The sequence below is a fragment of the Chryseobacterium sp. NRRL B-14798 genome, assembly GCF_050470705.1.
GTDB classification, from domain to species: Bacteria; Bacteroidota; Bacteroidia; order Flavobacteriales; family Weeksellaceae; genus Chryseobacterium; species Chryseobacterium cupriresistens.
In genome coordinates, this window is record NZ_JBFLUL010000005.1 from 3031299 (window position 1) to 3088969 (window position 57671).

At 39.4% G+C, this 57671-nt stretch carries 54 protein-coding genes and 1 riboswitch (2 of these 55 cut by a window edge); of the genes, 26 read left to right on the forward strand and 28 right to left on the reverse strand.

Annotated features, from left to right (window positions below; all coding sequences use genetic code 11):
* Both AB1278_RS14115 and AB1278_RS14120 read left to right on the forward strand, forming a co-directional pair.
* Positions 1-1357, forward strand: the 3' portion of a protein-coding gene (locus AB1278_RS14115) for an aldehyde dehydrogenase family protein (protein WP_429815116.1). The gene continues 59 nt to the left of window position 1, outside the view; only the last 1357 of its 1416 coding nucleotides appear in the window; its start codon lies off the left edge, out of view; its stop codon occupies positions 1355-1357.
* A gap of 115 nt (positions 1358-1472) precedes the next feature.
* A complete protein-coding gene (locus tag AB1278_RS14120) occupies positions 1473-2270 on the forward strand; it encodes a helix-turn-helix domain-containing protein (protein WP_429815119.1) in 798 nt (265 codons plus the stop codon).
* 146 nt (positions 2271-2416) lie between these two features.
* Here the strand turns inward: AB1278_RS14120 and metE are convergent, their stop codons facing one another.
* Positions 2417-4720, reverse strand: coding sequence for a 5-methyltetrahydropteroyltriglutamate--homocysteine S-methyltransferase (gene metE, locus AB1278_RS14125; RefSeq protein ID WP_429815121.1), 2304 nt, complete (start codon positions 4718-4720; stop codon positions 2417-2419).
* A 171-nt stretch (positions 4721-4891) separates the two neighbouring features.
* Positions 4892-5077, reverse strand: a riboswitch (cobalamin riboswitch).
* 195 nt (positions 5078-5272) lie between these two features.
* Here metE and AB1278_RS14130 point away from each other — a divergent pair.
* The gene (locus AB1278_RS14130; RefSeq protein WP_047422640.1) at positions 5273-5734 is read left to right on the forward strand and encodes an Lrp/AsnC family transcriptional regulator; all 462 of its coding nucleotides are present in this window, start codon (positions 5273-5275) and stop codon (positions 5732-5734) included.
* A gap of 83 nt (positions 5735-5817) precedes the next feature.
* Here the strand turns inward: AB1278_RS14130 and AB1278_RS14135 are convergent, their stop codons facing one another.
* The 3 genes from AB1278_RS14135 to AB1278_RS14145 all read right to left on the reverse strand — a co-directional run bounded on the left by AB1278_RS14135 (position 5818) and on the right by AB1278_RS14145 (position 7742).
* Positions 5818-6360, reverse strand: a complete 543-nt coding sequence (locus AB1278_RS14135) for a hypothetical protein (protein ID WP_429815124.1) — start codon at positions 6358-6360, stop codon at positions 5818-5820.
* A 100-nt stretch (positions 6361-6460) separates the two neighbouring features.
* Entirely contained in the window at positions 6461-6829 is a 369-nt protein-coding gene (locus AB1278_RS14140; RefSeq protein WP_429815127.1) for a VOC family protein, read from the reverse strand.
* 52 nt (positions 6830-6881) lie between these two features.
* Complete coding sequence (locus tag AB1278_RS14145; RefSeq protein WP_202842804.1) at positions 6882-7742, reverse strand: alpha/beta fold hydrolase; 861 nt, start codon at positions 7740-7742, stop codon at positions 6882-6884.
* 270 nt (positions 7743-8012) lie between these two features.
* Between AB1278_RS14145 and AB1278_RS14150 the strand changes: the two genes are divergently transcribed.
* The 7 genes from AB1278_RS14150 to AB1278_RS14180 all read left to right on the forward strand — a co-directional run bounded on the left by AB1278_RS14150 (position 8013) and on the right by AB1278_RS14180 (position 14205).
* Complete coding sequence (locus AB1278_RS14150) at positions 8013-8156, forward strand: bacteriocin-like protein (protein ID WP_171006235.1); 144 nt, start codon at positions 8013-8015, stop codon at positions 8154-8156.
* Positions 8157-8182: 26 nt separating this feature from the next.
* On the forward strand, positions 8183-8329 hold the full coding sequence (locus AB1278_RS14155; RefSeq protein ID WP_171006234.1) for a bacteriocin-like protein: 147 nt from the start codon (positions 8183-8185) through the stop codon (positions 8327-8329).
* A gap of 367 nt (positions 8330-8696) precedes the next feature.
* A complete protein-coding gene (locus AB1278_RS14160; RefSeq protein ID WP_429815132.1) occupies positions 8697-9704 on the forward strand; it encodes a LacI family DNA-binding transcriptional regulator in 1008 nt (335 codons plus the stop codon).
* A gap of 54 nt (positions 9705-9758) precedes the next feature.
* On the forward strand, positions 9759-10673 hold the full coding sequence (locus AB1278_RS14165) for a carbohydrate kinase family protein (RefSeq protein WP_429815135.1): 915 nt from the start codon (positions 9759-9761) through the stop codon (positions 10671-10673).
* Positions 10674-10684: 11 nt separating this feature from the next.
* Complete coding sequence (locus AB1278_RS14170) at positions 10685-11929, forward strand: sugar MFS transporter (RefSeq protein WP_429815138.1); 1245 nt, start codon at positions 10685-10687, stop codon at positions 11927-11929.
* A 5-nt stretch (positions 11930-11934) separates the two neighbouring features.
* Entirely contained in the window at positions 11935-13344 is a 1410-nt protein-coding gene (locus AB1278_RS14175) for a carbohydrate porin (protein WP_429815141.1), read from the forward strand.
* Between the two features lie 18 nt (positions 13345-13362).
* Positions 13363-14205 (forward strand): sugar phosphate isomerase/epimerase family protein, encoded by an 843-nt coding sequence (locus tag AB1278_RS14180; protein ID WP_395973286.1) that lies wholly within the window; start codon positions 13363-13365, stop codon positions 14203-14205.
* A gap of 18 nt (positions 14206-14223) precedes the next feature.
* Here AB1278_RS14180 and AB1278_RS14185 read toward each other — a convergent pair whose 3' ends face one another.
* Entirely contained in the window at positions 14224-14868 is a 645-nt protein-coding gene (locus AB1278_RS14185) for a Crp/Fnr family transcriptional regulator (protein WP_395973284.1), read from the reverse strand.
* Between the two features lie 259 nt (positions 14869-15127).
* Between AB1278_RS14185 and AB1278_RS14190 the strand changes: the two genes are divergently transcribed.
* The 13 genes from AB1278_RS14190 (at position 15128) to AB1278_RS14250 (ending at position 26983) form a co-directional block, all read left to right on the forward strand.
* Positions 15128-15601: a Dps family protein gene (locus AB1278_RS14190; protein WP_395973282.1), complete on the forward strand. Its 474-nt coding sequence runs from the start codon at positions 15128-15130 to the stop codon at positions 15599-15601.
* Positions 15602-15655: 54 nt separating this feature from the next.
* Entirely contained in the window at positions 15656-16351 is a 696-nt protein-coding gene (locus AB1278_RS14195) for a LytR/AlgR family response regulator transcription factor (RefSeq protein WP_002978774.1), read from the forward strand.
* Between the two features lie 110 nt (positions 16352-16461).
* A complete protein-coding gene (locus tag AB1278_RS14200; protein ID WP_429815147.1) occupies positions 16462-18669 on the forward strand; it encodes an ATP-binding protein in 2208 nt (735 codons plus the stop codon).
* A 12-nt stretch (positions 18670-18681) separates the two neighbouring features.
* A complete protein-coding gene (locus tag AB1278_RS14205) occupies positions 18682-19740 on the forward strand; it encodes an NADH:flavin oxidoreductase/NADH oxidase (protein WP_429815150.1) in 1059 nt (352 codons plus the stop codon).
* Between the two features lie 22 nt (positions 19741-19762).
* Positions 19763-20314 (forward strand): antibiotic biosynthesis monooxygenase, encoded by a 552-nt coding sequence (locus AB1278_RS14210; protein WP_429815153.1) that lies wholly within the window; start codon positions 19763-19765, stop codon positions 20312-20314.
* A 201-nt stretch (positions 20315-20515) separates the two neighbouring features.
* Positions 20516-21073, forward strand: a complete 558-nt coding sequence (locus AB1278_RS14215) for a hypothetical protein (protein WP_429815156.1) — start codon at positions 20516-20518, stop codon at positions 21071-21073.
* 132 nt (positions 21074-21205) lie between these two features.
* Entirely contained in the window at positions 21206-22252 is a 1047-nt protein-coding gene (locus tag AB1278_RS14220; RefSeq protein WP_202842826.1) for a cupin domain-containing protein, read from the forward strand.
* A 5-nt stretch (positions 22253-22257) separates the two neighbouring features.
* Positions 22258-22950: a YoaK family protein gene (locus AB1278_RS14225; RefSeq protein WP_202842828.1), complete on the forward strand. Its 693-nt coding sequence runs from the start codon at positions 22258-22260 to the stop codon at positions 22948-22950.
* A 4-nt stretch (positions 22951-22954) separates the two neighbouring features.
* A complete protein-coding gene (locus tag AB1278_RS14230; RefSeq protein ID WP_202842830.1) occupies positions 22955-23416 on the forward strand; it encodes a redoxin domain-containing protein in 462 nt (153 codons plus the stop codon).
* Between the two features lie 2 nt (positions 23417-23418).
* Positions 23419-23937: a DsbA family protein gene (locus tag AB1278_RS14235; RefSeq protein ID WP_429815160.1), complete on the forward strand. Its 519-nt coding sequence runs from the start codon at positions 23419-23421 to the stop codon at positions 23935-23937.
* Positions 23938-23985: 48 nt separating this feature from the next.
* Positions 23986-24807 carry an alpha/beta fold hydrolase gene (locus AB1278_RS14240; protein ID WP_429815163.1) on the forward strand — a complete coding sequence of 274 codons (822 nt, stop codon included), beginning with the start codon at positions 23986-23988 and terminating at the stop codon, positions 24805-24807.
* Positions 24808-24941: 134 nt separating this feature from the next.
* On the forward strand, positions 24942-26495 hold the full coding sequence (locus tag AB1278_RS14245) for a sigma-54 interaction domain-containing protein (protein WP_429815166.1): 1554 nt from the start codon (positions 24942-24944) through the stop codon (positions 26493-26495).
* A gap of 5 nt (positions 26496-26500) precedes the next feature.
* On the forward strand, positions 26501-26983 hold the full coding sequence (locus AB1278_RS14250) for a hypothetical protein (protein WP_429815169.1): 483 nt from the start codon (positions 26501-26503) through the stop codon (positions 26981-26983).
* A gap of 21 nt (positions 26984-27004) precedes the next feature.
* Here the strand turns inward: AB1278_RS14250 and AB1278_RS14255 are convergent, their stop codons facing one another.
* The 17 genes from AB1278_RS14255 to AB1278_RS14335 all read right to left on the reverse strand — a co-directional run bounded on the left by AB1278_RS14255 (position 27005) and on the right by AB1278_RS14335 (position 43573).
* Entirely contained in the window at positions 27005-27628 is a 624-nt protein-coding gene (locus tag AB1278_RS14255; protein WP_395973268.1) for a TMEM175 family protein, read from the reverse strand.
* Positions 27629-27750: 122 nt separating this feature from the next.
* On the reverse strand, positions 27751-29103 hold the full coding sequence (locus tag AB1278_RS14260) for a sigma-54-dependent transcriptional regulator (protein WP_429815172.1): 1353 nt from the start codon (positions 29101-29103) through the stop codon (positions 27751-27753).
* 12 nt (positions 29104-29115) lie between these two features.
* A complete protein-coding gene (locus AB1278_RS14265) occupies positions 29116-31383 on the reverse strand; it encodes a tetratricopeptide repeat-containing sensor histidine kinase (RefSeq protein WP_343643283.1) in 2268 nt (755 codons plus the stop codon).
* Positions 31384-31428: 45 nt separating this feature from the next.
* Positions 31429-32094 (reverse strand): YoaK family protein, encoded by a 666-nt coding sequence (locus AB1278_RS14270; protein ID WP_202842845.1) that lies wholly within the window; start codon positions 32092-32094, stop codon positions 31429-31431.
* Between the two features lie 4 nt (positions 32095-32098).
* Positions 32099-32572, reverse strand: a complete 474-nt coding sequence (locus AB1278_RS14275; RefSeq protein WP_202842847.1) for a Dps family protein — start codon at positions 32570-32572, stop codon at positions 32099-32101.
* A 1-nt stretch (position 32573) separates the two neighbouring features.
* Entirely contained in the window at positions 32574-32999 is a 426-nt protein-coding gene (locus AB1278_RS14280; protein ID WP_429815177.1) for a DoxX family protein, read from the reverse strand.
* Between the two features lie 12 nt (positions 33000-33011).
* The gene (locus tag AB1278_RS14285; RefSeq protein ID WP_429815181.1) at positions 33012-34901 is read right to left on the reverse strand and encodes an amidohydrolase; all 1890 of its coding nucleotides are present in this window, start codon (positions 34899-34901) and stop codon (positions 33012-33014) included.
* A gap of 6 nt (positions 34902-34907) precedes the next feature.
* Complete coding sequence (locus AB1278_RS14290; RefSeq protein WP_343643285.1) at positions 34908-35651, reverse strand: M17 family peptidase N-terminal domain-containing protein; 744 nt, start codon at positions 35649-35651, stop codon at positions 34908-34910.
* A 20-nt stretch (positions 35652-35671) separates the two neighbouring features.
* Positions 35672-37060, reverse strand: coding sequence for an alginate export family protein (locus AB1278_RS14295; RefSeq protein ID WP_429815184.1), 1389 nt, complete (start codon positions 37058-37060; stop codon positions 35672-35674).
* A gap of 19 nt (positions 37061-37079) precedes the next feature.
* A complete protein-coding gene (locus AB1278_RS14300) occupies positions 37080-37712 on the reverse strand; it encodes a hydrolase (RefSeq protein ID WP_002978754.1) in 633 nt (210 codons plus the stop codon).
* A 32-nt stretch (positions 37713-37744) separates the two neighbouring features.
* A complete protein-coding gene (locus AB1278_RS14305; RefSeq protein WP_202842857.1) occupies positions 37745-38056 on the reverse strand; it encodes a phosphoribosylpyrophosphate synthetase in 312 nt (103 codons plus the stop codon).
* A gap of 16 nt (positions 38057-38072) precedes the next feature.
* Entirely contained in the window at positions 38073-38894 is an 822-nt protein-coding gene (locus tag AB1278_RS14310) for an alpha/beta fold hydrolase (RefSeq protein WP_429815188.1), read from the reverse strand.
* Between the two features lie 307 nt (positions 38895-39201).
* Positions 39202-39408 carry an ArsR family transcriptional regulator gene (locus tag AB1278_RS14315; protein WP_227941494.1) on the reverse strand — a complete coding sequence of 69 codons (207 nt, stop codon included), beginning with the start codon at positions 39406-39408 and terminating at the stop codon, positions 39202-39204.
* A gap of 32 nt (positions 39409-39440) precedes the next feature.
* A complete protein-coding gene (locus tag AB1278_RS14320) occupies positions 39441-40241 on the reverse strand; it encodes a Cof-type HAD-IIB family hydrolase (protein ID WP_395973251.1) in 801 nt (266 codons plus the stop codon).
* A gap of 77 nt (positions 40242-40318) precedes the next feature.
* Complete coding sequence (locus AB1278_RS14325; protein WP_395973249.1) at positions 40319-41368, reverse strand: UDP-glucose--hexose-1-phosphate uridylyltransferase; 1050 nt, start codon at positions 41366-41368, stop codon at positions 40319-40321.
* Positions 41352-42536 carry a galactokinase gene (gene galK / locus AB1278_RS14330; protein ID WP_395973248.1) on the reverse strand — a complete coding sequence of 395 codons (1185 nt, stop codon included), beginning with the start codon at positions 42534-42536 and terminating at the stop codon, positions 41352-41354. Before galK ends, AB1278_RS14325 begins: the two co-directional genes overlap by 17 nt.
* Before the next feature lie 164 nt (positions 42537-42700).
* A complete protein-coding gene (locus AB1278_RS14335) occupies positions 42701-43573 on the reverse strand; it encodes an AraC family transcriptional regulator (RefSeq protein ID WP_110009798.1) in 873 nt (290 codons plus the stop codon).
* A 156-nt stretch (positions 43574-43729) separates the two neighbouring features.
* On the opposite strand from AB1278_RS14335, the gene AB1278_RS14340 reads away from it, so the two are divergent.
* Positions 43730-44326: a hypothetical protein gene (locus AB1278_RS14340; protein WP_002978746.1), complete on the forward strand. Its 597-nt coding sequence runs from the start codon at positions 43730-43732 to the stop codon at positions 44324-44326.
* A 124-nt stretch (positions 44327-44450) separates the two neighbouring features.
* Here AB1278_RS14340 and AB1278_RS14345 read toward each other — a convergent pair whose 3' ends face one another.
* Genes AB1278_RS14345 through AB1278_RS14370 form a run of 6 tightly spaced genes read right to left on the reverse strand, consistent with a single transcriptional unit; the run spans position 44451 to position 54413 of the window.
* Positions 44451-46484 carry an alpha-glucuronidase gene (locus AB1278_RS14345; protein ID WP_202842868.1) on the reverse strand — a complete coding sequence of 678 codons (2034 nt, stop codon included), beginning with the start codon at positions 46482-46484 and terminating at the stop codon, positions 44451-44453.
* Between the two features lie 27 nt (positions 46485-46511).
* Positions 46512-47486, reverse strand: coding sequence for a glycoside hydrolase family 43 protein (locus AB1278_RS14350; protein ID WP_202842870.1), 975 nt, complete (start codon positions 47484-47486; stop codon positions 46512-46514).
* 21 nt (positions 47487-47507) lie between these two features.
* Positions 47508-48617 carry an endo-1,4-beta-xylanase gene (locus AB1278_RS14355; protein ID WP_411413879.1) on the reverse strand — a complete coding sequence of 370 codons (1110 nt, stop codon included), beginning with the start codon at positions 48615-48617 and terminating at the stop codon, positions 47508-47510.
* A gap of 10 nt (positions 48618-48627) precedes the next feature.
* Complete coding sequence (locus AB1278_RS14360) at positions 48628-50073, reverse strand: MFS transporter (RefSeq protein WP_202842874.1); 1446 nt, start codon at positions 50071-50073, stop codon at positions 48628-48630.
* Between the two features lie 27 nt (positions 50074-50100).
* Positions 50101-52005 carry a sialate O-acetylesterase gene (locus AB1278_RS14365; protein WP_429815197.1) on the reverse strand — a complete coding sequence of 635 codons (1905 nt, stop codon included), beginning with the start codon at positions 52003-52005 and terminating at the stop codon, positions 50101-50103.
* A gap of 32 nt (positions 52006-52037) precedes the next feature.
* The gene (locus tag AB1278_RS14370) at positions 52038-54413 is read right to left on the reverse strand and encodes a beta-L-arabinofuranosidase domain-containing protein (RefSeq protein ID WP_429815201.1); all 2376 of its coding nucleotides are present in this window, start codon (positions 54411-54413) and stop codon (positions 52038-52040) included.
* Positions 54414-54927: 514 nt separating this feature from the next.
* Between AB1278_RS14370 and AB1278_RS14375 the strand changes: the two genes are divergently transcribed.
* Both AB1278_RS14375 and AB1278_RS14380 read left to right on the forward strand, forming a co-directional pair.
* Complete coding sequence (locus AB1278_RS14375) at positions 54928-55614, forward strand: NUDIX hydrolase (RefSeq protein WP_047422617.1); 687 nt, start codon at positions 54928-54930, stop codon at positions 55612-55614.
* Between the two features lie 648 nt (positions 55615-56262).
* On the forward strand, positions 56263-57671 hold the 5' portion of the coding sequence (locus AB1278_RS14380; protein WP_411413875.1) for an RICIN domain-containing protein. Its footprint extends 313 nt past the window's final position; the window shows 1409 of its 1722 coding nt (coding positions 1-1409); the start codon lies at positions 56263-56265; the stop codon falls past the right edge of the window.

The following is a 57671-nucleotide window of genomic DNA, read 5'->3' on the forward strand; positions in this document are numbered from 1 at the left end:
AACTTTTGATCTTATCAATCCCGTTACCAACCAAAAAACCGGAGAAGTGGTTCTGGGAAATGAAGAAGATACCAGAATGGCCATTGCAGCAGCAAAGAAAGCTTTTACAACTTTTTCAAAAACTACAAAAGAAGAAAGAATCCATTTTCTCAGAAAACTGCACGATGCTGTAAGCAAAAGAGAAGATGAGTTGGTTGCTGTTATGGTGAATGAATATGGAGGAACTTTACAGTTCAGCAGAATGAGTGTCCAAAATGCAATCTCTGCATTTACAGCCACCATCAATACTTTGGAATCTTATGATTTCGAAAGAACGGTGGGACATTCCAAAGTACGTTTTGAATCTTTAGGTGTAGTTGGAATTATTACCCCATGGAATGCCAGCAACAGCTTTATCTGTAATAAACTTGCTACAGCCATTGCTGCCGGATGTACAGCCGTCATCAAACCCAGTGAAATGAGTGCAGTACAAACCCAACTGCTTACTGAATGTTTCCACGAAGCCGGCCTTCCGGAAGGAATTTTCAATATTGTTAACGGATTAGGAAATATAGTTGGAAATGAAATTACACATCATCCAGATATCGCAAAAATCTCTTTCACCGGATCTACACTTACAGGAAAAGCGATTGCCAAAGGAGCTGTAGACACCATGAAAAGGGTAACCCTGGAACTTGGAGGAAAGTCTCCTAATATTATTCTTGAAGATGCTGATTTTGAAAAAGCAATCCCAATGGCCGTTTTCGGGGCTTATATGAATAATGGTCAGGCCTGCATCGCCCCTACCCGATTATTGGTTCCGCAAAACAGACTGGAGGAGGTAAATGAACTGGCTAAAAAAGCAGCCGGACAGGTAAAAGTAGGAAATCCTGCTGAAGAAGATACTCTTGTAGGACCTATGGTGAGTGTAAAACAATTTGAAAGAGTACAAAGTTATATCCGTCTGGGACAGGAAGAAGGAGCCGTTCTGCTTGCAGGTGGTGAAGGAAAACCGGAAGGTCTTGAAAGCGGTAATTTTGTAAAAGCAACCATCTTTACCAATGTCCGTAATGATATGCGTATCGCGCAGGAAGAGATTTTCGGGCCTGTACTGTCTATTATTCCTTATGCTGATGAGGAAGAAGCAATTGCCATTGCCAATGACACTACTTATGGTCTTGCTGCTTATATCAGTTCTGATAATCATGAACATGCGGAACGTGTAGCTGCACAGATTGATGCCGGAAGAATCTGTATTAACGGGTTTGCCCACGATCCATACGCTCCTTTCGGTGGTTTCAAGCAAAGCGGTATTGGGCGTGAGTTTGGTGTATTCGGACTGGAAGCTTACCTGGAACCCAAAACGATTCTGGCCTAGTAGGATCTTCTTCACAGCAAAATATTCTCAGGATTACTTTGCTGTGGAGATTCTATGATCCTGAAAAGTTTTGTAAGTTTGAATAAGAATTGATCAAGAAACAACTTTCTGAGCTATGAGCGAAAATAATATTCCTTTTCCCATCAATTATTCCTGTCATTTTTCAGAATTCAGGGAAGGAGAACAATTTGCACGAATTCACAGCCTCGGCCTGGTGCTTTCCGGGGAAATGGAACTTAATGATGGCATCACAAAAACGATATTTAAAGAAGGAGAACTCTATTCTGCCAGAAAAAACCATTTATTAAAATTTGCAAAATATCCACCCAAAAATGGGGAAATCAAAACCATATCCATCTATTTTGACGATGCCATGCTTCATGATTTCAGCCGAGAATATGGATATCAGGCAGAAAAAAAGGACAATGTCCAGGCCTATATAAAACCTGAGCAAAAGGCATTACATTCTTTTATGTACTCATTATTAGCGTATGAAGATCTTCCTGCTTCTGAAGAAATACTGAGACTTAAACAAAAAGAAGCTCTCCTCTTACTGTTGAATTACGATCCCGGTCTTAAGGATATTTTGTTTGATTTTTCCGAGCCCTATAAAATAGATATTGAAGCTTTTATGAATAAAAACTTTCACTTCAATGTCAATGTAGAACGTTTTGCTTATTTAACGGGGAGAAGTCTGTCTGCATTTAAAAGGGATTTTCAAAAGATATTCGGAATTCCGCCAAGACAATGGCTTCAGCTTCGAAGATTAAAGGAAGCCCATTTTCTGCTAAGCCAAAAAGGAAAGTCCGTTTCTGATATTTATTTAGATCTTGGATTTGAAAATTTATCCCATTTCTCATTTGCCTTTAAAAAACAATTCGGCTATCCGCCAAGTGCTTTACAGGCAAAATAACTTAGATTTTGAACCATTAAGATCCTATCAGAACGATTTTCAACTACTTTATTCTTCAAAAATTTTAATAGTTTAAAAATAACAGATCGTGCCATGAAAATCATAACACGATCTGAATTATTGAATCTAATTATTGTAAAAGTTTTCTAAAGTGCATATTCTACTGAAGCTTCTTTGGCAGCAGCCACCATTGCAATTAAAGCTTTTTCGGTTTCTTCCCAGTGTCTTGTCTTCAGTCCGCAATCAGGATTTACCCAAAGCTGATTGGCAGGAATGACATTCTGAGCCTTTCTCAACAATTCAATCATTTCTTCTTTTGACGGAACTCTTGGTGAGTGAATATCGTATACTCCAGGACCAATTTCATTCGGATATTTGAAATCGGCGAAAGCATTCAGCAGCTCCATCTGAGAACGTGAACATTCTATGGTAATGACATCTGCATCCATATCGGCAATGTTTTCAATAATATCATTGAACTCAGAATAACACATGTGAGTGTGAATTTGGGTAGCATCTTCCACTCCGCTTGCTGAAATTCTGAAAGCTTCCACTGCCCATTTCAGATAATTCTGCCAGTCTGTTTTTCTTAATGGTAGTCCTTCTCTGATCGCAGGTTCATCAATCTGAATAATTCTGATTCCTGCTTTTTCCAGGTCCACTACCTCATCACGGATTGCCAAAGCAATCTGCTTACACGTTTCTGAACGAGGCTGATCATCACGTACAAAAGACCACTGTAAAATCGTAACCGGACCTGTCAACATTCCTTTTACCCATTTTTCAGTCTGAGATTGGGCATATTGAGACCAGTACACCGTCATCGGAGTCGGGCGGGAAACATCACCGAAGATCACAGGGGGTTTTACACAACGGCTTCCGTAGCTTTGTACCCAACCGTTTTTAGTGAATACAAATCCTTCCAGCTGTTCCCCGAAATATTCCACCATGTCGTTTCGCTCAAATTCTCCATGAACCAATACATCAATTCCGATGTCTTCCTGCCAGCGGATTGTTCTCTGCGTTTCCTCTTTCAGTAAGGTATCATATTGTTCTGCTGTCAGTTCTCCTTTTTTAAATTTTGCTCTCCAGCTTCTTACTTCTGTGGTTTGCGGGAATGATCCGATCGTAGTAGTGGGGAACAAAGGAAGCTGCAATATTTCCTGTTGCTCTTTTTTACGGATTTTGAAGGTGTTTATTCTCTGAGCATCTTTTTCAGTAACAGCATTGGCTCTTTGCTTCACTTCATTATTATGGATAAGAGAAGAAGTTCTTCTACTCTCAATTGCTTTTTTATTTTCTTCAAATGCTTCAAAAATCTGTTCATTTTCCGTTCCGGAAGCCAGTTCTTTAAGAGTTACTACTTCTTTTACTTTTTGTTTAGCAAAAGCCAGCCAGTTCTTAATTTCCGGGTTAAGATTGGTTTCAAAATCCAGGTCACAGGGTGAATGAAGCAATGAACATGATGGTGCAATGAAAATTCTTTCAGATCCTAGTTTTTCAACCGCTTTACTGATAAAAGACAGCGACTTTTCGTAATCATTTTTCCAGATATTTCTACCGTCAACAACTCCTAATGAAAGGCTTACACTTTCAGGAATGCTATTCAGAATATTATCCAGCTGCTCAGGATTTCTAACCAGATCAACATGCAATGTATTGACGGGAAGTGAAACGGCAAGTGAAGTATTGTCTTTTAACCCGTCAAAATAGGAAGCCACAATAAATTTCAGTTTCGGGAAACGTTTTCTGATTTCGGCATACACATAACGGTAAGTTTCTTTGGCTTTCTCTGTTAAATCCAATGCCAGGAAAGGTTCATCAAACTGGATCCATTCTGCACCCTGTTCCTGAAGTTTGGTTAAAATCTCTGTATAAACAGGAAGAAGACTTCCGGCCAGATCCAGTTTATCAAATCCTTCTTCTTTTTCTTTTCCTAATAACAGATAAGAAACCAGCCCGATAATAACCGGTTTCGCATTGATTCCAGCTTGTTTTGCTCCTGCAAATTCATTGAAAATTTTATCTGAGCTCAGCTTAAACTGTTGATTTTTATAAAATTCCGGAACGATGTAATGATAGTTGGTATCGAACCATTTGGTCATTTCCATGGCGGTGATATCCAATCCATCTTTCTGATAGCCTCTTGCCATGGCAAAATAAAGATCCAGCTCAGTATTGTTTTTTTTAAGCACCACTTCATGGTACCGTGTTGGAATGGCACCTACGACAAGGCTCATATCCAATACCTGATCATAGTATGAAAAATCATTACACGGGATAAGATCTATCCCTGCTTCTTTCTGGATATTCCAGTTTTGACTGCAGAGAGTTCTTCCGGTGTTCAGAAGTTCTTCCAAAAGGATTTTACCTGACCAGTACTGCTCGCAGGCTTTTTTGAGTTCTCTTTTGCTACCAATACGCGGATAGCCAAGAATGTGAGTTTGCATTTTTTTAAACTTTTTAATTAAACTTATTGGGAAGTCCTTTACAATGCTTCGTTATGTTGCGGAAAAAGTTTCAGGAAAATAGTGACATAGCAGACAATGTATTTCCCTTCAGAAGAAAATACAAAATTTGATATACCATCTGTATGACCCAAAGCTTCAGCCCGCGAAAGCATTGTCAATTCAGTAAAGGCAGGTCTCCTGACTTGTAACAGTTTCCGTCATCCTTCCCGCTTTTGGCAGTGGATCTGCAAGGACAGAAACTTTTGGTGGGTTACTTACAGTTGCGCGACAGCTCGTGATTTGCACACGATTCCCTATTAATCTACCTTAAGTAAAACCTTTCCTGTTTGATGAAGTATCTGTAAAGAACTGTACTTTTACCTTTAACAAAGGTTATCAGTAAAAGTTTTTAATTTTGTGTAAAATTAGTAATACAGAATAAAACCACAACTGGAAACAAATAATTAAGCAAATTAAACTTCAGGAATTAAAAATAAAAGCATATAATTCTTTATATTTGACTGTTTTAATCATTTAAAAGAATAATATTCTGTGGAACAACTCGATGATAAGGATGTACAGCTGCTCAGGCTCCTCCAGAAAAACGCCAAACTTACCGTTAAAGAGCTCGCTAAAGAAGTGAACCTTTCTACTTCACCGGTTTTCGAAAGGGTAAAAAGGCTTGAACAGGAAGGTTTTGTTAAAAGATATGCGGCAGTTCTTGATGCTGAAAAACTGAACCGTGGATTTACGGTGTTTTGCCAGATCAAACTTAAAATTCACGACCGGTCTGTGGGGTATGATTTTGTAAAAGAAATTTTAGAAATTGAAGAAGTTGCGGAATGTTACAATATTTCCGGAGATTTTGATTTCCTTCTGAAAGTGCAGGTGCGGGATATGAAGCATTATCAGGATTTTGTATTTAACAAGCTGGGATCCGTAGATTCTATCGGCAGCACGCACAGTACTTTTGTGATGGCTGAGGTAAAAAACAACCATGGACTGACGATATAGATTTCTTTTAAAGTTAACACCGTCTGAGGATAAAAAAATCCGTCAATAATGACGGATACTATAATTATTTTGTTTTTTAGTACTTAATTGGCAGCCGGATCCGTAAGTTCTGTTGTTAAACCTATTGATTTTAACAGGTTCTTACTGTCGAAAAGCAATGTTGTATAATGTTTCCCTTTTTTAAAAACCAGTTTTGACCCTCCCGGAAATTCACTGTCTGCTCCCGATTTTTGTATTTTGGCATTGTACTTACCGAACTTCGTTTTACTGTCCTGTAATGTACTTTTATTCAGAACAAGACCAAAAGGAAGTCCTTCCACAATGACAGATTTATTGTCTGAAGTCACAAAAAACATCTCATTGATACTATTGTCTTTTCCCAGGCTGCAATAAAGCTCCAGTCCTGTTTTCATAGGCCATTTTGCATATTTTTCTTCGTTGGCATCTTCATAAAAAACAGTTTTTACGTTCAACGCTTTTGAAATTTTATCCGGAGTCTGTGGGAATATGAATTCTGAGTTTTTGTCCAGTAAAGAACCCAACACGGCTGTTTTCTGTGAAAATGCAGTTGCACTTAATACCAGAAAAAAGATGGTGACAATGAAATGGAATGGTCTCGTCTGCATAAAAATATTTTAAATTGTAATGATTTGATGGCTAAAGATATTAAAATTTTGGGCAAAGCTCTATTTTAAGCAATTTTTTACATCGCACTTCTGTTTTTGGCTATTTTCTTTCCTGTAAATTGAACACGGTACCGGCAGGATCGGTAATCCAGTGCATATTTTCAGGAAGCTCTTCTATTTCGTCACAGGTTTCCACACCGTTTGACAGCAGATATAGTGTAGCAGCTTCTACATCGGGAACGGTAAGCTGGAGCCATGTTTCAGAATGGGTATAGTTATCAACACAATCCAGCCATATGATATTATTCCCGAATTTCACCTCGTGGGTTCTGGAAACAGTGGGATTTTTTATCGGCTTTTCCTCAACTTTCAATTTTAAAATATCCCTGTAAAAAGCAACCGTTTTTTCGTATGTATTTTTGGGAATTTTGATAGCAATATTAATTCCTGCCTCAAATTTTGTATTCATAGTATAGATTTTGAACTTTATAAACAGATTTCAATTCTTTGATGGCATTCTATTATTTCAAAAAAACATTCAGATAATTCACAATCATTGCCGTCTGCATCATCAGGCTTACATGGGTTTGTCCGGGAGCGATAGCCAGCTGGGACTTTGGTAATTCGCCCATATCTGCAAAAACATCACCTCCCAATAATTTATAGGTTTTTGAAAGTTCTGTTTTATCCAATCCGTCATTATCACCAGCTATGATTAAGACAGGCACCGGAATTTTAGAGATATTATCATCACCCAGGTCGAAAGGCTGTCCGGCAGAAGCCATCATCTGCTCCAAAAATGGTTTCCATTTTGTTTTATCAGGTGCTACAGCATTATAGGCAGTATGCATAGGGCTGTTTGTGAAGAGTTCAGGTTTCATTCCTTCAAGAGCTTTATTTACTTCGGGCAGCCATCCGTTAGTTTTATAGGTTGATGAAATGATAACCAGTTTGTTCAGTCTTTCCGGACTTTGAATAGCCAGTTTATAGGCCACTTCACCTCCAAAGCTGTACCCTGCCACATCTGCCTTGTCTATTTTCAGATAGTCCATTACCTTTGTAACATCACTGGCTAAAGTAGCATGTGATAATTTCCTTTCTGAAAAAGGCGTGTGACCATGTCCCTGTAATTCAAGAGCTATTACTTTTCTGTTTTTGGACAATTCCGGGATCAATTCACCCCAGTTCAAATCAATCGTCATGAAAGCGCCATGTAACAGTACAAGAGGCTTTCCTTTGCCATAGACTTCATAATAAACTTTGATGCCATTAACAGGTGCATAACCACTTTCAGAAGGTTTTATTTTTTGTCCATATACCGGAGAGGAGGCAAGGATAATAATAAAGAACAATACTGCAGAGAATTTGAATAGACTTTTCATAATATTATCAGATTTGGTGGATTAATTTTAAGTCAAAGTTACCAACCCGATCGGAAAACGGACTTGTCACAGGGCAAGATTTTATAGAAATGAGAGGAATAGTTTAAGGATTGGTTTAAACTTATTCCCAAAAAACATTTTACTTCATTACATAAAATAAACTTTAATCATTCTACAATTAAGCAACTAAAAAATAAAAATTTTACAATAATTCTATCATGGTTGATAAAATTTTATTAATTTCGAATTGAACTAAACGTACAATTTATTATGAAAAATTTAAAGAAAATCGAAAGAAAAGAATTGAAAACAATTAAGGGAGGAATTGACTGCAGAGGTGGTCAACTTTGTTTAATCGGTGGTAAGTGGCAATGTATGCCTTACGACGGATGCGGTGGCGGAAACCAGCCTTAATTTCAGTGTAATTCAATTACTTGACTATGAAAAATGTAAAAAAAATTTCAAGAGACCAGTTGAGGAATATTAATGGCGGAGCGACAAGCTGCTCTGAAGCCTGCTGCCCACCTCCGGGAATCAAAAGATGTCCATGGGTGATCTGTGTAGCGCCATGTGATATTTTAAGTTAAAAGACTGTATTCTCAAAATAAGCCCTGCAATTCATATGAGTTGCAGGGTTTTATTTTATAGTATAAAGTAAAAACTCTCATTATTATGTTTCTTTATTATTAAATATAAAACTTAGTTTCCAGCTGTTTAAATTTAAAAATTAAATTTATTGGATAAACGTTTAACCTAAATTTAATCTCTACATTCAATAAGTTAACAATTTATTCATATTGAAAAAAGACAACAATAAAGTAAAACGCTGATAATGAAGATGTTGGTTATTTTTAAAAAAAGTGCGAAATTACATATTTTTCGGAAACCACCAAAAAAAACAGCTATTGTTTTTTTACTATTTTCTGAAATATTTTTGTGCATTAAAAAAATAAAATGAAAAGGTCTTCCATAAAAGATATTGCTAAACTGGCAGGAGTTTCCGTAGCCACTGTATCTTATGTTATTAACAGAAAGGAAGGACAGCGTATTAGTGAGGAGACCCGGAAAAAAATTTTTGAAATTGCTGAAACGATTAACTACACTCCGAATAAGATTGCAAAAAGTTTGAAAACCAATAAAACAAAGCTTCTTGGATTAATCGTGGCGGATATCTCCAATGACTTCTATTCCCATATGGCAAGAAATCTTGAAGATAAAGCTTTAAAGCTGGGTTATACCCTGATCATCGGCAGTTCTGATGAAAATGCAGAAAAATTTAAAAAACTTACCGAACTCTTTTCACAGCAGCAGGTAGACGGAATGATCGTTGCCCCCGTAGCAGGGTCAGAAAAGACACTAGAAAACCTTATTCATATTAAATATCCTGTTGTAACGATCGACAGATATCTTAAAGGTGTTTCTGTTCCCGGAATTACCATTGATAATCAGGAGATCGCAGAAAGTACAGCCAGCCTTCTTCTTAATAAGAACTTTGACAAAATGATCTACGTTGGCTATGAAACTGATCTTCCACACCTTCTGGACCGCCAGCATGGCTTTGAGAAAGCGGTAAGCTCTTCCAGCAAAACAGTTGAAATTCAATATCTTATGGTAGGATTGGAAAATATAGTGCAGGAAGTACATTCTAAGCTTGAAAATACGTTGGGGAAAACTCCAGAAAATACTGCGTTATATTTTTCCAGTAATAAACTTGCGGTAGCAGGGCTTTCCTATCTCGTTAAAAACAATATAAAAGTCCCGGAACAGGTCTCAGTATTGGCATTTGATGAAACGGATGCCTATGACCTCTTCCCTACGGAGATTACTTACATCCAGCAGCCCATTGAAGAAATGGCTGAAGAGGCTATCAAGCTTCTGGACGGGCAAATCACTGATTATACGGCAACCGGAAAAAGAATAACATTATCCGCCAAACTGGTTGCCAAAGCATCTTTAAAATAATCAAATCTATAACAATCATTTTTTTTAAATAACAACTTAAACGTTTAACCTATTATGATAAAAAATAAATTAAATCACATGGTATGTTTCGGAGAAGTTCTGTGGGACATCTTCCCTTCCGGATCCAGAGCTGGTGGTGCACCATTTAATGTTGCCTACAACCTTTTTAAAATGGGAATCGACACCAAAATGCTAAGCCGTATAGGAAATGATGAATTAGGGCACCGTCTTCTTAACCAAATTCAGGATTGGGGAATAACAACAGATTTTATCCAGGTAGACCAGGAAAAGGCTACAGGAACTGTAATTGCTGATTTTGATGAGCATGGAGAAGCTGTATATGACATTGTAAAGGAAGTTGCCTGGGACTATATCCAACCTCTGCCGGAACATAAAGAACTGATTCAAAATTCAGAAGCATTTGTTTTTGGAAGTCTGATCACAAGAAGTGAAGCTTCCCAAAATACACTATTGCAACTTTTGGAATATTCAAAGTTCAGGGTTTTTGATGTTAATTTCCGCCCTCCTTTCATCGATTTTGAATTCATTAAAAAATTATTGCATAAAGCTGACCTTGTTAAAATGAATAAGGCAGAGCTCAGAACAATTCTTGAATATCTCGGTGAAGACTATATTGATGAAGATACCAGTATCAGACATCTCCAGACTTATTTTAATCTGAATGAAATTGTGCTTACGAAAGGAAGTAAAGGCGCCAGATATTTTGTGGGGGATACTGCCTATAATTTTCCGGCAGTTCATATTGAAATTGCAGATACTGTGGGCAGTGGGGATTCTTTTCTTGCCGGGTTTCTGTCTAAAAGAATTCAGGGAAAATCGCCGGAAGAGATCATGAAACAGGCAACTTCACTGGGAGCCTTTATCACATCGAAATCAGGAGCATGTCCGGATTATACCTATGAAGAATTCAAGGCATTCAGAGAAAAAAACAGCTGTAAAACCTCTTAAAAACATACGATATGAATACTCCAAAATTTACAGATAAGAAATACTATATCATCCTGTCCTTTGTTACCTCTTTATTCTTTTTCTGGGCTATTGCCCTTACCATGGGTGATGTTCTGAATAAGCATTTCCAGAACGTTCTTCACATTTCAAAGTCCAAATCAGGGCTGGTACAGCTTTCCATTTTTGGGGCATATGCATTGATGGGCGTTCCGGCAGGTCTGTTTATGAAAAGATTTGGTTATAAATTAGGAGTCATCCTGGGTCTTTCATTGTTTGCACTGGGAGCCTTTCTGTTTATTCCGGCCGCCGACACTTCCTCATTTAACTTTTTCAGACTAGCTCTTTTTGTTCTTGCGATGGGAATGGCAACCCTTGAAACGGTAGCCCATCCTTTTGTAGCCGCTTTGGGGGATGAAAGGACGAGTGATCAGAGGGTTAATTTTGCCCAGTCTTTTAATGGTCTGGGAGCTATTATCGGTCCTCTTTTAGGCGGATATTTTATTTTCGGAACTCCTGATTCCGGATCTGGATCACTGGATTCAGTAAAAAATCTTTATACCTGGATTGGGATTGTCATTCTTGCGATTACTATTATTTTCAGCTTTATCAGGGTTCCTGATCTGAAAGACCCTCATGCGGAAGATATCATCATTTCAGAAAATGAAAAAGGAGAAGACCAGTCTGTATCAGATCCGCACGCACCGCTCTACAAGCAGAGACATTTTATATTTGCAGTTATTGCCCAGTTTTTTAATATTGCCGCACAGGGCGGAACCTGGGCTTATTTTATCAATTACGGGGTAGAAAAAATGCACCTTCCGGAAATACAGGCTTCCTATTACTTTTCTTTAAGTATGGCCATGATGATGATCGGAAGATTTATCGGGACTTTCCTGATGAGATTCATTGCTCCCAACAAACTGCTGGCTATTTTTACCGCATGTAATATCGTTCTGTGCCTTATTATTTCCCAAAGTTTCGGATGGGTATCATTTATCAGCCTTATTTTGCTCAATCTTTTCCTCAGTGTGATGTATCCTACCATATTCAGTCTTGGGCTTAAAAGATTAGGATCTAAAGTTCAGCAGGCTTCCTCATTCCTGGTTATGGCAATGTTTGGAGGAGCTGTTTTCCCACCGATCATGGGGAGAATTGCTGAAAAAGATACTGCACATGCCTACCTCCTTCCTATTCTCTGCTATGCAGTTATTTTATTATTTGCATTAAAGTTCTACAAGCCCAAAACACTTAAATAATCCCTATGAAAACAAAGCTTTTATTAGTCTGGTGCATTTTATTTGTATGCGCCGGCAGGGGAATCAATGCCCAGATCACAATAACCAATAAAAAATTTTCCTTCGGAACAACGGGAAGAATCGGAGCCGGTTATTCTCCGAATGCCGATGGAAAAACAGGAAGGCAGCTGAATCTGAACAATCAGGGATCTTTAGGTGGCAGAATGGATCAGGGAGATTACGTAGATTTCTTACCAGCCTTCCATTTTAGCCCGGTGATAAACGGTGACAGTACAAAAAGTACAAAGATCGATATGCAGGCCAGACTGAGCTTTTATTCAGGAGGGACTTTTCTGGGAAATGTAGACTCAAAATCCAATCAGGGGATGATTATTGCCTTGCCGGAAGCCTTTGTTGAAGCAAGAAACATTATGGGAAGTGACTGGGATGTCTGGGCGGGATCAAGATGGCTGAGATATGATGACATTCACATTGCAGATTACTTTTATTTTGATGACCATTCCGCAACCGGTTGGGGACTAAGACATAAAAACACAAGGTTTTCAATGTTTTTCCCGGCAGCTATTGATACTGCTGCCAGCAACTCCACTCCTTATTCTTACACCAATGTCATCAGCGGATCAAAAAACCTTATCTACAGGCAAAGGGAAGTTTTTGTCCTTGAGCAGACCCTTCCATTTAAAAATACAAAGCAAAAGCTGAAATTACTGGCAGAATTTCATCATGTAGAAAAATCAGGGGAAAATTCTGTAGAGCAATATCCATCGGATCAGGGCTGGGTTTTTGGAGCTAAATTAAATTCAGATATTCCAACAACAATTCCGGGTTCATTCAATCAGCTTTCTGTAAGATACGGGACAGGAATTGCCAATGGAGGTGATAATGGTAATACACAGACCTGGCGAACCTACGGAGCTCCTGATGAGGTCACAAAAACGTATAAAGGAGCTTACTCTTTTACGGTTGTTGAACATTTCCTCTGGAATATTTCAAACCGGTGGTCGCTTAATCCCTATGCTGTTTTCACCAAAAGTAAGGGAGGATCAACCAGTACTGATAAAGCGATGGACTATTATAACCGTGAAATTTTCAACAAAAAAACAGAGTTTAATACAGGAATCAGAGCCACCTATTATTACAACAACTGGTTTCATATTCTTTCTGAATTTCACTATGCAACCCGTAAAAACGGAACCCAGGATGCGGCATCAATGATGAAGCTGGTTTTAGCTCCTACCATCGTACCTACCGCTGAAAGAAGTGTCTGGGCTAGACCTCATATCCGTTTTATTGCAGAAGTATCAAGATATAATAATGAGGCTATGAACAGTCTTTACTCACCGTTTTTACAGCAATCAGGAGCCAAAAGATATGGGACTTATTTCGGAATAAGAACGGAATGGTGGATTTTTTAAATTAAATAAAAAAATATAATGAATATAAAATTAGGGGCTTCCCTACTCTCCTGGATCACTCCGTTATGGAATGTGGAATCAGGAAAATATGCGATAGAAAAAACGGCTCAGGCCGGATTTGATCTGATCGAAATACTGTTACCTGCATCAATGGATTTTGATGCAAAAACCGTAAAAAGACAGCTGAAAGATAACCATCTGGAAGCAGTCTGTTCACTGAATCTCCCCAAAGATGCTCATATTGCGTTTGAGCCTGAAGCTGCGGAAAAACTTATCAAAAAAGCCATTGATAAAGTATATGAGTTGGAAACCCATCTGCTGGCTGGTGTCCTGCATGGCGGAATCGGTGTTTTTACAGGAAAGCCACTTACAGAAAACGAAAAAGAAATCATTGCTGATGTATGGTGCCATGTGGCAGATTATGCTCAAACCAAAAGTATCGATATTGCCATAGAGCCTATTAACCGCTATGAATCCTATGTCTGCAATACGGCAGAAAATGTCCTGGAACTTATTAAGAAAACGGGCCGAAATAATCTCTTCCTTCACCTTGATACCTTTCATATGAATATTGAGGAAAATAATTTCTATGATCCGATTATCAATTCCGGAAAAATGCTGAAGCATATTCATGTTACAGAATCCCACCGGGGTATGCTGGGAGAAGGAACTGTCAACTGGGAAGAGTTTTTCTCAGCATTGAAAAATATCAATTTTGAAGGGAATCTGGTTCTTGAAAATTTCAGTTCCTCAATTCCCGGAATGCAGGAACAGGTTTCTTTGTGGCAGAAATCACCTTATGATGCCCAGGAGCTTGCTGAAGGCAGTCTTGATTTTTTAAGGAAGCATTTAAAAAACTAGTCAATATTAAATAATGATTCATTCCCCTTTTTTCACGGCTATTATCTCAATAGCCGTTTTGTGTTGAATGATCAGACCTTCATTAACAAGCTTTTTAAGAACCCGGCTTATCACTTCTCTGGATGTTCCCAAAGCGGATGCAATATCTTTATGGGTTATTTTGACAGGATTATAACCGGTAACAACAGCACGCTGACTAATATAATTAAATACTCTGGTATCCAGTTTATGAAAAACAGCATCATTCACCATGTTCATCAATGCAGTAAATCTGCTATCATATTCGTTATAGAAAAAATTATTCATCCCCGGAAAATTGCTCATCAGCGTAAGCAGGCTGGAAACAGGAATCAACAGAGCTCTGGATGATTCTTCAGCAAAGGCATATACAGAACTTATACAGTTTTTGAATATAGAAGCAAAGGTCATGATACAGCTTTCGCCTGGTTTCATATAATAATATAAAAGCTCTCTTCCTTCATTAAGTGTAAAGACTTTTACAGAACCTTTGATCAGAATGGGTACATAATGAATTCTTTGTCCCGGGCTTACAATCTCTGTTTTAGATTTTATATCAGTGATTACACAGCATTTTTCAAGTTCATGGATAAAGTCTGATCCAAGGAATCCAAATTTTTCAGTAATAAATTGGTTATTTATCATAAAGTATTCTATTGCTTTTAATAACTTTTTATGCTAAGGGTGAAAAAAGAATGCAAATTTATTTTTAAAGAGTACTCAAAGTATAATATACCGATAAGTTTTTTCTATTTCAGATATCAATGTACAAATGTCAAAAGAATTTTGCCTGCCCATTCAACGAGTCTTTCTGCCCGTTCATCGAAATTCCAAGCCGTTTTGTTACGTTATTGAAGACCTTTACATCAGAAAAGCAATAATGCTCAACTAAAATTTTATTATTATGAAAACAAAAATCGGAATTACAGAAAAAAACACTGAAGCTGTTGCAGAACAATTAGCAAAATTATTGGCAGATGAAACACTGCTTTACATTAAAACAAGAAATGCCCACTGGAACGTAACCGGAGATAACTTCCATGCCAATCACATTTTCTTTGAAGAACAATACAAACAACTGGATGAACTGATGGACAGCGTTGCAGAAAGAATGCGTAAAATCGGACATTATGCACCGGCGACTATGAAAATCTATCTGGAACTGACTCATTTAACGGAATACAGTGAAAGAACAAACGATGGCCCCGGATACATGAAAGATTTATTAAGTGACCATGAAAGCATTATCGAATTTCTCCGCGGAAATATTACTCCATTTGCAGAAACCTATAAAGACTACGGTACCAGCGATTTTATTACAGGTCTGATGGAAACCCATGAAGAAATGGCATGGATGATCCGTTCCTATTTCAGATAACACAAAATAAAAAAGTTATAATTATCTTTGTGTAAACCATAAATAACTATACCTATGAAAGCCTTAATCGTGGATGATAATGATATTGCAAGAACAACATTAGCACACCTCGCCAAACAGGTTCCGGATCTTTCCATCGTCAGCGAGTTTTCCAATGCTATAGAAGCTTATCATTATCTTCAGTCCAATTCCGTCGATCTGATATTTCTCGATATAGAAATGCCGGAAATGACAGGGATTGAGCTCACGAAAACGCTTTCGGGTAAAGAAACCATCATTATTTTCACGACCTCAAAAAAAGAATATGCACTGGAAGCGTTTGAACTTAATATTGCAGATTACCTTCTGAAACCTATTATGCCGGTAAGATTTCTGCAGGCTGTAAGCAAGGCACAGACGATTCTTGAAAGCAGAAAAGAAAATGTGGAAATCACAAGGGATGAGTTTCTTTTTGTAAGGGATTCCAATATTACAAGGCGCCTAAAGCTGGATGATATTTTCTATGCAGAAGCTATGGGTGATTATGTAAAATTTTACACCAAGGAAAAGATGTTTGCCATTCACGGCAAAATGAAAACAGCTGAAGAACGTCTTCCCAAGGATCATTTTATAAGAGTTCACCGTTCCTATATTGTTTCAGTAGGCAAAATTGACACCCTGCAGGACGGCGGTATTATGATCAATGGCAAATTCATTCCTGTGGCAGACGCATACAGAAAAGCTCTCAATACACGAATGAATGTCTTTTAGCCGTTACAGGCAATCAAACATTTAAATTCGGCTTGATTTAAGCCCGTGAACAGTTCCGGGTCCATCTTGACTTTTTACCGGTATTTTATCTTAAAATCAGACCGTTATTTATGAAAAACATATCTTCAGTAATGGATAACAAACGATTCAGCTATTTTATTATCCTGACTTTTATTGCGGGCTCACTCCTATTGATAGCTGTTCAGCTCAATTCTGCAGGAAATACCAAGGCGCTGATTCAGAATAACAATACTTTGCTGAGCGAATTGCGTTCAAGCAATCATTTACGGGAGATTGACCGTGATATTCTGGGGGTGGAAAGCAGAATCAGAGCTTCTATTGCAACGAATGATACCACCCATCTTGAAGGCATCGACCAAAAAATCAGTCAGATTGAAAATTTCCTGGATTCTCTTTCCAAAGACAATGTAAACGCCGAAGAAGAAAAGCTGATCCACAGGTTAAGTGTTCTTGCCATGGAAAAGAAAACAACCAAAGATAAACTCCTGCACCGTTATCTTTCTGTTGGAAACATGGACGATAATACCTCCATTGCTAATCCGCGTGCAAGAAAAATTTCTAATGAAATCACCAGCATCACGGCTAAAATATATGAAAGCAGAAAACTGAATATGGTTGAACTCAGCCAGAAAAGTGAGGAAATGGGGCAGAAAGCAAGATTTTATGACATTTCAATATTGGTCTTACTGATTTTGGGAGGTTCTGTCGTTGGGTATCACATTCTTCGTCAGTTTAAACGTCAGAGATTACTCATAAGCGAACTTGATATTGCCGAGAAAAAAGCGTTGGTAGCGGCACAGACCAAAGAAAATTTCCTTGCCAATATGAGCCACGAAATCAGAACTCCTTTAAGCGGAATTCTCGGTTTCACCAATTTGCTGCAAAAACGCCCACTGGACGAAACCTCAGCAGAATTTGTTTCTTCCATACAACGTTCCGGAGAAAACCTTATGGCCATCATTAATGACATTCTTGATTTATCCAAAATAGAAGCAGGAATGATGCGCATTACCCCGGGAATTTTCAGCATCAACGGTCTGGTTAATTCCGTGGAAACATTTTTTACAGAACGGGCCAAAGAGAAAGGACTTACCATTTCCAGTACGATTGATCCTTCCATTCCTGACACATTGGTGGGAGATGCCACAAGACTGACCCAGATTCTAGTGAACCTCATCGGAAATGCCATAAAATTTACCCATCAGGGAAATATTTCTGTTGAAATCTACAGTAAACAGCAAACAGAGAAGGAAGCCGTTCTGAGATTTAAAATTTCAGATACGGGAATTGGAATTGACAAAGAAAAGCTCACTGAAATCTTCGAAAGATTCAACCAGGGAGAAGATTCGACCACAAGAAATTACGGCGGAACAGGATTAGGCTTATCCATCGTGAAAAGCCTGATTGTACTGCAAAACGGAAACATCGAAGTAAGCAGTGAACAGGGCAAAGGAACTACATTTCATTTCTATATTCCTTACGGAATTGCTGAGGAACAGCTTACTGTCATTCCAGCTGTTGATCCCCACTATTTTAAAGATAAATCCAATACGCCCCTGAAAGTACTGGTGGTTGATGATAATGTGATCAATCAAAGCCTGATGAAACATCTGCTCTCCCAGTGGAATATTGATTTTCATATTGCATCGAATGGTCTTGAAGGAGTAAGTTATCTCAAAAGCAATGCATGTGATCTGGTTTTAATGGATATACAGATGCCGCAGATGGATGGATATGCTGCCACCCAAAAAATACGGGAAGAACTCAGACTGGATATTCCGATCATCGCAATGACCGCCCATGCGCTGGCAGGGGAAAGAGAAAGATGCCTGAGCCGTGGGATGAGCGAATATATTCCTAAGCCTGTCAATGAAGAAGAGTTGTTTATGCTGATTTCGAAACTCGGGTTTAAAGAAAATAATAAAAACGAAAAGAAAACCGAAAACCCATCATCTGACTATCAGTATATTGATCTCACTTATATGCAGACGGTAAGCGGCGGCGATAAAAGCTTCGAACAAATGGTCACTCAACAGTTTATTGAGAATATCCCCAATCATCTACAGAAATTGACAACAGCTTATGAAAACCGGGATTTTCCAGGGATGAAACTGTGGGCTCATGATCTGAAATCCAGCATTGCCATCATGGGATTACATCCTCTGTTAAAGGAAAAACTTGATATTCTTGAAACAGCATCAGCAGAAAACCCTGATCTGCAAAAAATACTGACAGAAGTACAGAACGTTTTGTTGAAAGCCGTTTCTGAAGCTGAAGCATTTTCAAAAACAATTTAAAAATAAGAAAAAATGAATTTATTTTCACCCATACACATTCGCAGTCTTACCTTAAAGAACAGGATTGCACTATCTCCTATGCAGCAATACAGCGCTAAAAACGGAGTTCCCGGCAACTGGCATCTCGTTCACCTTGGAAGCAGGGCTGTTGGCGGTGCAGGGTTGATCCTTACCGAATGTACAGCCGTTTCAGAAGAAGGTCTGGCTACATTATCCGATGTAGGGATCTGGAACGATGAACAGAAAAATGCCTGGAAAAACATCGTAAATTTTGTGCATGAACAGGATGCCAAGATAGGGGTTCAACTCTGGCATGCAGGAGGAAAAGGCAGCCTGAAACATCCCAATGAAAGAATGAAACCTCTCACTCCGGAAGAAGGAGGCTGGACGGTAAAATCATCTTCTGCCCAGGAATTCAACGGAGTTTTTGCAGAAGAGCTCACCATTGATGAGATCCAGGAACTAAAGACGAAATTCGTTAAAGCAGCCCTTCGTGCCATTGAAGCAGGCTTTGATACCATTGAACTGCATGCAGCGCATGGTTACCTGTTCCATCAGTTTTATTCTGCGGTGATCAACAAAAGACAGGATGAATATGGCGGAAGTTTTGAAAACAGGATCCGTTTTCTTGTGGAAACCGTTCAGGAAATCAGAAAAGCTATTCCTGCTGAGACACCTCTGTTCGTAAGAATTTCTTCTACTGACTATATAGAATCGGAGGAAGCCTGGACTCTGGAAGACAGTATCAGGCTTTCGGAAATCCTTAAAGAAAACGGTGTAGATTTCATTACGGCATCCGGCGGCGGATTTACCAATGTAGGCAAGGATAAGGTATTTCCAGGATATCAGGTTCCTTTTGCAAAAGCCATTAAAGAACAGACCGGGATTCTGACAGGAGCTGTCGGAATGATTACCGAAGCGGAACAGGCCAATGATATCATTGCCAATGGAGATGCAGATCTGGTGGTTATCGCCCGGGAACATCTTAGAGATCCTTTTTTTGCCATTCATTCAGCCAGAGCATTAGGTGTTGAAACAGAAATTCCGTGGCAGTATAAAAGGGCATATTAAATTAACCAATAAAAAATCAGTTATGGAAAATCAGGGTGCCTCCGTAGTGATTACCCATCATATTCTGGATGGAAAACAATCACAGTATGAAAAATGGCTGGACGAAATTGTGCCTGTCACCAAACATTCTGAAGGCTTTATTGATCTGCAGATTATTCGGCCGATTCCCGATCTGACTTTTGTGTATACCGTCATTATCCGTTTTGATACGATTGACCATCTTAAAAGCTGGATGGAATCGGATAACCGGAAAAAGCTTATTGAGAAAGCGAATCCACTGTTCAGAAAAAACGACCATTACCAGATCAGGTCCGGGCTTGATTTTCTTTTTTCGACAGAAAATGAAGGGAATAAAGTTCCGGTACGCTGGAAACAGTTTCTGGCGACCTGGTCTGCCATTTATCCGCTGTCGGTTCTTATTCCTGCTTTGATCATTCCTTTTTTACGGTTTTTACATATTCCGCCCAATCATTATTCTGACGGATTCATCAATTCCGGAATCATCGTTTTTCTGATGGTGTTTGCCGTGATGCCCAATTATACCAGGCTGATCAAAAAATGGCTGTATAAATAACCTTATTTAAAAATTATCCTTCATCAATCACTGTAACCCACAGTGATTTTTTTGTTTTCAGGAACCTCGTCCTGTTACCATTTGAACCTCACCAGCTTATTGAACGACAGTTTTCGCCTGTTGACCGAACAGCATTAAAAATGAGAACAACCGGTTTGTAGCTTTACCTCATCAATAACATAACAATCAAAATCAACAACTATGGAAATCTTACAAACTCCCGAAAACGCACTATCTCACTCAAGCGTAAGCGCCATCATCCATGCACCCATTGAAAAAGTGAATATCGCAGACTGGCTGCTTAATCTGCCGGACGCCGAATACCAGCGCTGCTCTACCCAGCATATCGGAGCTGCTATTTCAGTTACTTTTGATGGCCAACCAGTGTCTTTAAACGTAGAAACGATTGGAGATGCACTGATGGTACAGCATTATGTTGCAGATATTCACCGTCCTGATTACTGCCGCATGCTTTCCATCTCTGATTCAATTACCAAAAACGGACGTACAAAAGTTCAGGTTCTATGGGAACTGAAAGTGACAAAGATCGATGACAACACCTGTCTTTACACCAATGAAATTCATGCGACAGCCACTCCCGAAATGTTTGAATATCTGAAAGAACACGGGATCAACCTTGCTGATGCCGCTGCATCAAGACAGGCCGCTTCTGATGCCCATAATCATGAGGAAACTCCAAATTTTGCAAAAAGCATTGAAAATAAAGCACTGACAGGGCAATACAACCAGCCTTTTTAAAAGCAACCAAACCCTCTATATCCTCAACGACTCATTTTGCCTTTTCACCGAATGACATCAAAGAAAAGTAAAATTCAGGAGTAGCTTTACAATAGCAAAAACAAAGAAAATCAATCACAAAAAAATAATACTATGAATCCATCATCATTAAGTTTCAGATACGAATTAGAAAAAAAAGAACCGCGTACCAGTGACGGTGGTACAACAAGAGGTGCTTCCGTAAAAGAATTCCCTGCTTCTGTAGGTATTGCAGGAGTTTCCATGAGATTACAGCCCGGAAGCATGAGAGAACTTCACTGGCATGCCAATGCCGCAGAATGGGCGTATGTAATTTCAGGAACGGTACGTACAACGATTATCCATCCGGACGGACGAAGTTATACTGATAATTTTGAACCCGGGGATGTATGGTATTTCCCGAAAGGCTACGGACATTCCATCCAGGCTACCGGAACAGAGGAATGTCATTTCATTCTGATTTTTGACAATGGTAATTTTTCCGAAGACCATACCTTCAGCGTTACAGATTTTGTGTCAAGTATGCCTCCTGAAATCGTTGCACAGAATTTAGGACTAAGCCTTGAAGAAGTAGCAGAACTTCCACAGAAAGAGGTTTACTTCGCAGCGGGAGTCGTTCCGGATGAACTCTCTGTGAATGCTGCAGCCCGTCCCGAGGAATCAGACATTGAACTGACAAGCCTGCACCGATATCCTCTACATTCCCAGCAGCCAAGAATCATTCCCGGCGGCGGTCTCCAAAGATTGGTTACTAGTAAGGAATTTCCGATCAGCACCACAATGGCCGGTTCTGTGCTGGAGCTGCAGCCCGGTGCTTTAAGAGAAATGCACTGGCATCCGAATGCGGATGAGTGGCAGTATTTTATATCCGGACAGGCAGAAATGTCGGTATTCCTGGCAGAAGGAGTTTCTGTTACAGAACAGTTCAATGCCGGTGATGTAGGTTATGTACCTATGGGAGCCGGGCACTATATCAAAAATACCGGAGATACCGTCTGTAAAGTATTGATCGGATTTAATAGCGGCACCTATGAATCCATTGATATCAGCGAATGGCTGGCAGGAAACCCTAAAGATGTGATCATTACGAATTTCGGACTGAAGGAAGGAGAAATAGAAAAATTTCCGGAAAAGAAAGTATTCATAAAACCTGGAAAATAGCGCCTGTGATTCCGGAAACAAAAATCCTGCTCCCTGACAAGACCGTCAGAACACAGGAGAAACTGGCAGTATTCCTTGCTTTTATCGCAGGATATACAGATGCCACAGGACTGATACGATGGAAAACCTACGTTTCTTTTATGAGCGGCAATACGACTCAGTTAGGTGCAGCGGTTTTCAGTGGAAAATATGGTGTTATCATCAGTTCTGTCATTGTAATCATCTTTTTTCTGGTGGGGATTTATACAGGAACGTGTCTATCATTATCAAAGAAGTTCAGAAGTACAAAGATGATCTTCTACACGGTTTCCGGCATCATGATCCTTTACAGTATTACTGATTATTATGAGCATATTGCCAATGAAGTGTCTATAGCTGTTATCGGTTTTTCAATGGGCCTTATGAATACCATTATCACATCGGTAGGTAACCAAAAGATCAATACCGATTTTGTGACAGGAACTTTAAACAGTCTGGCAAGAACAGCTGCTCTGTTTGTCATGAGTAATCAGGCAGAGGAGCGGAAGGAATACAAAATAAATATCTTTCATTTGTTATTCTTATGGATGGGCTTTCTCTCCGGTGCTTCAGCAGCTCCTTTCCTGCTCTCTTATTCAGGAAACTGGACGTTGATGTTTCCGGCAGCCTTACTGCTCATCTGTGCATTCACAATACCAATTACAACGATTAAAAACTAATCCTATGCTAGAAAAAAATACGGTTGCCCCTGATTTTACATTATTTGCAACCCCGGACCAGAAGATTACCTTATCCGAATTCAGAGGACGAAACGTTATCCTTGCATTTTACCCGGCAGACTGGAGCCCGGTGTGCAGTGACCAGATGGCATTGTACAACGAAATGCTGAAGTATTTCAAAAAATATGATGCGGAGATTTTCGGAATTTCCGTAGACAGCAAATGGTGCCATCTGGCATTTTCACAATCCAGAAACCTGCACTTCCCACTGCTTGCAGACTTTGAAGCCAAAGGAGAAACAGCCAGGAAATATGGTGTTTACAATGACGAAGAAGGAGAATGCAACAGAGCCCTTTTTGTCATCAATAAAGACGGTCTCATCGAATGGAGCTACCTCTCTCCCACCGCCATCAATCCTGGCGCAGACGGAATTTTAGAAGCATTAGAAAACCTTAACATGAAATAATTATGTCACTTAAACCATCAGTCAGCAATGCTGACCATACTCAGGGCAACTCAGATGCCAGCTTAGTCATTGTAGAATACGGGGATTATCAGTGTCCTTACTGCGGAGCAGCCTATCCGGTTCTTAAAGAATTAATGAAAGAATTCGGAGATCAGATCAGATTTGTATTCAGAAATTTTCCGCTGTCAGAAATGCATCAGTATGCAAGAACGGCAGCACTGGCAGCAGAAGCGGCAGCTTTGCAGGGAAAATTCTGGGAAATGCATGATGCTATTTATGAAAACCAGGAATACCTGAATGCTGATCTTCCGTTAAAGCTTGCAGAAAAACTGGGATTAAATATTTCCCAATTCAAAGTTGATATTCATAAGAAGGAATTAGCAGAAAAGGTAGATACAGACTTTGAAAGCGGTATCATCAGCGGAGTGAACGGAACCCCTTCATTTTTCATTAACGGAAATAAATTCAATGGCGGTGCCGAAGACCTTTTCCAGTTGGTACGTGAAAACACAGCCTATTAATCAGAAAAATATTTAAAAATCAATTCATAACATTAAAAATAAACAACAATGAGCACATTAACATTAAAAGACGGAACAGAAATTTTTTACAAAGACCAAGGACAGGGGCCTGTATTAATGTTTCACCACGGATGGCCTTTATCATCAGACGATTGGGATGCACAGGTGATTTTCTTTTTACAGAGAGGATACAGGGTGGTTACCCACGACAGAAGAGGTCACGGGCGTTCCAGCCAGAATATTTATAATCATACTATTGAACAATACGCTTCTGATGCCGCTGAGCTGGTTGAATTCCTTGATCTGAAAGATGTTGTACACATCGGGCATTCAACAGGCGGTGGTGAAGTAATCCGCTATGTCAACAAATATTCAAACGGGAGAGCTAAGAAAGCGGTTCTGATCAGCGCCATTCCACCGGTAATGGTTAAGAGTGAGAACAATCCTGACGGCGTTCCGATGGAAGTTTTCGACAATATCAGGGAACAGACGATGAACAACAGAAACCAGTTTTATTATGATCTGACTTTCCCTTTCTACGGCTACAACAGAGAAGGTGCAAATGTAAAGGACGGAGTACAGAGAAACTGGTGGAGACAGGGGCTGATGGGAGGAATTGTTGCTCATTATGATGGGATTAAAGCCTTTTCAGAAACAGATTTAACGGAAGATTTAAAAGCTGTTGACATTCCTGTTCTGGTGATGCATGGTGAAGATGACCAGATCGTCCCTATTGCCAATGCAGCATTAAAATCAATTAAAATATTAAAGAACGGAAAACTGATCACGTATCCGGGATTCCCTCATGGTATGCCGACTACAGAACATGAGACGATCAACAAAGACCTTTTGGAATTTATCAGATCTTAAAAAACGATCTCTTTTTCAATATATTGAAGATGAACTTTAATGGTTCATCTTTTTTTATTTCAGGTATTGTAACCATTCACATGCAGATCTTTTTCAATTTTTCCTATCTTTAAACTTTCAAGTAAGAATTTTCTATGAGTAAGCCTTCTGATCCCAATGCAGAAATGATGAAACGCCTGCAGGAAATGCAGAAAGAACAGCTTATGATTTCCCGTTTAACCAAAGAGTTGTCTACCATTTTAGATAAGAAACAGCTTCAGCTTGTTATCAATACATCTTTCAAAACTGAACTGGGATTCAATGATTGTATGATGATCAGGGATGTAAAAGGAAATATTGAAATACTCAGCAGCCGGAATGAAAATCAGAACCATACCACAGATCAACAGCTTGACAGGTATGTAAAAAACTGTCTTGATTCTGCGGAGCCTCTTCTTTTTGATCTGAAAGAATTGTCACCGCTTCCTTCCTGTTTTACCGAAGCTAAAAATTCGGGAATGCGGATGGCTGTCGGATTGGGACTGCCGGCTGTCAGTGAAAGTAAAAATGTACTTTTCCTTTTCTACAGAAGCTTTATTTCAAGAGATACAATTCCGGAAAGAATTTTAAACGGTATTTCTACCCAGCTTTCCATTACCCTTCATAACATTGATGTTCAGGAGCAGTTGAAAACATTTCAGGGAAATATCCGGGACTTTCCAAAAGAAATTGAAGAAGATAAGAAAAGCGTACACGGCTTTCACGGAATTGTGGGAAAAAGTGAAGCGATGCAGCTCATTTTCGAACAGATTTCGCAGGTAGCACATTCACAATCCAACGTGATTATCTTTGGAGAGACGGGTACAGGAAAAGAACTTATAGCACAGGCGGTTCATGAACTTTCGGAATTTTCGGGAAAGAAAATGATCAGGATAAACTGTGCGGCTATTCCTGCCAACTTAATAGAATCTGAACTCTTTGGTCATGAAAAAGGAAGCTTTACCGGAGCAACTGAACAAAGAAAAGGAAAGTTTGAACAGGCCCACAACAGCACCATTTTTCTGGATGAAATTGGCGAACTGCCTCTGGAATTACAAGCCAGGCTTCTGAGGGTTCTTCAGGAAAAAGAAATTGAAAGAATTGGTGGAAACAAAAGGATTAAGGTGAATGTGCGGATCATTACGGCCACCAACAGGAATCTTGAAAAAGAAGTGGCGGAAGGACGGTTCAGAAGCGATCTTTTTTACAGACTGAATGTTTTTCCTATCCATCTTCCTGCCTTACGGGAAAGAAAAGAGGATATTCCTTTGCTGGCAGACTATTTCCTTGAAAAGCTCTATCCTAAGACAGGCAAAAAGATTAATGGTTTTTCTCAGAACGTGGTTAAAATGATGATGGCTAATCCATGGCTGGGTAATATCCGTGAACTGGAAAATATGGTTGAAAGAAGCATGCTGACAACAAAAGGAGATATGATCAGGGAAATGGATTTTCCAAAAGTTATGAACGCTCAAAATACGGATCAGGATTTTCAGGTTAAAACATTGCAGGAATTTGAAAAGGAATATATTTTAAAAATAATCAAAAAATGTAACAGCCGTATTTTCGGGGAAACAGGTGCTGCAAAACTGCTGGGATTACCGCCAACAACGCTTATTTCCAAAATGCAAAAACTTGGAATACAGAAGGAACATTATTATAAGAAATAATCAATATGGAAATAGAGCTTTTAAAATATTTACAGAGTAATCCGGCAGCATATCCCAATAATCAGGAATATGAAGGAAGGATAAAACCAATTTCGCCTATAGAAATACAACAGCTTGAAGTAAAATATAACAATGGACAAGCTTTTCCAAAAGTTTTAAGAGAGCTTTTATTTCTCGCAGGAAATTATTGCTATGTTCTTGATTATAATATTTTTGAAACTCAGGAAGAACTTCAAGATGCTGCCAGGTCGTGGTTATTGTTCTATAATAGAAATATTAACAGTAACTTTTTTGTTGTTGATGCCTATAATGCTGGTGATCAATTTTTATTTATATATCTGGATGAAGGAGATGATCCAATAATAAGACAAGCCTATTTACCATCAAGGAGCGATATTCAATTTATTACATCACTTTTAAACAGGACTCTCTCTCAATATATAGAAGATCAGATAGATGTTGTAAAACAAGGATATAATCCTTTTTAATCAACCATTTCTAAATACAAATCATCCCTTTTTAATACTCATTTCTATTTTCCCTGAAGACAACGCCCAGAAAATCCAAAGTCCTAAAATGATCAGCAGCGACAAGGCCGGGATCCAGAACGACAGGATTAATGCCATAACATAAATAGGAAGTCCATACAAGTAGTTATTGTGGATCTTTTTTATAGCCGCATCGGTAATACCCGGGCGCAAAAGCTTTTTGTTACGGGTGGCCAGAAACCATAATAAATTGTAAGCAAGATTGATCAGGACAAAAATACCGGTATAAAGTGCCACAACAACAGAAGAAGCTTCGCCGTCAAAATACCTTGCCAGCAAAGCGGTAGGATAAGAAACTGCCGAAACCAGGAAAAGAATCAGTCCATTGGCAAACATAATCGCTGAATTCCGGCTGTAGATCTGTTTGAAGATCTTATGATGATTCACCCACATGATGAAAATACTGAAAAATGAAAGGATAAATGCCAGAAATGCCGGCCATTGATTCTTCAGAAAGACCAGAAGATCATTCCCGTTTTGTATTGAATTTTCTTCAGGAAAGTGAAGATCCAGTACCAAAAGTGTAACGGCTATTGCAAAAACACCATCACTGAATCCTTCTATTCTGAGTGTTTCTTTTTCCATAATTACCTGATTGATTTATTATTGTATGGCATAATAATTTTATCCTCAAACTATTTGAAGAGTGATTATTAAAAAATTGAAATAAAAAATTAGCTTACGTTTTTTCTCAAAGCAGCTCCAGATTATTTATACCCTTTGTCAATTCCTAACTTCTTCATTTTGGAATATAAAGTCTGTGGCTGTATTTTCAACAGCTCTGCAGCCCCGCCCGGCCCGGAAACTTTTCCGCCGGAAGACTGAAGTGCATTCATAATATGATCTCTTTCCATATCTTCCAATGATTTCAGCGGTCCTTGTGTTTCTATAGGTTTTTCAACGATTTTAGGCAGATCAAAACTTTCTATTTCTGAGGTTTTGGTCAAAAGAACGCTTCGTTCGATCAAATGCTCCAGTTCACGGATATTTCCCGGCCAGTGATAATTAAGCAGCTGTTCCAGTGCTTTTTCACTGATAGAAGTGATATTTCTTCTCGAAGCAGCGGCATATTTATTCAGGAAAAAATGGGCCAGCAATACGATATCTTCCTTTCTTTCTCTCAGCGGAGGCAGTTCAATTGGGAAAACATTCAATCGGTAATACAGATCCAGCCTGAATCTTCCTTCCGCCACTTCTTTTTCCAGAGAACGGTTGGTCGCTGCCACAATTCTTACGTTTACTTTAATCGTGTTATTTCCTCCCAGTCTTTCAATTTCTTTTTCCTGTAAAACTCTCAGTAATTTAACCTGTGAGTCCAGTGGCAGCTCCCCTATTTCATCCAGGAAGACTGTTCCTCCGTTGGCCTGCTCAAATTTTCCGATTCTCAATGTATTGGCTCCGGTAAAGCTTCCTTTTTCGTGTCCGAAAAGCTCGGATTCGATAAGCGCATGCGGCAGTGCAGCACAGTTGACTACAACAATAGGATGAGCTTTGCGTTCTGAAAGCTCATGAACGGAATGGGCTACTTTTTCCTTTCCCGTTCCGCTCTCCCCAACCACCAGAACAGACGTATCTGTAGGAGCCACTACCCTTATTTTTTCAACGACATCCTGAAGCACCTTGCTTTTTCCGATAATTCCTTCAATGACTTCGTTATTTCCGGTATCAGTACACAATTCACAGCCTCTTTCCATGTCATATCGGTATCTGGCAATGTCTAGCATAACAATCATATCACGCTCCCGGAAGGGTTTTACCATAAATCCGTAGGGCTGTGTTTCTTTCACTGCTTCCAGGGTAGACTGGTTGGTATTGGCTGAAATATAAAGAAAAGGGAGGTTCATCTCACGCAGTTCCCAGGCAAGATCAATTCCTGTGAGATGACCTTTTAAGATGATATCAAGAAGTACCCAATCCGGCTTATTATCTGCAATCAGTTTTCTGGCCTGAACCACTGAAGATGCAATTCCTGTAACCTGATAACCGGCCTTCATCAGCATCAGTTTCAAATCATTGGCTACAATAAATTCATCTTCTACAATTAATATTTTTTCTTTCATAATAATCAGCCTTTAATTTGAAGGAGTTATTTCTGTATTTTTTCTGAAGGTAATCGTCACTTTTAAGCCCCCTTTGTTTTCGAGATTGAAGGTTCCGTCCAGCTGATCGGTAAGCCCGCGCATCAGATTCATTCCCAAAGATTCTGTTTCTTCAATATTGAAATCTTCCGGAAGCCCTACTCCATTATCTGAAATCATCAGTTCACAAAGGTCATCACCAATATTTTTAAATGAAACGAAAACTTCCCCTTTCCGGTCATCCGGAAATGCATATTTTACGGTATTGTTGACTGCTTCGTTAACGATCAATCCCATAGGAACCGCCTGTGCAACATCAAGAAATACTTTATCGGTATCCACTGTAAAATTAATTTTCCTGTCAGATGAATAACATTCTTTGATATAGGTAATCAGCTCATAAATATACCAGGACATGTCAATCATTGAAAGATTATCAGACTGATAAAGTTTCTGATGGATAAGAGACATGGCATGCATTCTGTGCTGGCTGTTCTGGATGGCCATCAGGGCATCTTCATTATCCAGATAAGCCGACTGCGTATTCAGCAGGCTGATCACAATCTGCAGGTTATTTTTAACCCTGTGATGGATTTCCTTTAAGAGCCATTCTTTCTCGGAAAGTAATTTCTTCAGCTGTTCGTTCTGTTCATCAATCTGCTTACGTTTCAGTTCCAGGTTTTTATTGGCATTGCTTTTTAATCTTGAGCGGTTATACAGCAAAGCAGCAAAAAGGATCAGTGCCAGAATGCTTCCGATGAAGACATATCTGATAAAGGTATCATTGGCAATCTTAATATCCTGCAGTTTTGCTTTCTGGGTCAGCAGCTGAATATTTTTATCTTTCTGTTCTGTCTCAAACTGAATTTTAAGACTGTTGATCTGCTTGCTTTTTTCACCGTTAAAAACAGAATCGGAAAGCTTTTTGTACAGCTGATAATGCTGTATGGCATCAAGGTATTTTCCCTGTATGGAATCTGCTTTGAACCACATTAAATGGTTTTCCGAACGAAGCATATCATTTCCGTTATTTTTGGCTATCGAATCAAAAAGTCTGGCTTCACGATACATTTTATCAAAGTTCCGGGTCTGGTAATGATAGAAAACAAAGCTTCGCAGCAATGAGGCCTGCTGATTATTTTTTTCTGCATTTTCACCATAATAGGCCACCAGTTTTTTGTAGTAGGCTTCAGCTTCATTAAACTGCTTTAAAATAGTATAGGTGCTGAACAGGATATAGTTTTCTGACATTTCAAAATCCTTGTCTACTATGGGGTAACGTTCTCTGTACTCTTGTATCATGGTAATGGCCTGCTTAAACTTTTTCTGCCTGATCAGCATGGTAGAAATATTATTGGCCACCGTTCTGATGTAGGTGTTATCTTTGTTTTTCTTTGCTGTGGCCAGTGATTTTTCCCAATACTTCATGGCATCATCATTTTTACGGAGATAATAATATACCATTCCGATATTGCTGTAAATAGAGCACATCTGCAAAGAATAATCATTCACACTTTCGGCTGTTTTTTCTGCCAGAAGACCATAACGGAGTGCTTCCTCATAATCCGCTTTCTGAATTTCAACCTGAGAGATAAGATTATAAACACTCTGTAATTCTCTGAATTTAACGGACTTATAAACAGACAGGGATTGTTTGAGCAAGCCCAGAGCCTTATCAGCATTTTCCTTGATGTAGTAAAGCTCACCCAGATCTTTTAAAACACCTGCCTGATTCAGTTTTGATCCTGAATTCTTAAACAGTTCCAATGCTTTTTCTTTCAGTTTGATTTTAGTATCAAAATATTCGGGGTTATTGTCATACATATATGATAATTCATTGTATGCTTCTCCGGCCTGCTCTTTAAAATGATTTTTTTCAAAATAAGAAAGCGCCTGTTTCATGTTGGAAAAAGCAATCGTTTTACGGCCTCTTTCTTTATCTATTTTAGCCTCCAGAAATATGATTTTTCCGGCAGACAGCAGATCTCCGGATTTCACATTGAGTGCTTTTGCCTGTCTGTTCAGAATAGCGGCACTGTCGAGGTCAGCTTTCAGCTCTCCTTTTTTGGTAATGTAATAGTTACTCAGACGCAGCAATAAAGTGATTTTCTGAGTAGTATTGGCGGAAGAGGAAATCTGTTTTCTCAACAGTGCAGGATTTTCCTGGGTCTGTGCTTTTATACTGTATGAAAACATCAAAACCAACGAAAAACATACTATCTTTAGTAGATTTTTAGATAAAAAATAAAGGCTGAAATTCATTTTTTAAAGGTAATCTATTATCCTGTAATCTGCCATAGTCCAGAGCTAGTTTTTACGGTGGTAAAAATAGCAGATGATCATTGCCAGTCCCGGTAAAATCAGTGTTACCAGCCCATATTGTTTTCCTGCATAAGCTCCTAAAAAACAACCAACCAGAAATCCAAGAATGGTAATCAGCTGTTTCTTCAGGCTTGCCCATGCTTCAGGGTGGTGAAAGCCGCTTGACAGAAGCGTTCCGAAATCCAGGGAAGCCTGGGTTACATTTCCTGTCATCATGGTAGTCGGGCCATGGGTTTCCTTTGCATAAAGTTTTCCGAAAGCATTCTGAAGCCCCATTGCAAAAACGGTAATCATAGCCACAGTATACATGATGACTTCTGAAAACATTCCGTAGTAACTGAGAACAGCAACAATAATTCCGGCTAAAAAGAGCAACGCTCCTTCCCAGAATAGCAGCGTATAATGATTGATAACCTTTCCGGCGATTCTTCCTCCTGCCATAACCGCAAGAATAAAGACCGGAAAAGTAAGCAGCTTTACCCAGGCGTGAATATCCGATCCCTTCACAAACTGATAGGCAAAGACAATAAAGTTTCCCGTAACATGCGCCGAAAAAAGGGCATCTGCCGATACAAAAGTCACGGTATCGCAATATCCGGCAATCATGGTTAACAATAAGGTGACAAAACCGATATTATGATTTACTTCCATTTTTCTATTTTAAATGTGAACGCAGCATCCAGGCCATTTTCTCATGGGTTTCCAGCAATCCGGTAATATAGTCGCTCGTCCCTGAATCACGGAATTCAACAGCGAAGTTTTCAATATTTTCACGAAGATGAATGATGATACTTTCGTGGTCGGAAAGAAGTGTTCTGATGTAAGTCAGACTGTCGTTCGATTCCAGATGATGTTCGGACAGATGCGTTAATGCCAGGTACTCCCTTAAAGTGGCCGGTGCATAATGCCCCAGCGTTCTGATTCTTTCCGCCAGATCATCGATGATGTCGTCCAGCTGCCCGTATTGTGCTTCAAAAAACAGATGTTTATTATAAAAGTCGTGACCTTCGACATTCCAATGTGCTTTTCTTGTTTTGGTATACAATACAAATTCATCTGCTAAAGTGGTAACAAGCACTTCAGCAACTTTTGCTAAATTTTCGTTTTTAATTCCGATTGAAGTTTTCATTTTATAATATATTTAATAAGTAATAATCAAGTGAATATCTTCCTGCTCCCAAGGCAAGAATCAGTAACAGGGACAGCGTATACATAAAAGGAACGTCCCGTACTTCCAGTGAATCTTTTCTGTGAACCACAAAATATCCGATAGCCGTTACCCCGATTGTCGGTAAAACGGCAAGCCTGGTTCCCAGTCCTAAAATAATCAGAAACGGAACCACCAGATCAGCAAATGAAGCGACTATGGCATTGAATTTATCAGGTAATCCCAGAGGATTTGGAATGACTTCCCTTTGTCCGTTTTCCAGCCTGAATTTCTTTAAACCATGCACTCTGAACAATTGAATCGCAAGGAGTACCCGGAAAACCAGGAATGAAGCATCATTGAATGGTGAACCTAAATCTGATGAAAGGACCTGTTTTAAAATTTCCATATGTATTGATAGTTAAAAAGCAAAGCACGAACAGCCTAAAGCTCCCCAGAATGTGTGGTAATTATTAACGGGCACATTGCTCATCCTTGCCTGGTTATGGTTATGATGATGGATATCGCAGCTTCCTGCACAGCTATGAATTTGTGAAGCTAAAGGAGCTTTTAAATCCTGTTTTGCATTTTTCTCAATTTCTTTCTGAAAATGTCCGCCTGCAGGATAATATCCGTTATAAAGATTGGTGGAAGACCAATCCGGAAGCACAGGAATAGATGGTGGTGCATAGGATGAGAATGTTCCTTTGGCATATACTATTTTCCCGTCTACAATGGTCATTTCCGCTTCAATATTTTTGATCTCTTCATCATCAATCGTGAAATAATCCTGATCAAGAACTGCCAGATCAGCAAACATTCCTACTCTGATATCGCCTTTTTTCTGCTGTTCCTGAGAAAACCATGCGCTGCCTTTTGTATAGAGCTCCAATGCAGTTGCTCTATCCAGCTTTGTTTCGTGGTATAATTGAAGTCCGCCAACAGTTTTTCCTGCGGTCAGCCAATACATGGAAACCCACGGATTATAGCTGCTTACCCTTGTGGCATCCGAGCCTCCACCTACAGGAACTCCCATTTCCAGCATTCTTTTCACAGGTGGTGTACTTTCTGCGGCGCCAGAACCATAACGGTCTGCAAAATATTCTCCCTGATAAGCCATTCTGCTCTGGATGGCAATTCCTCCGCCAAGCATTTTCACCCTTTCAATATTCTTTTCATCAATGGTTTCTGCATGATCAAAAATCCATGGAAGACCATTGAAGGGAATATCGCGGTTTACTTTTTCAAAGACATTTAAAAAACGGGTGATGCTTTCATTGTAGGTTGCATGAAGCCTGAATGGCCAGCGGTTTTCTACCAGTAAACGGACTACTTTTTCAAGATCTGCTTCCATGTTTTCAGGCAGATCCGGTCTTGGCTGAAGAAAATCTTCAAAATCGGCTGCCGAAAATACCAGCATCTCTCCTGCCCCGTTGTGGCGGTACATGTCATCGCCCTGGTATAATTTTACAGTATCGATCCAATCGCTGAAATCTTCAAATTCATGCTTGGGTTTCTGTGTAAAAAGATTATAAGCAATCCTTACCGTAAGCTGTTTTTTCTCATTCAGTTCGTTCACCACCTGATAATCGTCCGGAAAATTCTGGAATCCTCCGCCGGCATCAATAACGCTGGTAATTCCGAAGCGGTTCAGTTCTGTCATAAAATGTCTGGTAGAATTCAGCTGGTGCTCGTAGGAAAGCTTCGGGCCTTTTGCCAGTGTTGAGTATAAGATCATGGCGTTGGGTGTCGCAATAATCAGCCCTGTGGGTTCACCATTAGCATCTCTTTCAATATGTCCGCCTGCCGGAGCCGGGGTATCTTTGGTAAATCCTACCGCTTTCAATGCTGCCCTGTTCATTAAAGCCCTGTCGTATAAATGCAGGATAAAAACAGGTGTTTCCGGAGCAATGGCATTAATTTCCTCCAAAGTAGGCATCCTTCTTTCTGCAAACTGGAATTCGGACCATCCTCCCACTACACGTACCCATTGCGGTGAAGGCGTACGGTCTACCTGGTCTTTTAACATTCTGAGCGCATCAGCCAGTGAGGGAACACCATCCCATCTTAATTCCAGGTTGTAATTCAATCCGCCACGAATCAAATGGATGTGAGAATCATTGATTCCCGGCACCACTCTTTTCTTTTTAAGATCAATCAGTTCCGTGGCTTCATCTGCGAACTGGTCTGCCAGTCCGTCATTTCCGACCGCGATAATTTTCCCGTCTTTAATGGCCACTGCAGAAACTTCCGGAGTTTCTTTATTGAAAGTGTGTATTTTTCCGTTGTATACGATAAGATCTGCTTTCATTTGTAATTATTTGGTGTTCAACTTCGAAATCGCCTCCTGAATTCCTCCTCCGGCAACGGTGAAAAATGATGGCCCGGCCAGCAGAATCAGTTTTTTTAATTTCATTGTATCGGATAAATGCTGAGCATTTAAATAAGACTGTGTACGATAAGCATCAAAAGCGCCCAAAACCACATTTTCTGCTACTAAAGCTGTCGGAGAATCGATTCCTGCATCTTTGATATCGCTGGCAAATGATGCAGTATGTACTTGCAGTTTCAAAGCTTCTCTCATGGCAACACTTCCTACTTCTTTCATGATTCCGGCATCGAAAGAGTTTCTGTTCCCGAGGCCGATCAACAGCAGTTTTCCGGAGGCAAGGCTTCCTTTTGGAGGATTAATTAATAAGGTTTCCAAAGCGTGTCCTTTGAACTGTCCTTTTTTACGGACTTCTGTAATAATTCCTTTTAATGCTTCATCCAGATGAACCATGCCGTTCAGTTCTTTGGGAAGCGCCGGCGGATTGAAAATATCTCCTTCCGTATACTCGAAAACACAGGCGATCTGTAAATCTGCTTTGGCGGCAGAAGGTCCCTGCACCAGTCCTACAACAGAAATACCGTCAACGGTTCCCCATGTTTTTGAGGTTCCAATAGCTGTTTTTTCTGCAACAGCCTGTGCTGAAACGAAGTGAGTTCCCGCAGTTGCCAACACCAATGCTGTAAAGAGTGTTTTTGACCAATTGATGTATTTTGAAATTGAATTTTGCATAATAAATGATTTAGTAATGATTAAAATTTGAATCCCAGCCTGATATTCCAGAAAACACCGCTTTTGGCATCCTGAATGATATCTTCAATAAAAGGCCCTTTGTGGAAATACTGAAGTCCGCTCACCAAAGAGAAATGTTTGTTGAAATTATAGGTAAAGCTGGTTAAATAAGCCGTTCCGATATACCTTTGATCTGAGCCGCTTCCGGGACGGTTCAATGCTCCGCTTGGCCGGTAAACGCCGTCATTCAGGGAATATCGCCAGTTGAAGATAACATCCATCTGCATTTTGAGTCTGGAAGTCAGATCAAGGGTCATATATGGGTGAATATCAATTAAATTGACGGGTCCCACCTGCGGGCTGAAGCCGAAATACCCACCTTTCGGATATAAAGGATTAAATGTATTGAGCTTGCCGTCGTTTTTTGAGTGATCTCCTGAGATATAATCGTTTCTCAGATTGATGCTTGGGCTGAATCTAACATTTTCAAAGAGATATCCTACATCCACAGAACCCGTCCAGGCACTGATCTTTTCGTTTCCAAAACGTCCGAACTGATAGGCCGCTTCCAGGTTATAGATAAATCCGCCGCCATATTTCCAGAGTCTTCCACCAACTGTGTGGCGCTTTTCTCTTGCTGTTCCGGCTTCAAAAACAGATTCGTCTCTACGGATTCCGAGGTAATACAGATCCAGATTTCCGGCTTCAGGAATAATAATTTTGGAATAAAGCCCCCAAAGATTAAGCTGCTTTGAAATGGTATTATCAAAAACGCCGGTCTTGACAGAGTCTGCCATCATCGCAAAAGCATCTACGGAAACATTTTTATAGGAATACATGATTTTAGCTCCTGTAAAAGACAACCTTGCATTCGGTCCTTCCCTTACAGAAATTAATCTGCCGGAACCGTAGTCCAGTTCCTGTCTTCCCAGTCTCACTATCAGCTTCTGATCATCCTTATTCACCAAACCTACATCCAGAAAGAGATTCTGAATACTCAGCTGATCTTCATCAATGCCTCTTGAACCGTTTTTTCTTCCGTTTTGCAAAGCACTTCTGATCTGTGAAAATATTCTGAAGTTTTTCCCGAAATGCCAGTCTGCATAAAGGTCATAGCGCTGCAGGAAAAAGTCGTTGTGTCCTATGTTAAGCCGTCCCCAATCTTCGTTGTTGAAATCCACATATTCATACCTTGCCTCGCCACCCAATGAGAGATAGATATCTTTCTTTTCATTGAGAGGGAGATATTTAATTTTGTCATAAAAGCTTTTGGTGGAATCTTTCAGATATTCATAATTTTCGTCATACCTCAGAAGTTTAAAGCTCTGGGAGGATAAAGTTTCAGAACATAAAAGAACTGTTATGAAAAAAGCTTTTAAAAACAGTATTGAAGGTGCAGATTTCAACATTGAAAATGGTATATAGATTTTAATGATTCAGCATATGGTGGGCATAATGGATCCCTAATCCGTAAGAAGCCCCATATTTTTTCATCAGATCAGTTACAGGGCCATAGGTTTCCTGACGTGCCCAATCTCTCTGAAGCTCCAGAATATACTGAATGGAAGTCATAGGCTTTACTCCGGAATGGATCATTCTCTGTACTGCTCTTTCGTGAGCCTCATCACTCACATCACCACAGGCATCGGTAATGACATATACATCATAGCCTTCCTCAAGTGCAGACAAAGCCGGTCCTACGATACATACACCTGTCCAAAGCCCTGCGAAAACCAGTTTTTGCTTCTGTGTTCCCACAATTGCCTTATAAGCGGCTTCATCTTCCCATGTATTCATAGTAGTTCTGTCAATATATCCTGAAGTTGCCATAGGAAATGCTTCCTCAATTTCAGGGAAAACGGGACCTGAAAAACTTTGTTCAGCAACTGTGGTAACGATAGTCGGAACATTGAATATTTTAGAAGCTCCACACAGTACTGCAACGTTATTGCGCAGCTCATTCATTGAGATACTTTTGGTGGCAAATGCCATTTGTCCTTCAAAATCAATCAGTACCAGTGCATGATTTTCAGGAGAAAGTAGTTTTGATGATGGTTTCATAAAGTTTATTTTATTAAATAATTTGGATTAAGTTAATGGGATGATAGTTTTCTGATGAGTTCTGTACTTACAGTATCCGCATAGATTCCGTAAGCGCTCGTCAGGATGCCTTTTACAGAATACTTGTCGGAAGCGATGCCGTAGACTACTTCTTCATCTCCCTGATCGGTATCTCCTTCAAAGCGGAATGTATATCGTATTTTAAAGTCTTCCGGAGAGACATCAAGAAAATTATTGAGCCTGATGCAATCATTTTTAAGGTTAAAATCTTCTGTATATCCGTTTTGATTAAGCCACTGAACGGCCTCAGTCAACGTATCAAAAGCTGGCTGTATCGTATTCATTTGTAAAGAATGCTTATTATTCTGTGATAAAAGCTAAAATATCTTTGTTGATGGTTGGATGCTCTGTAGTCGGCATACCATGAGGGAAGCCAGGATATGTGATCAGTTTTCCGTTCTTCAGTAATTTGGCTGATTTTATCGCTGAATTTTCAATTGGTACAATCTGGTCATCTTCACCATGCATCACCAGAACAGGAATGTCAACTGCTTTTAAATCTTCGGTTAAATCTGTTTCTGAAAAGGCTTTGATTCCATCATAATGAGCAACAATTCCTCCCATCAGTCCCTGTCTCCACCAGTTTCTCTGTACTCCGTCCTTTACGTTCGCACCTTCTCTGTTGTAGCCGTAGAAAGGAATAGTAAGGTCATAGTAAAACTGGTTTCTGTTGTTCATCGTCTGTTCCCTGATATTGTCGAAAACTTCCATAGGAACACCGTCAGGATTGTTTTCACTTTTCACCATTACCGGTGGAATGGCGCTGATCAGAACCGCTTTCTTAGCTCTTCCGTTTGCATACTTGTTAACATAACGGATTACTTCACCACCGCCTGTTGAATGCCCGATGTGTACAACATCTTTCAGATCTAAAAATTCAACCAGTTCTGCAGCATCAGAAGCGTATTGTTCAATAGTGTGATTGTAGATATTCTGGCTCGAGCGCCCGTGGCCTCTTCTGTCGTGGGTAACCACTCTGTAGCCTTTCTGTAAAAAGAAGATCACCTGTGCATCCCAATCGTCAGATGATAAAGGCCATCCGTGGTGAAACATCAGTACAGGTCCTTCTCCCTGATCTTTGTAAAAAATTTCTGTTCCGTCTTTTAATGTTAATGTGCTCATTGTTGTACTATTTTTTGAATTAAACTTATGAGCATAATGCCAAAAAATAACCCAAAACAACAAATCAATTGATTTTCAATATACTAATAAAAACAGCCAGTAAATTACACTACGAAATACCGTAGTTTTATGATTCAGCTATCTGTATTTATATAAAAACATATAAATGTAAGCATAGAAAACATCCAAAAACATGCGGTACAAATCTAAAATTCATGCTTACATACGATTAAAAACAAAAAAATCAGACTGAGTCTGATTTTTTAAATATGTACTATTTGTAATACCGGAAAGTTATGATGAGCCGTTATTCTGCCTTTATTTGTGACAGATCAAGCCCCAGTTTTGTAAATTCTTCCTGTCCTTTCTCTGTAATATAATAGTTACGGTCTGCAGGATTTTCTTTGGCAATCCAGCCTTTCTCAACAAATTGTTCTAAAAGAAGCTGTCCCAGTTTTCCGCCGATATGCTCATAGCATGTTTTGGCTGGCTTTCTGCCGGTTGATGTATTCATATTATTAGTTTAATTGGTGTTATATTAATGTATTAATTCAGATGCAGATAATCTTTAATGGTTTTCAGAACTCCGAAGCTGTCATTGGTGCATGCTTCAAAATTGGCTACCTGTTTTACGTTCGGATGGGCATTTTGCATAGCATAAGAATATTTGGCATTCTTCAGCATTTCTATATCGTTCATATAATCCCCGAAAGCCATCGTATTTTCAGGAGAAATGCCCAGCGATTTCTGAAGGATTTTCAGAGCATTTCCTTTATTGATGTCCTTATTCATAACATCCAGCCAATGTGCTCCTGAAACCACTATTTCCAGTCCGAATTCCTCAAACCTTTTAAGGGCCGGATACAGATATTTTTCCGAGCCATCCGGATGGTATACTGCTATTTTGAAGGCGGTATCATCAATTCTTTCTGTAAGATCGTCTTTTTTCATATTTTCAGTATAGTACTTTGAGAAAAAGTCTACAAACTGCTGATCTTCAGTTTCATAATACGCCATCTTTTTGGCTGATAATACGGCTTTGGCACCGGGTATTTCACGGACAGCTTTGATGATTTCAACGATATATTTGTATTCCAGCGTATCAGCGAAAAGCTCCTGATCTTTATAGATGACATAGCCTCCGTTTTCAGCAATAAAACCGATCTCACTTTCTATTTCTCCGAAATAATGGGTAATTCCCGGCATCTGTCTTCCGCTTGCCGGCACAAATACAATATTTCTTTTTTTCAGTTCTTTATAAACTTCTGAAAACTCGGGGCTCATTTCATGGCTGGAATTGAGAAACGTCCCATCCATGTCCGTCACAATTAATTTAATCTCTTCCATAATTTTATTGGGAAAAACGATATTCTGTATGTTGCAGAATCATAATTCGCTTATTCTTTTCAAAGATATTGATTTTATTATTTTTTCTTGTAATGAATGGTAGGAAGGTTTCTTAATATTGCGGCACTCTGTTCCGGGGTAATGTCCCGCTGAGGCTCAGCCAGCATTTCGTATCCTACCATAAATTTTTTAACTTCTGCACTTCTGAGCAACGGCGGATAAAAGTGCATATGAAAATGCCATTCCGGATGTTCTTTTCCGTCTGTTGGAGATTGATGAATTCCCGCAGAATAAGGAAAAGATGTTTCAAAAAGGTTATCATATATTGTGGTCAGATCCTTGAGTACTGCTGCAAAAGATTTTTTTTCCGCTTCAGAAAATGCCGCAATATTTTCTCTTTTCTGTTTGCTGATAATCATTGTTTCATAAGGCCAAGACGCCCAAAAAGGCACCAATGCGGCAAAGTGTTCATTTTCTGTGACGATGCGTTCGCCAGCTGCGATTTCCTGCTCAAGATAATCTTCCAGCAATGTTCTTTTATTCTTTTCAAAATACGATTTCAGCTGATCCTGGGTTTTCTGAACCATTGCCGGAATGGACGACTGCGCCCATATCTGTCCGTGCGGATGAGGGTTGCTGCAACCCATGATGCTTCCTTTATTTTCAAAAATCTGAACATAATTGATATGGTCGAGAGCGGACAGCTCATTGAATTGTTCCTGCCATACATCCACTACATTTTTGATGTGTTCCACAGACATTTCCGGTAAGGTAAGGCTGTGATTTTCAGAAAAACAAACCACCCTGTTGATACCGCGTTCAGGAAGAAGAGTAAAAAATCCGGAACCTTCATTGGCAAATTCAACATCTTCATTCAGTAATGCTCCAAAGTCATTGTTAAAGACATAGGTTCCTTTGTACACAGGGTTACGGTCTCCATTAGCACGTATATTTCCTGAACAGAGATAGCAGTCCGGATCGTATTCAGGACGGTTTTCTTCTGTTGTTTCTTCTCTCTGTCCCTGCCATGGACGGTTTGCCCGCTGTGGGGAAACCAGTATCCATTCGTCCAAAAGATGATTGTATCTTCTGTGAGGATGTTTTTTACGATCAAATGATGTATTCATTGGTGTATTCTTTTATCCCGTCTGAAATTTTAACCTGATAAACTTTCATTTGGATATTAAAACTTTCCAGATATTTTTTACTGATATTTTTAATCACTTCTTCAGCTTTATCTTCCTGAATAAGGTTGATGCTGCAGCCACCAAAGCCTCCTCCCATCATTCTTGCTCCCAGCACACCTTCCTGCTGCAATGTGTTTTCAACCAAAAAATCAAGTTCTTCACAGCTGACCTCAAATTCAGTGGACAGCCCGGCGTGGGTTTCCGTAAGAAGTGTTCCCAGATATTCAATATTCCCTTCTGAAATAGCTTTTGCTGCCATTTCTACTCTTTGGATTTCTTTCAGAATATAGAGACATCTTTTATATGAAATACTTCCCATTTCTTCTTTTGTATGATCAAGCATCTCCAGCGTAAAATCCCTGAATTTTTCGATTTCAGGAAAATTTTTCCATAAGACTTTTTTACCATGTTCGACATCTTTGCGTCTTTCGTTATAGCCGGATGTCAAATGAGTATGCTTCACGCAGCTGTCGAAAAGTAAAAGGCTGTATCCCTTAAGGTCTGCATCAAAATACTGATGTTCCAGGGAATGACAGTCGAGCATCATCACTTTATCTTCCTTACCGAAAACGGAGGCAAACTGATCCATAATTCCGCACTGAACTCCTGCAAAAGTATGTTCGGATTTTTGCCCGATCACCGCGATTTCTTTTTTTGACAGCCGCAGATCAAAAAGTTCATTAAGGATATAGGCAAAACCGCATTCAAGAGCGGCCGAAGAGGAAAGCCCGGATCCCATCGGGATGGTACTGCTGAAAACAATTTCCATTCCGCAAAATTGATTTTCGGGTTTCTGCAGCTGACTGAAAACGCCTAGAATATAGTTTGCCCACATTTGCTGTACCGGTTTTATCTCCGCTGCGACATCAAATGTATATTCTTCTCCGAGATCCTTGGCTATGATGGTACAAAGGTTTGTCTGAGGGAGTTTACGGACAGCAAAACAGATGTATTTGTCTATGGCAGCAGGCAATACAAAGCCATCGCTATAGTCTACATGCTCGCCGATAATATTAATTCTGCCGGGAGAAAGGAAAATATGTTCAGGCTCTTCTTTGAATTCGGTCCTAAACTTTTCTAGGGTTGGGTTGATTAACTGTTCATGCATATCAATCTTATCTGATCAAACAGATCCTGGGGATCCTAAGTATAAAACTACTAAATTTATAACAGAGAAATTATACTTTATAAATATTGTTTATAAGTGTTAAATATACACTTATATTTCAATACATTCCAAAACAACACCTTATTATTAAACACGACTGTGAATTACTCCATAAAATAGTTGAATTCTTTTCTATATTGAGAAGGACTTTTTTGGATATATTCTTTAAAAGTCCTGTTAAAATAGCTGAAGTTATTAAACCCCGATTCAAAGCAGACTTCCGTAATGCTCAAAGGCTGTTCTGCCAGAAGTTTGAGGGCATGGGTAATTCTGTATTCATTAACAAACTGCGTAAAGGTTTTATTGGTGATTTTTTTAAAGTAGCGACAAAAAGACGGTACTTTCATATTGGCTAGATCAGCCATTTCTTCGAGGGTTATGGCTTCTTTGAAGTGATCTTTAACATAATTGAATATAAGATTTATTCTTTCATTGTCTTCAACCTGTGTCTGAAGGTAATATTTTCCTGCATTTAAAATCCTGTAATCCTGATTCATAGCAAGTTCGTCCAATATTTTCAGAAATCTGCACAGCTTGTCCATTGAGGAAGTTTCATGCATCTCCGTAATCTCTTTCCCGATTGTTTTCTTCACCTCTTCCCCGAATACAATTCCTGCTTTTGACTTTTCCAGTAGTGCAGAAATCCTTTGCATCTCCGGAATATTCCAGATCGGTTCTCCTAAAAAATCAGGCTTAAACTGGATCACCATTTCATACTCATTATGTGTACTTTCATTGGTCAGTCCACAATGCGGAAGATTGCTTCCTATCAGTACAAGATCTCCTTCTGAAAAATAAGTGATACTGCTTCCGATCTGTCTCTTCCCGGAACCTTTGCATACAAAAATCAACTCAATCTCAGGATGGTAATGCCAGACATGTGATTTTATATTCTCATTAGTCAGAAATTTAAGGCTGGTAAAACTGCTTCCTATAGTAGGTCTTACCGCCTCAAAAGAAGGATTTACATGTTTCATAGGCCAAATACAAATAATTTCATATGCAAAATTAACAAATAATACATTAATACCATTAAACAAGGTTAATATAGTACATCAATATGAAAATTTAATTATAGCCTGAGAAGTATTGCTGCCCTAGCTTTGCAATATTAATCCTAAAAGCCTTAACCCATGAGCACATTATTAAAAGCCGTATTTTTTGCAGGAGCCTTATTGTTTTCAGCAAATGTAATGAGTAAGGACAGAGATTTTTCCCTTTCCTTTGGAAACGTACAAGACAAAACCTTGAATTTTGAGCTTTTAAATGCTAAAAGTGTTTCTGTTTTTGTCTATAACACTGCACATGACGAGCTATTTTCCGAAAATCTTGCAGATGGAGATCATGTGATGAAGACTTATGATTTTCAAAGCTTTACACCAGGAACGTATTATCTGGTAGCAGAATCAGAAGCGAAGATAGAGAAATACAAGATTAAAATCAATGCTGATAATGTAATGGAGGTGGAAAAAACACCTGTAAGCGCTGTGCATAAGCCTGAATATACTATTTCCGGTCATATGGCCAAGCTTCACATGTCTGATGTAAAAGGACCTGTAAGCATTTCAGTTTATGACCTTTCCAATACAACATATTATACTTCGAACAAAAAATATGCTGACGGCAAGGTGGATATCACTTTTGATCTTGATCCTAAAACAGCAGATCAATACATCATTCAGGTTGAAGAAAACGGAAATGTTTTTAATAAGATAATTTCTCTCCGATAAAACGGAATATATACAGATAGATTGACCTATCGATCATTCCAATTATTTTGGATTAAAATTTTACTTACAGTTTATTGTTTTGAGGCAGCTCCATTTCCTAACAGAAAAAGAGCTGCCTCATTTTTTAATTGTGATGTCCCATGTTCAGTTTAATCTTCTTCAGATCTTCCAGTTCGTGAACAGGACGTTCTATATCATAAGGTATAGGTTTTTTGGAAAAAGTCTGGAAATACAGCAGGCAGGCATCTTTCCACCACACCGCATCCTTAGATTGAATTTTAAGCTTTGACTGAACATCAGCAAACCTTTGTTTATCAATATAAGGTTCCATTCTATTCCAGACTTTCTGATAGTCCCTTACCTTCTTCACCCCGGAATCATAGGTATAACACAGCTCATCCCACAAAGATTTTCCGTCTTTCATTGTATAATCCCATGGAACATGATGAAACCACAGGATAAGATTTTCCGGGCAGGTTGAGATGTTTCCATATCTTTCATTAAGCGGTGGAAAATACTGTGAAACCGCATTGCTTCCTGTTTTTGTTCTGTTAAAACCTACCCCTTTAGCATCAGCCTGATGGTAATAGACAGGGGACCAGTCTGGTCTTCCGCCTTTATAATCTCCCCATGGTTCAGGGCCGTAGTGATGACCTCCCGCAAAGATATGGTGTAATCCTAATGGCATCATATAATCCACGGCAGTTTCTCTGGAAGAAAGCATGATCTCCTTTACCGGATTCAGAAAGTTTTGATCGTCTGTGAAGGTCATTTTAATCCATTCATCTGCAATCTGCTCTGAGGTCACCTGATGGTTCCATGCTAATCTCCCGAATGCATACCAGTTGGCCTGAGCAAAATGATGTCCCGTCCAGTTCGTATCTTCCCCGATATTGGCAACGGCTGAAATGGCTGTCAATTTTGCGGGTCTTAAAGTACCGTCTGTTATTTTAGCAATCGTAGAGCCTTGGCCGTCAGAATAAGTATCGCTGTCCAGAGTTTCCTTGAATAATGGAGCCAGGAAAACGAGATGGTTTGAAAAGCCCAGATATTCCTGGGTGATCTGAAATTCTACCATTTCAGAAGTTTTTCTTAAAGCTCCGAAGAGTGGATTGAACGCTTCGCGAGGCTGGAAATCAATCGGTCCGTTTTTGATCTGAATAATTACATTATCCCTGAATTTACCATCCAGAGGAACAAATTCAAGATAAGCCTGTTTGGCTCTGTCGTCTTTGCTTGGACTGTAAACAAAGGCTCTCCACATCACGATCCCGTTGTAAGGTTTCAGGGCATCAGCCATCATATTGGCTCCATCTGCATGGGTTCTTCCGTAATCCTGAGGGCCCGGCTGCCCTTCGGAATTGGCTTTCACCAAAAATCCGCCAAAATCGGGAATTAACTTGTAAATTTCAGCCGCTTTATCCTTCCACCATTTTTTTACGTCTTTATTCAACGGATCTGAATTTTGTAATCCGCCCAGCACTTTAGGTGAAGAAAAATTCACGGAAAGATATACCTTGATGCCGTAAGGTCTGAAAATATCAGCCAAAACCCTTACTTTTTTAAGATAATCTTCCCTAAGCATATTGGGCGATGCATTCACATTATTCAAAACAACGGAATTGATTCCTACAGAAGCATTGGCTCTTGCATATTCTTCATAACGCGGCGAAACTTTCCCGGGTAAATCTTCCCATTTCCAGAGTGATCTTCCGGCATAGCCTCTTTCAATACTTCCATCCAGATTATCCCAATGATCCAGAACCCTTACATCGTATGAGGGCTTTTCTATCGTATTTAAATGAGACAGGTCGGCTTTTGTCTGCTGTAATCTTAAAATATGATAGACTCCATACAACAGTCCTATTTCTTTACCCGCAGAAATAACAATTTTTTCAGGCGTGGAAACAATCCTGTAACCGTCTTTCAGGTTTTTCTCTTTGTTTTCGGTACGAAGTTCCACCGTCTGTCCCTGCCAGTGGCTGCCCAGCTCTTTTCTGGCAATATTCAGGGTTGGACTGCTGCCTTTGGAAATAATTTGATCTGCCGATATTCCGTTTTTTGCAGGAAACCGAAGCCAGAGCTGACTTCCGTCCTCCGCGAAAACCAGCAAAGGAAATATCAGAAAAAATAGAATGTTGAGTCTCAGATATCGCATTGAAAAATTTTAAATTATTAAAGATGGCTATGACTGATCTTCCAGACCTTCAATCGTTTTGATTTTGCCTTCGTTATCGTATTCCAGTTCAATCACTTTCATACTTCTCAGCCATGTTTTACCACCACTTGGTACAGAATCATGGAAAAACAGATACCATTTTCCTTTGAACTCCACGATGCTGTGATGGGTAGTCCATCCTACCACCGGAGTAAGAATTTCACCCTGAAAAGTAAACGGACCGTAAGGATTATCCCCGGTTGCATAGCAAATCAGGTGGGTGTCCCCTGTAGAATAAGAAAAATAATATTTGCCATTGTACTGATGCATCCATGAAGCTTCAAAAAAGCGGTGCTTATCTCCATGAAGCAGCGGTTTTCCGTTTTCATCGATGATGATAACATCTTTAGGTGCTTCGGCAAACTCAAGCATATTATCGCTCAGCAGAGCCACTTTTGAATGGATTGCGGGTTCATCATTTTCTGGAATTATAGCAGATTCAAGTGCCTTATTATCTCTGTAACGCTGTAATTGTCCGCCCCAGATCCCTCCGAAGTACATATAATATTTACCTTTATCTTCAAAAATGCAGGGATCGATGCTGTAACTTCCCATCATCGGATGTTTTTCAGGAATGAAAGGCCCGTAAGGTTTATCACTCACTGCAACACCGATTCTGAAGATATCATTCTGATCTTTAAGAGGAAAGTACATATAATATTTGCCGTCTTTAAAGGCCACATCGCAATCCCAAAGCTGTCTCCCCGCCCATGGGATATCTTTTACCGAAAGGACTACACCATGATCTTTAATTTCTCCGCTGTCCACATCATCCATTGAGAAAACATGGTAATCATTCATATCAAAGTGGTCCCCGTTATCGTTTTCTTCAATTCCGCTTTCGCGGTCGTGAGAAGGATAGATATAGATTTTATCTTCAAAAACATGAACGGAAGGATCTGCCATATAATCTTCCGGGAATAAATATTTTGATTTTTTCATTAAGTAAAAATTCTATTGATTTTAATTTTTCTCTGCCAATTTTATTATTTTTTGTACCACAGGTTTCTCCTGGTCTTTCCTGTCAAACAGCAACGGATAATCTGTTCTTCCTTTTACCGGAAAATCGTTTTTCCAGGACTGCTTATCGGTAACTCCCCATAAGGTCACCCTTCTTATTTTATCTTTATGTTGCAAGAACAAGCCAAAGAAATCAAGGTAACGTTTTTCCCATTTCATTTCTACTTCTTTGGGAAGTCCTTTGGTGTAGGGATTCATTTCTTTCTGATAGGCAACAGTGTCCGAAACATTGGCAGAGCTTCCCCATGGAGAAGGCAGTGCACTGATTTCAAGTTCTGTAATATTGACTTTAACTCCTGCATTGGAATAGGCCAGAATTGCTTTCCCGTATTCATCTATGGAAGGGTTATCCATCCCGACATGGGCCTGCATTCCTACTCCATCAATACGGATTCCTCTTGATTTAAGTTTCTCAACCATTGCAATGACTGTTTTTACCTTTTCAGGATACCATTCATTATAATCGTTGTAATATAATTCTGCATTGGGATCAGCTTCCTGTGCATACTGAAATGCCAAAGGAATAAAATCTTCACCCAGGATTTCGTAAAACTTACTTTTCCTGTAGGTTCCGTCTTCAAGAATGGCTTCATTCACCACATCCCATCCTTTTACTTTCCCTTTGTAACGGGAAACTACGGTTGTAATGTGGTTTTTCATGCGCTGTTTCAATACTTCAGGAGAAACATCCTTTGCATTTTTATCTGTAAAAAACCATTTTGGAAGCTGGGAATGCCAGATTAACGTATGCCCAATGATGAACATATTGTTTTTTATTCCGAAATCAACAAATTTATCGGCATCATCAAAGAAGAACTTTCCTTCCTGAGGCTGCAGGAACATCGATTTCATACAGTTTTCAGCAACAACAGAGCTGAATTGTTTTTTGATAATCGCTGCAGCTTTCTGATCTGCGCCGTCAATCTGGGGAAGGCTCATGGCAGTTCCGATATAGAATTTGTCCTGAAATGCTTTTTTTAAAGTACCATCGGATTTCTGCGCCGACAGCCCGGAAGCGGTAAGAGCCGCCAAACCAATTAAAATACGTTTCATAGTAATTTTTTTATTTTCTTCTTTCAGCCAGATCTTTTTCAATCTGAACTTCCATTTTTTTGTTGATTTTGTAAAATAAAAGCAGTCCGCAGGCAATGAAGAACGGAATGGACGGGAATATGCTTACGAGCATTTTCGCTCCTGCTGCCACTGTTTCAGGCTGAATCACCTGTTCGGTCCCGTGTACTGAAATGTATCCGTATTTTCCAATGATCAAAGCTACCAGAGAGCTTCCGATGCTTAGACCTACTTTCAGTCCTACCATCATGGCAGAGAAAATAATAGCCGTTGCCCTGCGGTTGTTCTTCCATTCCGAATAATCGGCCACATCGGCAATCATCGCCCACAAAAGCGGCGTGCTGATTCCATAAAAGAATCCGTGTAAAATCTGTGACAGGAACATAATTCCAACTGCTTTCGGAGGATAAAATATAAAGAACAGGATAAACAATGTAGAAATGAATAATGAAGCGATAAAAGTATCTCTTTTTCCAAATCTGTCTGCCAGTTTTTTAGAGAAGGTAATGCCGACGATCATCATCACAATTCCTCCTGCATTAAATAGTCCGAACCCAGCAGACTTGGGATCTTCCCCAAAGAAATTCATTCCTGCAGAATTAAAGAATGCTGTAATGGGTGAGATAAAACTTTTGAGAGCATTTTCATCTACATAGTTGTTAAAATAATATACATAAGATCCTCCTTTCATGGCCAGCGTGATGAATATAAATGCGGTCACGGTAAGCATAATAATCCATGGTCTGTTTTGAAATAAATCTTTTAAATCCTCTTTCAGACTTGATTTCTGCTCCGGTTTGGGAATGATTCTTTCTTTGGTGGTAAAAAAGGTAATCAGTAACATGACGGATCCGATCACCGCCAGCCATGTCATAACGGTCTCGATCCCCTGCGCTTTATCTCCGTGTCCTACATATAGAATGATTGGCAACATAAATACCTGTACAAAGAACTGGGCAAACATCACCGCTACAAAACGGTACGAAGAAATACTGTTTCTTTCTCCCATATCTCCCGTGATAACACCGCTCAGAGCAGCATATGGTAAGTTATTGGATGCATACAATAATAGTAATAATGAATAGGTAACCGCAGCATAGATCATTTTACCCTGATAGGAAAAGTGAGGTGTACTGAAGGCTAACAGAGCTGCAATACCGAGCGGTACAGCGGTAAATAAAATCCATGGACGGAATTTCCCCCATCGTGAGCTTGTACGGTCTGCCAGTGCTCCGATAAGCGGATTAAAACCAAATCCGGCAATTAAACCTACCGTAAGGGTAATGACAGAAGCATCTTCTGCTTTGAGTCCGTAAATATCTGTATAAAAATAGGTCAGGTAGGTGACTAAGGTCTGAAAAACAAGGTTGGCTGCCAGATCTCCCAGGCTATACCCTACTTTTTCTATTACCGATATTTTTTGTGGCTGATGATCCATTGATTGTAATAAGGTTTCTATGTTAAATTAATTTTTTTCTGTTGTAAAAGGTGAAGCAGGAAGTCCGCTTTTATTTTTAAGATTGCCATCCGGGTTGTCTGCCCAGTCGTAACGTACATTGACAGGACTGGTGACCTGATCATTCCATACCATCACTTTATTTACTTTTGCTTCTGCTTTTGCCCATTGGTAGCTGCCATCCTTCTGCTGTATGGCAAAACCTTTAAGACTTCCCTGTATCAGATCGTCCGTCCCGGGTTTAAAGGATAAAATAATGGTATTGCCTTCTGTCTTCATCGACTGATAAACGGGGCCGTCAGCTATGATTTTTTTGCCTTCCCCAATTTTCAGGGCCTGTAAAGCTAGCCTGTCACCTACTGATTTTTTATTGAGCGGATGAATATCGTTCCATTCTCCCACATCAATCGTTACCGCAAGTCCTGAATAAGGAACATTAAGAGAAACCTGTCTCTGCTGTTCTCTCAGCTCAGCCCAGTTGCTTTCAATCGGTTCATCTTTTTTCTCCATGAAATTGGCCAGCTGCACAATGAAGAACGGCAGGTCTTTCTTATTCCATTTTGAACGCCAGTCTGAAATCATTGTTGACAATAAATCTCCATATTCTTTTGGTTTCCCGGTATTGCTTTCACCCTGGTACCAGATAAATCCTTTGATTTTATAATTGATCAGCGGATTAATCATGGCATTGTAAAGACCTACCGGTTTCCAGCGGATAAATGTCTGTCCGGGAGCCATTTTTTCCATTTTTGTACCTATCTTATATTTCCACTCGCCTTTAAGGTCTGTTTTTTGACCGTCGATTTCCAGATAATATGGCTTATCAGCGATAAACTGTCCTTTTCCGCTGCCATTGATGACTCTTACCGTGATGATGTTCTTTCCTTCTTTTAAAACACCTTTCGGAATGTCATACCATCTCGGCGGATATTCATAGGTTACATTTCCTACTTTAATCCCATTAATGTAAGTAATATCAGCATCTTTTATCCTTCCCAGATTGAGAAATGCTGTTTTCTGATCCACTCCTTTGGGCAGAATAATTTCTTTACGGAACCATACCGAACCTTCAAACGGACCTTCCTGATCTTCCCATGATCCCGGTACCATCATGGTTTTCCATCCGGAATCATTGGCGTTATCTTTTTCCCAGTGCTGGTTGAAACCGATATCACTCTGATCCAGCTCTGCATACCAGGCTTTGCTTAATGATCTTTCCTGGGATTCTGTAGATTGTATCAGGTCATCGTTTTTCCATTTTTCTGCTTCAGCAAGATATTCCGGGTATTTTTTCAGTGATTTTTCATCCATCCAGGCCTGAACCGGAGAGCCTCCCAGACTGGTATGAATGATTCCTACAGGAACTTTGTTTTTTTCATTCAGTTCTTTCGCAAAAAAATAAGCAACTCCCGAAAAATCAAGAATAGTCTGAGGATTGGCACTTTCCCATTTCCCGCCGTCAAGATCATTTTGCGGAGCTTTAAAATTATATTTCTGCGGAACAGTGAAGAATCTTATATTCTGATTATTGGCGTTTTTAATTTCATTTTCATACAAAGGTGTGAGCCTGCGCATCGGAAGTTCCATATTGGATTGTCCTGAGGCTACCCATACATCACCAATAAGAATATCTTTAAGGGTGATCTCATTAATCATCATGGTATATGGACCTCCGGCATTAAGCTTTGGAATCATAAGAGACCAGTTTCCCCTTTGGTCTGCTGTGGCATTATAGGTTTTATTGATAAACTTAATTGTAATTTTTTCTCCTGCGTCTGCATATCCCCAGATTTTAAGATCCTGATTTCTCTGAAGGATCATTCCGTCTGAAACCAATGCGGGAAGTCTTACCTTTGCATGAAAACTGCAAATAGCTGCAAGAAAAAATAATAAATATAGAGTTCTGTTCTTCATGGAAAAAATCTGTTTTTAATGTTGGTTCAGCTTTATTTCTTTTCGTAATTTTCTGTCAGTAACCGGACTTCAATGACTTTAGCGCTTATGAGTTTTTCATCTGCAAGGAATTTTACACTAAGATTTTCTTTATTCTTTTCTGAATCCGGAATCGGAACAATCAGATATTGAGGTAAACTTCCGGACTTTCCTTCCAGATTTTGGGTAATGATTTTTTTATCGTTGATCTCAATATTCAGCGTACGGCTGGTATTCGCATCAAAGTACAGCAGGTAAAGGTATGAAGCATTTTTTCCGGTATTTTTAATCCGGTAACTGAACCAGCCTTTGGCATCACGGAAATGGCGGTCTTCCATATATCCTGTACCAGAGTCTTTGCTTTCTATAAAATGGTCTGATTCCGGCTGCTGTTCGCCCAATTGGATCTTATCTGCGGTGATCATATCCAGCTTTCTGGTTTCTGCTTCTTCTTTTGCCCTTTGCTTCAAAATATTTTCTATTCCGTTTTTATCAGCCTGAGGCCAGTATAAAATATATCTTTCTGCCTGAATACTGTAAAACGGCACAAGACTGAGCCCTTTCCCGAATTTTTCAGACGGATAAAGACCTGTAACGGTAAAGTTGAGCGGTTTATTGTTCGAAGGCGCGATATGACTGACAACTTCTGAAGAATTTCCGAGGATAACGGGAATTTCGTTTAAAGGGATCTGCGGACCATGAGCAATATGGCCTCCTCTGCTATCGTCCGCAAGGAGTCCCTGTTGGTTTTCGGTCCCGTATGTTGCGGCAAGCACCACAGGTCCGTATTTAAATGCATAATAACTGGAGCGGTCAGGCAGCTGTTCTGCGGAAAGGTGCATTGGTAAAATCATTTTCACGACATCTCCTTTTTTCCATTTTTTGGTCAGTGTAAAATAGCCGTCAGAACCACGCTGTACTTTTTCCTGTTTTCCGTTGATAAGAATTTTTACTTCCGAAGGCGTCGTCCATTCCGGGCATCTTAATTTTACATCAAATTCTGATTTTCCCGCGGCATCAAAGATCAATGTTGTTTCAGGAACTTCCGGGAAGTTATTAACCTGGCGGAGCACTACTTTTTGCTGTTTCCATGTCAATGTGGAAGGAATAAACAGGTTTACAAATAAATCCTTATCCGACCGGGCATAAATCATTTCCCCATATTTGGCATGGTTTTCCATTCCGGATCCCACACAGCACCAGAAGCTGGTCTGAGGCTGCGAATACACACGGTAATGTCCGGGACGCATTGGCGTAAAGTACACAAAGCCTCCCTGATCATGATTTTCTGTGGAAAGAATATGATTGTATAAAGCTTTTTCGTAATAATCTATATAATACGATTCGGGCTGCGTTGCGTAAAGCTCTTTGGTAAGCTTCAGCATATTATAGGTATTGCAGGTTTCCGGACCTTCAATACTTTTTATCATACTGCTGAAATCATTGACAGGGTTAAAATGCTCACTGACACTGTTACCTCCAATAACTGAAGATCTTTTCTCTGTAACGTTATGCCAGAAAAAATCAGCGGCATTACTCCAGGACGTATTATTCTCAAGATCGGCAATACGTTTATAGCCGATTACTTTTGGAATCTGTGTATTGGCATGCAGTCCTGTAAGTTTATCTTCTCCTGATAAAAGCGGTGTAAGAATAGCCTGATGGGAAAAACGGTGAGCCAGTTTGAGATATTTCCGGTCATGAGTGATCTCGTAAACATCTGCAAAAACTTCGTTGAGCCCTCCATGTTCACTACGCAGCATATCCTGTATCTGCTCATCAGAAAGGTCTGAAACTTCATTTGCCATCCAATCTGTAAGCTTTATAAGCATTGCCTTTGCTTTTTCATTTTTGGCATACCAATACGCATCTCGCAGTCCTGAGTACAGTTTGTGAATATTATATAAAGGTACCCACCTGTCGTTCAAACCGAAGCCTGAAGCGCGAATATTTCCCTGTTTTATTTCTTTCCATATCTTTTTCCCGTCGGGAATCCCTGAAATATATCCGTCCGGAGCGGCTTTCTGGCAACGTTCCAGCTCACTGATCATATAATCAATTCTCTGTTGTATTGCGGTATCTCCTGTAGAGGCATACATTAAAGATAATGCAGAAATATAATGACCTCCTATGTGCCCGTCCAGTCCGGTATTTTCCCAATTAGGATAATTATCTGCCTTGGGTTTCAGCCCGGCTTCTTTAAGATAAGGAGCCAGCAGCCTGTCAGGTTCCATAGCCATGAGATATTGACGGTCTGCTATCATAGCTTTATTGAAAACACTCTCTGATAACTTTACAGTTTCCAAAGGGAAATAATGAATTTTCTTATTCATCTGCGCTGAGGCAAATGAAGCAAAACACAATAAAATAACTGAAAGTTTTGGGGTCATGGATAAATGTTAATTCAACATTTCTAAAATAACAGAAAGAATCTATATACGAAACATTTCCTGAGTCTGTTTGACTTATTTTTTCATTTAAAACTTTCAATAAAGCCCTGAAAACAACAAAAAACACACTACCTTATCATAAAAAATAAGATAATTAATTTACAGTAAAACAAAACCTTAAAACCATATGATTCCCTATGAAAATGAATTCAGGATATGTTTTGGCAAAAATTTCAAAGATATAGCAAATACCTTATCGTATTTTTAACGTTAAGTCCCTTTTCTTGACTATTATCAATCTTCTTTTTAATTTTAACACAATTTTAACATTCAATTCATGTATGATTAACCTGATTTCAGTGATATTTTCCGGTTTTGATACCGGTTTTATCTCCCAAAATATCCTTTAGGAATAATTTTAATGAAATAAATCATTCAGATTAAAAAGTGTATGAATCACATTTATATAATATCATATTCATAAAAGCTTTACCTTTGTAGTAAAATATAAAAGATGACTGAGGATTACTCCCAATATCCCAAACACCTTGTTGCCGTTGACTGTATCATTTTCGGTTTTGACGGCGAAAATCTTAAAATTCTTTTGGTAAAAAGAAATTTTGAACCTCAAATGGGCGAATGGTCATTGATGGGTGGCTTCGTTGGCAGTGAGGAAACTTCTGATGAGGCGGCTAACAGAGTTCTGTGTACATTGACCGGTCTTGAAAATATTTATCTTGAACAGCTGAAATGTTATACGGAAATTAACCGTGAGCCGACGGCCAGAATCATGTCTATCTCCTATTATGCACTGATCAATATTGAGAAAGATATCCAGATCAATGAGCAGTACAGTGCAAAATGGGTGGAACTTCAGAAAGCTCCTGACCTTATTTTCGATCATAACGAAATGGTAAAGGATGCTGTAGCCAGGCTGAGGAGAAGAGCTTCCACAGGACCTATCGGCTTTGAGCTTCTTCCTGAAAAGTTCACAATGAAAGATCTTCAGAATCTTTATGAAGCTATTTTTGATGAAAAATTTGACAAGCGGAATTTTACCAGCAAGATCAACAGTATGGATATCCTTGTGAATACGAATAAAAAGGATATGACCTCATCCAGAAAAGGGTCTTTTCTTTATCGTTTTGATGAAAAAAAATACAATAAAAAAATCTCACGGGGATTTATGTTTAAAATCTGATAGGCCAACCTGTTTAATTTTGGAAAAAGTATTCCAGAAAATTAACAATTTAGAATGATAGAAAATTCATCATACTCTTATTAAAATCTCACTTTTGTGAGATTTTTTTGTGTTCCTGGCGGAAATTTCCAGCAGGACAAACAGTTATTTTGTCTTTTTTCAGAATGATCGTAATAAAAATTTATGATAAGGTTTTTTCTTTTCTCCTACCACACAATGCATTATAATTATATGGTCTATAATCTTATTTATGATATGTATTTTTTTGTTAATTTTTGATAAAATGTTGATTTATATTTAATATTATGTGTATTTTTATACAAAACTAATAACCATATTTAACAACAGCTCAAATTTTCACAAACCACGAACTTAACTTCGTGGGAACCAGAAAAAGAGAGAAAAAGATTTTCAAATTGCAAACTGAATAGAAATGGTTCCAGTATTCTACCTAAAAGCGGTATTTAGGTAAGGAAATATGGAGACAAACAGGTTAAACGGTTTAGTAATCTGAAATCAATCCTTATTCAAATCCACCGTTAATAAAAATTAAGAAGTTTTACTTATCTGCGCAATACTCCTGCGCAATATGAAGAATCAAAATATTGACGGCTAAAAAATGAGACCAAACTTTAAATATATCAAATTATGAAAACAAACAAAATGTGGCTTTTTCTGGCCTTTCTGTTAATCATTCTTTCCAGCTGTTCTACGATGGATGAAAAAAATTTACTAGAAGACCCTGACACCAACTTAAGTGTCGGCGCTAGCGCAAGAGCGTTGGCAGCAACACCAATGCTGCATGTCGGAGGCAGATACCTTAAAGATCCCTGTGACAATAATGTTGTCTTACATGGTGTCGCCATAACTCCCAGCCCCTGGTTCAATGGCTGTCAGTATGGGGCTAATTCCGGCTACTGTACCTGGGATAATTACAATGTACAGGGCGCACTGAACTATAATAAAGCTGTCATGAACAAGCTCACCAGTGCTGCTGATGGCTGGTATCTCAATTACATCCGCCTCCATATTGATCCGTATTGGACCAATGATCCCGGACCGGCTATCCCAGAGAACGATATCTCAAGATTCAATTATAACCGCCTGGTAACTTATACAGATCAGGTGATAATCCCGCTGATTAACCATGCCCGCAGCCTGGGAATGTATGTCATCCTACGTCCGCCAGGCGTATGTCCAAATCGTATTGCTGTGAACGATGCCTATCATAGCTATCTTAAAACCGTATGGACCTTTTTGTCGCAGCATCCGGGCCTAAAGAACGCTGACAATGTGATGTTCGAATTAGCCAACGAACCTGTTGAGATTCTGGGCACAAATGGCACATGGGGATCGACAGGAAACGAGCACTTTGCAGCACTTAAAAACTTCTTCCAGCCATTGGTTAACATTATTCGCAACAATGGAGCCAATAATGTTTGCTGGATACCGGGTACAGGATGGCAATCCCATTATCAAGGCTATGTCAGTAACCAGATTACAGGTGGTAATATTGGTTATGCTGTTCATATCTATCCGGCTTACTGGGGCGGTCTCAGCAACTATCAAGCCTTTCAGAACGCATGGAATATCAATGTTAAACCAATCGCAGACATTGCACCAATTGCCATTACCGAGACCGACTGGGCACCGCAGGGCTATGGTACCTTCGGTATCGGTACAACAGGTACCGCAGGCGGAAGCGGATTTGGCGCCAATTTAAAATATATCGTGGATCAGTCAGGCAATGTAAGCTGGAATGTTCTTGCCCCGGATAATCTCCTCCACAAAGGCGATCCTAATGCAGGAACAGCCTACAACAACGATTGGGAAGCCTGCGCTGCCCCAGTTAAACAGTGGTTCCAGCAATATGCATCCTCCAATTATCCTGTTGGAAACTGTAATACAACCAGCAGCCTGGTTAATAATGGTATTTACGAAATCGAGTTTCAGACCGATGCCAATAAAGTAGTTGATCTAAAATCCGGAGAGGATGCCAATGGCGCAGTGTTAAGACCATGGACAAGGAATGGTGCTGCTGCACAGCGTTGGGTTGC

Bases quoted from the DNA above. Each gene is read 5' to 3' on its own strand.
- AB1278_RS14150 (WP_171006235.1), top strand. From the start codon at position 8,013: ATGAAAAATTTAAAGAAAATCGAAAGAAAAGAATTGAAAACAATTAAG.
- AB1278_RS14315 (WP_227941494.1), bottom strand. From the start codon at position 39,408: ATGAATACATCAACCGGCAGAAAGCCAGCCAAAACATGCTATGAGCAT.
- AB1278_RS14295 (WP_429815184.1), bottom strand. From the start codon at position 37,060: ATGTTGAAATCTGCACCTTCAATACTGTTTTTAAAAGCTTTTTTCATA.
- AB1278_RS14265 (WP_343643283.1), bottom strand. From the start codon at position 31,383: ATGAATTTCAGCCTTTATTTTTTATCTAAAAATCTACTAAAGATAGTA.
- AB1278_RS14355 (WP_411413879.1), bottom strand. From the start codon at position 48,617: ATGAAACGTATTTTAATTGGTTTGGCGGCTCTTACCGCTTCCGGGCTG.
- AB1278_RS14275 (WP_202842847.1), bottom strand. From the start codon at position 32,572: ATGAAAACTTCAATCGGAATTAAAAACGAAAATTTAGCAAAAGTTGCT.
- metE (WP_429815121.1), bottom strand. From the start codon at position 4,720: ATGCAAACTCACATTCTTGGCTATCCGCGTATTGGTAGCAAAAGAGAA.
- AB1278_RS14310 (WP_429815188.1), bottom strand. From the start codon at position 38,894: ATGAGCACATTAACATTAAAAGACGGAACAGAAATTTTTTACAAAGAT.
- AB1278_RS14190 (WP_395973282.1), top strand. From the start codon at position 15,128: ATGAAAACAAAAATCGGAATTACAGAAAAAAACACTGAAGCTGTTGCA.
- AB1278_RS14195 (WP_002978774.1), top strand. From the start codon at position 15,656: ATGAAAGCCTTAATCGTGGATGATAATGATATTGCAAGAACAACATTA.
- AB1278_RS14260 (WP_429815172.1), bottom strand. From the start codon at position 29,103: ATGAAAGAAAAAATATTAATTGTAGAAGATGAATTTATTGTAGCCAAT.
- AB1278_RS14215 (WP_429815156.1), top strand. From the start codon at position 20,516: ATGGAAATCTTACAAACTCCCGAAAACGCACTATCTCACTCAAGCGTA.
- AB1278_RS14170 (WP_429815138.1), top strand. From the start codon at position 10,685: ATGAATACTCCAAAATTTACAGATAAGAAATACTATATCATCCTGTCC.
- AB1278_RS14305 (WP_202842857.1), bottom strand. From the start codon at position 38,056: ATGAATACGATACAGCCAGCTTTTGATACGTTGACTGAGGCCGTTCAG.
- AB1278_RS14300 (WP_002978754.1), bottom strand. From the start codon at position 37,712: ATGAAACCATCATCAAAACTACTTTCTCCTGAAAATCATGCACTGGTA.
- AB1278_RS14340 (WP_002978746.1), top strand. From the start codon at position 43,730: ATGAGCACATTATTAAAAGCCGTATTTTTTGCAGGAGCCTTATTGTTT.
- AB1278_RS14320 (WP_395973251.1), bottom strand. From the start codon at position 40,241: ATGGAAGAGATTAAATTAATTGTGACGGACATGGATGGGACGTTTCTC.
- AB1278_RS14230 (WP_202842830.1), top strand. From the start codon at position 22,955: ATGCTAGAAAAAAATACGGTTGCCCCTGATTTTACATTATTTGCAACC.
- AB1278_RS14360 (WP_202842874.1), bottom strand. From the start codon at position 50,073: ATGGATCATCAGCCACAAAAAATATCGGTAATAGAAAAAGTAGGGTAT.
- AB1278_RS14245 (WP_429815166.1), top strand. From the start codon at position 24,942: ATGAGTAAGCCTTCTGATCCCAATGCAGAAATGATGAAACGCCTGCAG.
- AB1278_RS14220 (WP_202842826.1), top strand. From the start codon at position 21,206: ATGAATCCATCATCATTAAGTTTCAGATACGAATTAGAAAAAAAAGAA.
- AB1278_RS14270 (WP_202842845.1), bottom strand. From the start codon at position 32,094: ATGGAAGTAAATCATAATATCGGTTTTGTCACCTTATTGTTAACCATG.
- AB1278_RS14235 (WP_429815160.1), top strand. From the start codon at position 23,419: ATGTCACTTAAACCATCAGTCAGCAATGCTGACCATACTCAGGGCAAC.
- AB1278_RS14165 (WP_429815135.1), top strand. From the start codon at position 9,759: ATGATAAAAAATAAATTAAATCACATGGTATGTTTCGGAGAAGTTCTG.
- AB1278_RS14180 (WP_395973286.1), top strand. From the start codon at position 13,363: ATGAATATAAAATTAGGGGCTTCCCTACTCTCCTGGATCACTCCGTTA.
- AB1278_RS14200 (WP_429815147.1), top strand. From the start codon at position 16,462: ATGAAAAACATATCTTCAGTAATGGATAACAAACGATTCAGCTATTTT.
- AB1278_RS14285 (WP_429815181.1), bottom strand. From the start codon at position 34,901: ATGAAAGCAGATCTTATCGTATACAACGGAAAAATACACACTTTCAAT.
- AB1278_RS14290 (WP_343643285.1), bottom strand. From the start codon at position 35,651: ATGCAAAATTCAATTTCAAAATACATCAATTGGTCAAAAACACTCTTT.
- AB1278_RS14345 (WP_202842868.1), bottom strand. From the start codon at position 46,484: ATGCGATATCTGAGACTCAACATTCTATTTTTTCTGATATTTCCTTTG.
- AB1278_RS14365 (WP_429815197.1), bottom strand. From the start codon at position 52,005: ATGAAGAACAGAACTCTATATTTATTATTTTTTCTTGCAGCTATTTGC.
- AB1278_RS14255 (WP_395973268.1), bottom strand. From the start codon at position 27,628: ATGGAAAAAGAAACACTCAGAATAGAAGGATTCAGTGATGGTGTTTTT.
- AB1278_RS14185 (WP_395973284.1), bottom strand. From the start codon at position 14,868: ATGATAAATAACCAATTTATTACTGAAAAATTTGGATTCCTTGGATCA.
- AB1278_RS14350 (WP_202842870.1), bottom strand. From the start codon at position 47,486: ATGAAAAAATCAAAATATTTATTCCCGGAAGATTATATGGCAGATCCT.
- AB1278_RS14335 (WP_110009798.1), bottom strand. From the start codon at position 43,573: ATGAAACATGTAAATCCTTCTTTTGAGGCGGTAAGACCTACTATAGGA.
- AB1278_RS14120 (WP_429815119.1), top strand. From the start codon at position 1,473: ATGAGCGAAAATAATATTCCTTTTCCCATCAATTATTCCTGTCATTTT.
- AB1278_RS14250 (WP_429815169.1), top strand. From the start codon at position 26,501: ATGGAAATAGAGCTTTTAAAATATTTACAGAGTAATCCGGCAGCATAT.
- AB1278_RS14175 (WP_429815141.1), top strand. From the start codon at position 11,935: ATGAAAACAAAGCTTTTATTAGTCTGGTGCATTTTATTTGTATGCGCC.
- AB1278_RS14280 (WP_429815177.1), bottom strand. From the start codon at position 32,999: ATGGAAATTTTAAAACAGGTCCTTTCATCAGATTTAGGTTCACCATTC.
- AB1278_RS14210 (WP_429815153.1), top strand. From the start codon at position 19,763: ATGGAAAATCAGGGTGCCTCCGTAGTGATTACCCATCATATTCTGGAT.
- AB1278_RS14205 (WP_429815150.1), top strand. From the start codon at position 18,682: ATGAATTTATTTTCACCCATACACATTCGCAGTCTTACCTTAAAGAAC.
- AB1278_RS14160 (WP_429815132.1), top strand. From the start codon at position 8,697: ATGAAAAGGTCTTCCATAAAAGATATTGCTAAACTGGCAGGAGTTTCC.
- AB1278_RS14370 (WP_429815201.1), bottom strand. From the start codon at position 54,413: ATGACCCCAAAACTTTCAGTTATTTTATTGTGTTTTGCTTCATTTGCC.
- AB1278_RS14375 (WP_047422617.1), top strand. From the start codon at position 54,928: ATGACTGAGGATTACTCCCAATATCCCAAACACCTTGTTGCCGTTGAC.
- AB1278_RS14145 (WP_202842804.1), bottom strand. From the start codon at position 7,742: ATGAAAAGTCTATTCAAATTCTCTGCAGTATTGTTCTTTATTATTATC.
- galK (WP_395973248.1), bottom strand. From the start codon at position 42,536: ATGCATGAACAGTTAATCAACCCAACCCTAGAAAAGTTTAGGACCGAA.
- AB1278_RS14325 (WP_395973249.1), bottom strand. From the start codon at position 41,368: ATGAATACATCATTTGATCGTAAAAAACATCCTCACAGAAGATACAAT.
- AB1278_RS14135 (WP_429815124.1), bottom strand. From the start codon at position 6,360: ATGCAGACGAGACCATTCCATTTCATTGTCACCATCTTTTTTCTGGTA.
- AB1278_RS14240 (WP_429815163.1), top strand. From the start codon at position 23,986: ATGAGCACATTAACATTAAAAGACGGAACAGAAATTTTTTACAAAGAC.
- AB1278_RS14140 (WP_429815127.1), bottom strand. From the start codon at position 6,829: ATGAATACAAAATTTGAGGCAGGAATTAATATTGCTATCAAAATTCCC.
- AB1278_RS14155 (WP_171006234.1), top strand. From the start codon at position 8,183: ATGAAAAATGTAAAAAAAATTTCAAGAGACCAGTTGAGGAATATTAAT.